Raw genomic sequence first — 57,671 nt, forward strand, 5'->3', positions numbered from 1 at the left:
TTATCCACGCATATCGTTTCAGATGTAGAATCGATCGCAAACGAAATCATAATGATTAAGAATCAAGAAGTGTTATACAAAGATACCGTTTCTAACATCTGCCGCAAAATTGATGGACTTGTTTACGAGACTGAAGTGAGTTATGAACAAACAGAACAATTTCGTACGACTTACCTTAGCTTGTCTGAAAAACAAGAAAACGGAAGCATGTACATGCGGTTTTTAACAGAAGACACAGCGAAACCAGAGTGGAAATCGGTACACCCTAACTTAGAAGATGTCTTTTTATATATCTATCAAGATGGAGTACGTTCTGATGATCAAACGGCTTGAATTTAAAAAAATTATCTCGTCCCCTATTATTCTAGGATTGTTCGTACTGTTTCTTTTGTTCAACTGCTTTCTCATTTATGAGCAATCATCCATTCGAAATGATATGAAATCACTTCAACCAATCGTGAAAGAAACTGGAACACTAATGGATGATGAGGGAAGTAAAAAGCTGCAAATCTCTCATGAAGAAGATTTAAATACTTGGAATCAGCTCGCACTAAGCAAAACCGGAGATACCTATCAAAACGCATCGGACTTTTATAAACCAGAGCTCTACTATAGTTTGATTGAATCAAACATTTATTCAGAAAAAGAATTGCAAGACATCAATGAACTAGCGATAAAAGAAACGTATCTAAACTCTATTCAGGATATTGAAACGAAGTACAGCACTTTAAATGTCATGGAAAATGCAGAAGAAGGCATCCGCCTTTTCGGCTTGAAAGGTGCTGCAGCTGAAAAAGTTCGTGCTCAATACCAAGCTTTAAAACCACGTGTAGAAGAGCTAATCGAAAACAAAGAACATCTTCATCTCTTCTTTCATGGAAAAATGTTTGGTACACATTCTTTTCTTTTTAAAACGTTATTTGGGTTTATGCTTTTTCAGGGAATGATCTTAATCGTTCTGTTCACCGCTTTTATCGTGAATTATGAGTTTGAACATAGAACAGCTTTAGTCACTTATGCAACAAAACGTGGCAGAAGATTGATGTGGGATAAGCTTCTTGTGTCCACCTTCGCATCAACACTTGTAACTGTCGCTCTTCTCGCTATAACATTGTCTGTTTATTTTATAGTGTTTGATTATTCTAATCTTTGGAACGTACCGATTAGTACAGGGTTCTTAATCGAATTAAACAAAATACCTTTTATTAGCTGGTGGAACGTCACATTTATCCAATATCTATTCATGTCATGTGGTTTAGTTGTACTCTGCCAAATACTATTTGTGCTGATTACGTTTTGTCTCTCCATGCTCATACGTAACAGTTACATTGTTTTCACTCTTTTTGGTGTTATCTTTTTTGCAGGTCTTTATATTCCCAGCCTCATGCCAAAGGACAACACGATGCTTTTATACACGCACTTCTCTCCTTTTATTCTTGTAATGAACGTGAAGAAATGGTGGATGGAAAGTGGCGTTTTTACGACGTTCAAATATTATGAAATCCTTACCGTCACAGGATGGTTAATCGTTTTACTGCTCACAGCATGGCTGTTAATCAAACGTTTTGCCAGAGAAAATATATAGATAGGACGCGAACATATGAGAATCTTATTTAATGAGGTAAGAAAGCTGTTTTCGGTAAAAATAATCTTCCTGCTTCTTTTAGTTAGCTTTTTTGTGTACCAACAGTTTATTATGTTTGAATTTAAGCATTTTCCTAACGGCAGACCACTGTTAGATGATTTCCGTGCTACGCAAAAAATGCTAGTTGATTATGGCGAATCTATGGATAGTGAGGAATTCCAAGATTTTAAAGAGATAAAGGAACAACGAATAGCTGAAGCGACAGAGTATCTTAAGTCACAGAAAGAAATGGTTGCTGCAGGCATTGATACGTATGAGGAATTTAGCAACATGGATCTAGAAAACGAAAAACTAGCTGCGCTGCACAGCAAAATTATTTTTGAAGACTATGTAGATGTTTTTTGGGAGATTCAGGCCCGCGATGGAATCATCGACAGATATGAGCATCCTGAGCGTTTTAATGAGCATGAACTAACTCAGGAACAAAATGCACGCATGGATGAATTGGTTGAAAGTGGAGCAACTGAGGCGATATTCACGGATATGGTGTTTGAAAACTACAATGTCTTAATGAAATATGTAGCCATTCTTATCTTTCTAAACATTATAATTATCCTTATGCCACTATACATTCGGGACAAGCGAAATCACGTACAGCTTCTGCAGTATACATCAAAAACAGGACGCAGCCTTTTTTCACATAAGCTCCTTACTGGCTTAACTGCATCCTTAATCATTATTACCGCCCAGCTCGCTTTTTTCTTTTTCATGTATAGAGGCAATGACACGAGCATGTTCTTTCCGCTATCGATCAACTCTATATTTAATTTCTTTGTTTCATGGTATGATCTAACCTTTTTTCAATACATAATTCTTACTGTTCTATGTGTCTATCTGTTAGGAATCGCGTTGGTATTGGTCGGAGCTTGGATATCAAGCATCGCTCCCAATTATATGACGAGTGTAGGTCTCCATGTTCCGCTAGCATTTTTGCTATTTGGTACAGGAACAACGTATCTCGTACAAAACCTAACAAGCATGTATTTAAATCCTTATTTCGTACCTATTTCTTTTGTCACGATTCTTATTCTTACTTCGCTATTGTTCCTGTGGCGTTATCGAAGAGAAAAAGTGAAGAATATCTAATGGAGAGGAGCAGCATCGGCTAATATAGTAGATGCTGCTTTGTTAAAAAGCACCGGCCACTTAGCCGATGCTTCCCATACTACTGCATTATTTTTTCTTAACCGGCACCCAAATCTCACTTCTAAATGTAGGTGACGTCGTATCTTTGTCCGCGTTCCAAAGTATCTCTGGTCCTTCTGTTTGTTCGTACGACGATGAAGGAAACCACTCTGAATAGATGCGTCCCCACACGTTCTGCAGCGTTTCTGGAAACGGGCCGACCGCTTCAAAGACTGCCCATGTGGATGCTTTCACCTTTAGTTGCGACATACTCTCGGGACATTCGTTGGTTGTGGCTGCCCCAATATAATGATCAAGCTCACTGTTTTCAGTCGTCCTCTCCGAAAAGTTCGTTGACGCACTGATTAAGCCACTTGGCTCTATATTTGATAACTTCTTCAGCTCACTAATCAATTCAGGTGTGAGGCTCTGCCACATCGCGGCGATCTCCGGATTTACCCCTTCAAAAACAAGCGGAACTCGTTTTTTTAGACCCACAATAGAAAATGCCTCTTTTTCAACGATACGATAGTTCATTTCACTTCCTCCTTTTACCGATAATTGAAAGGACATGCGCGGAAAGGCTTTGAGTGATTGACCGTTTTTACGTGCTTCTGATGGCGTAATGCCGTGCATCTGTTGAAATGCTTTTGTAAAAGAATCGGGTGAAGAGTAGCCATATTTCACTGCCACATCAATTACTTTTATGTCGCTGTTCTGCAACTCAAAAGCCGCCAGAGTCAGCCGTCTGCGCCGAACGTATTCTGAGAGTGGAATTCCTGCCAAAAAGGAAAACATTCTTTTAAAATGATACTCTGAACAATACGCACGTCTCGCTACTTCTGCAAAGTCGACCTCATCCTGCAGATGCTCCTCTATATACTCTAACGAGTCGTTCATACTCTTAAGCGAATCCATTGACAACGCCTCCTTTCAAAATAAGAATAACAAGGGGAAGATGATGACACCCGACAATCTCTGTATAGAGTTTAACGGATTTTTTCGGACAAAAAAACAACCGCTGCTACGGGCAACGGCTGTTCCAAATTACTATTTAAAAAGGGGGGGTAGTACTACTATTCCCAGCTCACATATTTTTATTCATCATTTTGCAAGTTTCATAGATTTTTTTTGCACGACTTCAGTTTTTCCGAAATAACTGTGTAAAAACATGCCCAGCATGATGATGAGAACGCCCATCATAGAAAGGAACGTTGGGCTTGCGATCGATAACAGCCACATCTCGCCAGCTAATACAAAAATAATCTCAGCTGATTGCGTTGCTTCTACTCCTGCCAGTTTCACAGGATTGTTCGCACAAAGATCAGTCGCTTGGAAAAAGAGTACCGTAGCGATAACCCCTGATGAGATCGCGACTAAAAACGTTTGCCACAACTGATCGTTCGTTGGAGGTCCGCTTTCCACCCATCCGATTACGGCGAGAACAATCCACCACGGTAGTGAAGCGATCGTCATGCCGAATGCTCGCTGAAAAGCATCGAGGCGTTTGTTTGTCACAACCATCATTTTTCGATTGCCGAGTGGATAGGCAATCGCCGCAATCAGAACAGGCAACACAACGTTCAACCAAGCGGAGCCGTTCACACCACTTGCTTCCTGCACTTGAACGAGCGCGACACCTCCCAATATGATCAGCGAAAAGCCTAATCCTTTAAAAGGAATTCTTTGGCGTGTGGCTCCTTCCGCTTTGTTCCCTTCATAAAAGAAGGGCACGAGAAGAGAGCCTGCAACGATCGTAATCTGCCAAGTCGCTGCCACTAACCACGCCTCTCCAAAACCTGCTGCATATGTAATCGGTGCATAAAAGAGCACAAAGCCTACTGAACTCCATAAAAACCATGTGCCAAACCGTTTCTTAAGTTCTTGGAACACAGGACGCACGTTGCCACGCATCCACACGATGATCCACAAAAGTGGAACCATGTAAAAAAAGCGAAGGGCTGCACTCCAATGCCAGCTTCCGCCTGATAAGTCCATAGAACGATTCAATATGAACGTGACGCCAAAGAAAAAGGCTGCCGCGATCCCAAGCCATATCGGTCTCATGTTAAGTCCTCCGTTTCCCTTTAAAAAGTATGCATCTGCCTTGTCCAACATGCTTATGTTTTTTTATTATCTTACCATATGGTTGTATGAATTTGGGAAGACTCTTTGATTGGGTAATGAGGTCGTTCATTACGTGGTAATTCACTTTTTTTACGAGGTAATCCGTATTTTATACGAGGTAAACTGCCATTTATACGAGGCAATCCAACATTTATCCAATTTTCGACCATAACCGACAACTCTGCAACATACAAAAAAAGCGAAACCTCAATAAAGTTCCGCCCCTCTAACCTAAGCTAAAAACACCGCTCCATACCCGAGTGATCCAATAATGACAAACACCGGGGACACTTTCAGCTTCTCCATTAACAAGAAACTGGCAGCCGCTAAAAACAGCGTGTGCATCCAACCGACGCTTATATAAGATTCGGCAAAGAACTGATACGCCATGATGCCAAGAAGTACAGCAATTGTCGGCTTTACATAGGTGCTCATGTTCTTTACTCGTGGTGAGTCTTTAAATTTGTAGACGAGACCTAGAAACGCGACCATCAATAAAAGGGAAGGCGCAACGGTTGCAAACACGCCAACAAACGCCCCGAACCAGCCTCCTTCTTGAAATCCGATATAACCTGCCATCTTTGTCGCGATCGGACCAGGAAGTGCATTACCAAGCGCCAACACTTCTGTAAATTCATTAACAGATAGCCATTCATAGCGGTCAACGACTTCGTTTTCAATCAAGGGAATCGACGCTGGGCCACCGCCGTATCCTAAGATTCCGGGTAGAAAAAAGGCGAGAAAGATATGCCAAAAAGTCATCCTGTCTTCTCTCCTTCCCGCACGTTTACTGTCTGTTTATTCTTTCCCTTTAAAGGTCCAAAGAGAGCGAAAGCCAATAATGCACCAATGATGATGCCAGGGTGAACACCGAGAAATTGAAGAAGAACCACGCCCGCAAAGATGTGAAGAAGGCTAAGTTTTAAACCTAATCCTTTTTTGGAGCTATCAAAGAACTGCCACGTTAGGACAGCGAGCATCACAGCGACAACGGGAATGACGCCTTTTGTCATGCCTTGTACCCATGGTTGATCCTTAAATTCACGGAGTGAGGTTAATAGAAGTATCATGAGAATAATGGTCGGCAGAATTGTCGCTAATAACGCAATGAAAAGACCGAGAATGCCCGCTACACGATATCCAATATAACCTGCCATTTTGGTTGCAATCGGCCCAGGCAGGGTGTTTCCTAGTGCCAACACATCTCCAAATTCTTCGTCGTTCATCCATTTGTATTTTCCGACTACTTCTTTATGAACTAACGGGATGGAAGAAGGACCTCCCCCATACCCCAGCATGCCCGACCGAAAGAAGGCAAGAAACAAGTTGAGATACGTCATATGATCAGTCCTTTATTCTTAGTTGAGTTTAGTAGGTTACCATGCAGCGATCGAGCCATCTGTTCTTCCTTCCGTTCCACCTGCTAATACACCAGTGTCTGGGTCTTTCCAAATGATCTGTCCTCGACCAAAGTTCCCTGAATCTGCGGCCACTTGAACGTCATGACCTCTTCTCGCTAGATCATCAACAATATGCGACGGAAGTGAGCGTTCGACTAGAACTTTCTTGTCCTCCATCCATTGCCAGCGTGGCGCATCTAGCGCGGCTTGCGGGTTCAGATGAAAATCAACCGTGTTCATCACAACCTGCACGTGACCTTGAGGCTGCATGTAGCCTCCCATCACACCGAAAGGACCAACGGCTTTTCCGCTCTTCGTTAAGAAGCCAGGAATAATCGTATGATACGTCTTTTTACCTGGAGCGAGTGCGTTATCGTGATTTGGATCTAGCGAGAAATCATGTCCTCTATTCTGCAGTCCGATTCCTGTTTCAGGAACGACTACTCCAGAACCGAACCCCATGTAGTTGCTCTGAATGAACGAGACCATATTGCCTTCTTCGTCTGCCGTTGCAAGATATACCGTCCCACCACTTGGCGGTGTGCCGGGTTCTGGCTGAAGAGCTTCATTATCGATCAGGTCTCTTCGTTTTGCAGCATAGCTCTCCGACAACAATCCTTCAACAGATACATTCATCCTGAGTGGGTCTGTTACATATTTTTTCGCATCCACAAAGGCTAGTTTGATGGCTTCGATCTGTTTATGATACGTTTCGGCTGATTCTTTTTCGGTAAATTCATACCCTTTTAGCGTGTTGAGTGCCAGAAGTGCAACGATGCCTTGACCGTTCGGAGGAATTTCCCAAACGTCATATCCTCTGTAATTCACGCTGATCGGTTTCACCCACTCTGGGTAATAGGTAGCAAGATCCTCACTTCTGAGAAATCCGCCGTGCGCTTCTGACGCTTCGCTTATTTTTTGTGCGAGTGCTCCTCTATAAAAAGATTCTGATTTCGTTTCTGCGATATCTCGTATTGTACTAGCATGGTGAGGTGAGCGCCAAATCTCACCAACTTCTGGAGCACGTCCGTCTGGTGCAAAGGTTTGGAACCAGCTCTCGAACTCCTCACCTTTTAATTCACGCTTGTACGTTTCATACGCTTTACGCCAATACTTACCGAGAATGGGCGTCAATGGGTAGCCTTCCTCGGCATAAGAGATTGCGGGTTGCAGCACTTCCTTAAACGATAATTTACCGAATCGGTTTGATAATTCTGCCCAAGCTGCTGGTGCACCTGGAACCGTAACCGGTAGCCAGCCGAATTTTGGCATATTATCATGTCCCGCTTTCTTTACTTCTTCAATGGAGATGCTTCTCGGTGCTGGACCACTCGCGTTCAATCCATGCAGTTCACCATTCATCCAGACGAGGGCGAACGCATCACCACCGATCCCGTTCGATGTTGGCTCAACGATCGTTAGGCAAGCTGCGGTGGCAATGGCTGCATCAACTGCATTTCCACCCTTCTTTAACATATCCAGCCCAGCTTGTGCGGCGAGCGGCTGACTTGTCGCAACCATCCCTTTTTTCGAAAAAACGCTCATCCGCTCTGAATGATAAGGGTTATGAAGGGCATTGTACTGAAGTTTCTGTTGTGTATCCTGTATCGTTTGATTCATGATTCTCACCTTTCGTGGCAGGCGATAAATTGACCTTCATCAATTTCGCGCCATGCGGGTTTTTCTGTTGAACATTTGCTTTGTGCGATAGGACAACGCGTATGGAACGGACATCCGGTTGGTGGATTAGAAGGACTAGGCAGATCGCCTTTTAACCGGATACGTTCTCTCTTTCTCCCAACAGTCGGTCTTGGTATGGCAGACAATAACGCCTCCGTGTATGGATGTGTCGGATTTTCATACAGCTTATGAACAGGCGCGAGTTCCACCATCTGACCGAGATACATAACGAGTACTCGGTTGCAGAGGTGACGCACTACACCAAGGTCATGCGACACAAATAGATAGGTTAGGCCATGCTTTTCTTGAAGATCGCGTAAAAGCTTTATTACTTGTGCTTGAACGGAAACATCTAATGCTGACACAGGTTCATCACATACGATAAAGGATGGATTGATCGAGATGGCACGGGCTATCCCGATTCGCTGGCGCTGACCGCCGCTAAATTCGTGCGGATAGCGCTCATAGTGTTCTTCTTTCAAACCAACCTCTTTTAACAGTTGAAGGACCTTTTCTCTCCGTTCTAAAGAGGATAGATTCGTATGGATGATGAGCGCTTCTTCTAGAGCATCACCAATCCGCTGTTTTGGGTTAAGTGAGGCATACGGATCCTGAAAAATCATCTGCATCTCTTTTTTATAAGGCTTTAACTGTCTCGATGAATAGTTACTAATGTTATTCCCGTTAAAGACGAGTTCTCCTTCTGTCAGCGATTCAAGTCCAAGGATCGTTCTTCCGAGCGTCGATTTGCCGCAGCCGGATTCACCAACAACGCCCAGTGTCTCTCCTTTATAAATATCAAGCGTGATTCCGTCAACTGCCTTCACATGGTTCTTTACCCGCTGCAGCAGGCCGCCTCTCACAGGAAAGTGCTTTTTTACATTTTTTACGCTATAAAGAACTTGCTCGTCTACCGCCATTCTGTTCGACCCCCTCTTCTTGCAGCCAGCATCTTACACTCTGTTTATCTGTAACATGAAACGTGCTTGGAGATTGTTCCATACATTTATCAAAAGCATACGGACAGCGTGGATGAAAACGGCATCCCGAGATCTGCTCATTTAGCATCGGCATCGACCCTGCGATCGGCTTCAGATCAAATTCAGGATCATCAACATTTGGTACAGAAGCTAACAAGCCTTTTGTATAAGGATGCTGAGGATTTTCAAAGATTTCTTCCACACGGCCTTCTTCAATTATTTCTCCTGCATACATCACGATCACTCGATCAGCAATCTCGGCGACAACTCCCATATCATGCGTGATCATAATCATGCTCATATCGAGCTGTTCTTTCAAATCGTTCAGAAGGTCGATGATTTGAGCCTGAATGGTCACATCAAGCGCTGTTGTCGGTTCGTCAGCGATCAACAGCGATGGATTGCATGATAGTGCGATCGCGATCATGACGCGCTGCCTCATCCCTCCGCTCAACTCATGCGGAAATTGATTCATCCGTTCGACAGGCGAAGGAATCCCAACCATCTTTAAGAGCTCGATTCCTCTCATATGTGCTTGTTTCTTTGATAGCTTCAAATGGATCATCAACGGTTCACGAATCTGAAAACCTACCGTAAATACTGGGTTTAAAGCTGTCATCGGTTCCTGAAAAATCATAGATACATCGTTTCCGCGCACCTTCTGCATCTGTTTTGGTGACATCTCGGCAAGGTTTTTTTGATTAAAGTAGATCGATCCGTCTGCTATCATTCCGTTTGATGGCAGAAGTCCCATGATAGAAAGAGCTGTGATACTTTTACCACAGCCCGATTCTCCAACGATACAGAGTGTTTCTCCTTTTTTCACCGAAAAAGAAGCGCCCCGGACAGCCGGCAATGGACCGTCCGCTGATTTAAACGTTGTCACTAAATCTTTCACCTCTAAAACAGTCTCTTTCATCATCCATCCCTACTCTCTATAAACGCCGTATAATGACCACTGTCCTGTAGGTTCCATCTCAAAGCCTTTAACAGACTTATCGTAGGCAGCTGATGCGATGCCATGGTAAATCGGCAGAACCGGAAGCTGTGTCATCACATATTCATCTGCTTTGGTTAAGATTTCCTTACGCTGTTCTTGATCTACAACAGAACGAGATTGATCGACCAGCTTATCGAACTCAGCATCTTTATAACGGCTTAAGTTTGTTGCATCAATGTTTGCAGAATGAAGTCGTGGAAACAGTAATTCACTTCCATCTCCTGTAACGTTCGACCAGCCGGCAATCGTAATATCAAAGTCACCTTTTTTCGAAACATCCAGGTAAGTACCCCACTCGATCGTCTCGATGTTTGCGTTTATCCCTGCTTCTTTTAACTGTGACTGAATGACTTCAGCCATGTTCATGTACTGACTTGTATTAGCAGCTAGTATTTTAATCTCTTTTTTATCAAACCCGTTATCTTTCACAAGTTTCTTCGCTTCTGCCTGATCAAATTTTGGTCCCTTATCACTGCTTTCGTTATGCCCAAAAACCTCTGGTCCGATGAAGCTGTTCGAGTAAACTCCGAGACCATTTAACTTTTTCAAGTATCCTTCACGATTGATCGCTTGAGAAACCGCTTGTCTGAACTTCAAGTCGTTCATCGGTGCTTTTTCCATGTTAAAAGCCAAGTAGTAAACGGGTGTTCCATCTTTTTTCTGAATATCAACATTCTTAATCTTCTCTAGACGTGGCATCAGCTCAGGTGCAAGCCCATCGATCAACTGAACTTTTCCTGTCTGCAGCATAGAGATCGCGGTTGATACTTCAGGAACGACTGTAAACGTTAGCTTTTCGAGTTTGGCCGGCTTCTGCCAATAGTCCTTGTTCTTCACGAGTACAATGTCATCGCCGTTTACTTTTTCAGAGAATGTAAATGGTCCTGTTCCTACTGGATCTTTCATAAGATCTTGCTTTTGATCAGCTGTTGGAGATACGATGGCCGCATTTGAGTGTGTTAAGGCTGCAAGCATCGGTCCATAGGGCTTCTCTGTTTTTAAAACAACCGTATGTTCGTCCTGAACTTCGATGGATGATACTGGTGCTAAAAGTGATGCACGGGGTGCTGCTGTCTTTGGATCTTTTAATTTATCGAACGTGTATTTAACAGATTCTGCGTTGAACGGAGTTCCATCGTGAAATTTTATATCTTTCTTCAACTTGATCACCCACGTGTTTTCGTCTGGGTTCTCATAGGATTCTGCAAGGTGTGGAACGATTTCGCCTTTATTATCTCGAACAAATAACGTTTCATAGATCTGTTCGATCACTGTAGATGAAACAGAATCATTTGTTAGGATTGGTGATAGACCTACCACTTTAGAAGTTGTTGCATAGGTTAGCTCTTGTTCAGCTTTCCCTGCACTTCCGCCTGATGAAGAATTGCTGCTGCAACCCACTAAAGCCAATGACAATACAAAAAGAACCGTTAGCAAACTAGCAAACCACTTTTTTCCCATTTGTCATATCCCCCTCTTATTTGTCTAAACTCATTCCTTGATCTAATGCGTCACGAAGCGCATCACCGACAACATTAAACGCAAACACAACTAGCATGATGGCAATACCCGGAATCACGATCATATGAGGTGATGTCCACATGTACTCCTGTCCTGCAGCAATCATTGCACCCCATTCAGGCGTTGGCGGCTGTGCCCCTAAGCCTAGGAAACTTAATGATGCCGTTGATAGAATCGCAGTTGCCATCCTCATCGTTGCAAAGACGATAATAGGAGCCATACAATTTGGCAGGACATGCCTGACCATGATACGAAGGTCACTTGCTCCAAGTGATTGCATCGCGATAATGTACTCTTGCTTCTTAATGGAGAGAACACTTCCGCGGACGATACGCGCACACGTTGGAATCGACCAGATACTAATCGCAATTACGACGTTCACAAGGCTTGTCCCTAAGATCGCGATGATCAGCATAGCTAGCAGAATACCAGGAAAAGCAAACATTAAATCTACGAACCTCATAATGATGCCGTCAAGTCTTCTATAGTAACCAGATAGCAAACCAAGTACGACTCCGCCCGCTAAACCAAGAGTTACAGCACCGATTCCTACTAACAAAGAGATCCTCGCCCCATATACGATTCTGCTCCAGATATCTCGTCCATAATTATCCGTTCCTAGCCAATGTCCTTCTGTTCCAATTGGCAGTTCACTCAGTTCCAAGTTCTGTTTGTTTGGATCTACTCCTACAATGACTGGAGCTGCAAGAGCCATAAACAGCTGAAGAGCAATGATGACGAGACCGACGATAGCCATCTTATTCTTGATGAGCCGTTTCCACGTCTTGAACAGCGCAAACTCTTTCTTTTTCTTATGTGACGGTAACTGCTGTGTTACTACTTCCGTTGACATGTTATCCCCCCTTCGCGTTTATTCGTAACTGATTCTTGGATCAATAAAGGCGTATACAATATCGACAATTAAGTTCACTAAGACGAACAGTGTGGCTACAAGAAGCACAGATCCTTGAACCATTGGGAAATCACGAGCTGCAATAGACTCAATCATAAGCCTGCCAACCCCGTTGATGGCAAAAACAGATTCTGTAATGATGGTGCCTCCAAGTAAGAAACCAAAATTCAAGCCGATTACTGTTATCACAGGGATCATTGCGTTTCGAAGACAATGCATCATGATGACTGTTTTTTCACGAACTCCTTTCGCCCTAGCCGTTCTTACATAATCTGCTCGGATAACTTCCAACATGGCCGATCGACTCATTCTGGCTATCATGGCGGCTGAGCCTGTCCCAAGAGTAATAGCAGGAAGTGCAAGTTGTTTCATTCCTTCGATGGTCCAGAACGGTTCGGTTAATCCTCCCACAGGAAACCATTGAAGGTTAACGGCGAAAATAAGGATTAATATGGCACCTAACCAAAAGTTAGGAATGGAGATTCCCCCGAGAGCAATAATGGTACTCAATCCGTCAAACCAGGTGTTATGCTTTAACGCTGATATAATTCCTGCCGTTACACCGATTACAATCGCAACAATAATGCTTGCGATAGCCAGGTTCAGTGTGTTTGGGAAACGGTCGATAATCGCTTCTGACACCGCTTGTTTTGTCTGATAAGAGAACCCTAAGTCACCTGCAAAAATGCCTTTTAAGTAATCGAAATATTGAGCGAGCAACGGCTCATTTAGTCCAAGATTTTCTCTGATCGCTTCAACGTCTTCTTGAGTCGCCGTCGGTCCGCCGATAATACTTGCCGGATCACCTGGCGCAATATGCATACTCATAAAAACAATGAATGAAATACCGATTAATAAGAGCACTAGCTGAAAAATACGCCTTACAATCAAACCTGCCATTTTCTCTTCACCTCTCCCCTTTTTTCACTTTTTCGGTACAATTAAGCAGAAATGACCTCCGTTTGTTAACCAAAAATCAAATATAAACTAACAAACGTTTTATATTTGTTTCTGATTATAAAATATATTCAGAATATTTTCTATATAAAATCATAATTTGGTTCTTTGTTCCCGTACCTATGTAAGTAGACATAAACCAATGCACTACTAAACGTTTTTGAGATAGGAAGATGCGCCTAGTTGATATAATTGCTTCACTAGAATAATAAAAGAGGATTCGAAATGGATAGCTGTCCATTCGAATCCTCTTTGTATTCTTTATAGTTTTAGCCCTGATCGGCTCTTGAACCTTCGTAGTAGAATATGTGATTCTACTCTCGAAATACCTTTGATGCCATACAGTTCATTATTGATAAACTTCTCTAACGAAGGAAAATCTTCTACCAATACGTGCATATGTAATGTGCTTGGCCCAGTCATCTGGTAGCAGCTTGCGACACTTGGATTATTCACGAGTTTCTCTGCTACTTTTACTAAATAGGCTGGTTCACAGTCCACTTCAAAGAAAGCTGAAACGGTCTTTCCTGCTGCTTCTGAGTCAATCACCACACTGAACTTTTCTATTACTCCCGCTTTTCTCATCTGATTAACACGTTCGCGAACAGATACACGGGAAAGGCTTAATTCCTTACCGATCTCTGCATAAGACATTCTACCGTCTTGTGTTAGCAGCTCTAATATTTTTCGATCTGTATCATCTATTTTCAAATCAATCACCACGCTTACATTGAATGAATTCATTGTAAGCGTTATTTTCTCAAAATTCAAATAAGGACTAAAAATGCAATGTGTTCACCCTGTATTACAACAGTTTTAAAAAATTTAACACATTCTCAGAAACACCGTCATATCAAGGATAAACAGTTGGACAGATGACTCAATTTTATAAAAAATAAGAAAATGTTATAAAACAGGTGTTGCAAAAAATAAACTGTTATAATACAATGCATTATAATCAAATCAAAAACAAAACAGGAGGAATTTAAAATGAAAAATTACTTGGAGCTTCACCGTAATATTCCTAAGAAGACGTGTTCAGAATGTGGGTGTGTAATCGAAGAACAACACGAATCTTATCTTTATGAGTGCGAGCGCTGCATGGGAAAACACGAGAGGTAAATTTTTTTACCTCTTCTGTTATATAACAATAATATTTTAAGTGCATCTGTTTAATAACATGTTCAGAAAGGACTGTGTAATAAGTGACGATTGAAACTACTAATCTACAAGTGTTAGGCGACATTACCCCAGAGTATGAAAAAATATTAACACCAGGTAGCATTCTTTTCTTAAAATCATTGCACCATCACTTTAATAACACCCGCAAAGAACTTCTGAAACAACGTAAAGCGAGGCAAAGTGAAATAGATGCTGGGATCATGCCTACCTTTTTACCGGAAACCGAACATATCCGTAACAGTGATTGGACTATCTCGCCACTTCCCCAAGATCTTCAAGACCGACGAGTAGAGATAACAGGTCCTGTTGACCGCAAGATGGTGATCAACGCGCTTAACTCAGGAGCTAGGCTTTTTATGGCAGATCTCGAAGATTCCAACTCTCCTACTTGGGGGAACACGATTGATGGTCAGATCAACTTAAAGGATGCCGTTAACCGCTCCATTTCTTTTGATAATGGAAACGGAAAAACGTATACATTGAACGAAAAGACCGCCACGCTCATCGTACGTCCACGTGGCTGGCATCTTGAAGAAAAACATATTGTTGTCGACAACGAACCGATGTCTGGTAGCTTAGTAGATTTTGGCCTTTATTTTTACCACAATGCAAAGACACTAATCGAAAATGGATCTGGACCGTATTTCTATCTTCCTAAAATGGAAAGTCATAAAGAAGCTCGCCTTTGGAACGATGTGTTTATTTACGCCCAAGAACAGCTTGGAATTCCAAGAGGTACCATTAAGGCAACTGTACTAATCGAAACTATTGTCGCGGCTTTTGAGATGGACGAAATTTTATATGAGCTTCGTGAACATTCCGCAGGCGTAAACTGTGGCAGATGGGATTATATTTTCAGCTATATTAAGAAGTTCCGTAATCAGCCACACGTGATTCTCCCTGACCGTTCGCTCGTTACGATGACTGTTCCGTTCATGAGATCCTATTCTCTTTTGGCCATAAAAACATGCCATAAACGAAACGCCCCTGCGATCGGTGGGATGGCTGCACAGATTCCGATAAAAAATGATGAAGCTGCGAATGCCGCTGCTTTTGAAAAAGTGCGTGCTGATAAAGAGCGCGAGGCTTCTGACGGTCATGACGGGACATGGGTTGCCCATCCGGGACTCGTGCCTGTTGCTATGGAAGTATTTGACCGCATCATGCCAACGCCTAATCAGATCGATCGAAAACGTGAAGATGTAGTCGTAATGGCTGATGATTTAGTGGCTGTACCAGAAGGCGAAATCACAGAAGAAGGTTTGCGCGTCAACATTAGTGTGGGCATTCAATACATTGCTTCTTGGCTGAGAGGTAAAGGAGCTGCACCGATCAACCATCTCATGGAAGATGCAGCTACGGCAGAAATCTCACGTGCTCAAGTATGGCAATGGATCCGACACCCTAAAGGCATTTTACGTGACGGCCGCAAAGTGACGTTCGAGCTGGTAGAGGAACTAAAGTTGCAGGAAGTTCAAAAGTTGAAGCAAGGAATGAATGAGGCATCATTCAATTCTGGTCGTTTTATGGAAGCAGTTGCGTTGTTTGATGAGCTGATTCGTAATGATGAGTTTCAAGATTTCTTGACCAATCGTGGTTATGAGGTGTTGTAGTGCTAATCCTTGTTGTCCTCGAGAGTGGTTGATTTCCGCCCCACTCATTAGCTATCCGTTTTTTCTAAAGAAGCATCATTGAATAGTTAATCGGAGTGTAAGGTGGGAGACTCCTGGGGGATCAGCGGGACAGGTGAAACACCTAAGGACGCATAGCGTTAAGGTGGTTCACCGCACGCCCCCCGGAAAGCGAGCACCTGAAACGGAGATTAACCACCACAAGAACAACTTGAGTTAACTTTACCCTACCCACTTTTCAACAATAAAAACTAAAATATAAATCCTAAGGAGAGAGATTAATGAATCAATCACGTGTGGAAAAATTACAGGATATGTGGCAAAACGAAGAGCGCTGGTCAGGAGTTCAGCGTCCTTATACAGCAGAAGAGGTTATTCGCTTACGCGGGTCCATCGATATCGAGCATACACTTGCTAAAAAGGGCTCCGAAAAATTTTGGGATCTCCTTCAAAACGAAACATATGTAAACGCTTTAGGAGCACTAACAGGCAATCAGGCGGTTCAGCAAGCAAAGGCAGGTCTGAAAGCCGTATACTTAAGCGGTTGGCAGGTCGCAGCAGATGCCAACCTTTCTGGAAACATGTATCCTGACCAAAGTTTATATCCAGCAAACTCTGTTCCACACGTGGTAAAACGCATCAACTCTGCTCTTCAGCGCGCTGATCAGATTCAGCACATGGAAGGTGGAAACGAAGTCGATTACTTCCTTCCGATCGTTGCAGATGCAGAAGCTGGTTTTGGCGGACAACTGAACGTTTTTGAGCTGATGAAAGGCATGATTGAATCTGGAGCGTCGGCTGTTCACTTTGAAGATCAGTTATCATCTGAGAAAAAGTGCGGACATCTAGGTGGAAAAGTGCTATTGCCGACGATGACGGCTGTACGTAACTTAATCTCAGCTCGTCTGGCGGCAGATGTGATGGGAACACCAACAATTTTGATCGCACGTACTGATGCTGATGCTGCAGATTTGATCACGAGTGACATCGATCCAGTCGACCGCGCTTTTATTACAGGCGAGCGAACTGCTGAAGGCTTTTACCGTACAAACGCAGGCCTTGATCAAGCGATCGCACGCGGACTTGCCTATGCACCTTACGCGGATCTGATCTGGTGCGAAACGAGTGAACCGAACCTAGAACAAGCGCAGCGTTTTGCAGATGCGATCCACGAACAGTTTCCTGGTAAACTATTAGCTTACAACTGTTCTCCTTCTTTTAACTGGAAAAAGAAACTGGATGACGCAACAATTGAAACTTTCCAGCAGCAGCTTGCAGCGATGGGCTATAAGTTCCAGTTCGTAACGTTGGCTGGTTTCCACGCGCTGAACCATAGCATGTTTGAGCTAGCAAAGGGCTATAAAGCGAGAGGCATGGGTGCTTATTCTGAGTTGCAGCAAAGAGAGTTTGATAGTGAGATCGATGGCTATACGGCAACGCGCCACCAGCGTGAAGTAGGAACAGGCTATTTTGATGAAGTCACACAGCTCGTTTCGGGTGGTACAGCTTCAACAACAGCTCTAAAAGGATCTACAGAAGAAGATCAATTTCAGTCACAAAAAGCGTAGAGATAGAGTTATTGGATAGGAGATATATAGAAGAAAGGACAGGAGCAGATGCCCTTGTCCTTTTTTAGAGTCTAATTTACAAATGTATTGTGAACGCGCCACGATTTCTTTGCATACGTGGACCAGATGAAAAACGCCAATAACGCAGAAGCTGAGTTTACAAAAGGCGTTCCTGTATTCACTTCATCTACAAACAGAAGCAGAATATCTGTTAGAACCGCAAAGATTAACGTGATCAGAAGCAAAAATATCCACGTCTTTACGAACGCTTTCTTCTTCGTAAAAAATAGATAGAGAAGATATATATTTAATCCAATCAATCCAATATTAAAGATTAATTCTCCATATACAACGTATTTTAATAATAACGAATTGAATTTATAACCTTGGATCGCATCAAATCCCACTTGTACAGCATTTAGTTTAAACGGCAACGCTAAAAGTAGTCCCGCTCCTACTAATAGCAGCCATCCTCCTAAACCTTTTAAATCTTCTTTTTGTTTTGGTTGTGTTTCCAATGTCTGTCTCCCTTCTGATGTATGTCTTTTCTGCACTCATGTTTTCCATGAAGGATAAAGTGACTCTATACGGAATATTATATTTAAAATTAATCATGTCAGGAGTCATGTTATGGAAATGATTAAAAAAGCTACTGTTCTTGATGCCGCTGATATACATGCGTTACAAAAATTGGCTTATGTGAGTGAGGCTGAACTTTACGGCAATTATGATATTCAACCTCTTACACAATCGGTTGCTGATGTAGAAGAAAGCATAAGAACTCACCACGTACTAAAGTATCTATTTAACGGTAACATTATTGGCTCTGTCAAAGCCCATGAAGCCGGAGGAACATGTTATATAGGTAAGCTCATGGTCCATCCTGATTTTCAGAACAGAGGAATCGGAAGAAAGTTAGTAGAGAAGATTGAGCGACTGTTTGCTGGATATCGTTACGAATTATACACCGGCAGCAAAAGCGTTAAGAATATCTCTTTTTATGAAAAGCTAGGTTACAAGGTGTTTAAAACCCATAAATTACACTTTGAAGAAACCATCTTTGTTTTTATGGAAAAGTAACCTGTATTGTTAAAAAAATAAGGCTGTTTTCGTAAACTTTGTTGCTTTTGGAAGTGTTGATTTCCGTTCTAGGTTGCTCGCTTTCCACGGGGCAGGCGCTGAGCCACATTCGTACGTTTCACTCTTAAGTGTCTCAGCTGCCCGCCTGTCCCGTAGGAGTCTCGCACCTTCCACTACAATCAATTGTCAATGGTGACATGGTACAAAGCAACAATCATTTAGAAAAGAGCGAAAAGTAAAGAAAAGAGGCTGATACGAGAGTCAGCCTCTTACTCGTTCTATTAAGCTTTTACATCGCGCTTTTGAAAAACCGTAAACGTAATCGCAAGCATGATCACCGTGTATACCGCGAGCACACTAATAGAGAACGGCAGCGTTAAATCCTTAACCATCTGGTTCTGTCCATCGATCAATACACTAAGATCCATATTGGCGAACAATGTGTAGATCACCCAATCTTTTGTAGCAAGAAGTGCAACAATCGTATTTCCTGCAAACATTGTAAACAGTGCCACACCGATTGCGACCGAGTTACTCATGAACAGAGTTGAGATCATGAATGACATGGCTACGAGTGCTGTTAATTCGATAAATTCTACTCCAATGTTAGCAAACACGTACTCCACAATCAGCCTTTCTTTCACTTGCCCATCTTCTGCTGTGATCAAGTACGACTGATCCATGCCTCCAAATCCATAGGCAAGGCCACCAACGAGCCATGTCACTAAGATGACAACGAGCCACATCAAGAACGCAAAGCCAAGCGTTGCAACGAATTTAGATAAAAGAATCTTCCACCTGCTATAAGGGCGGATCAGAAGCATCTTGATCGTCCCTTTTGCAAATTCATTCGATACGATATCACTAGCCACTACGATTACAAACAATCCGATAAAGATTGAGATCCAAGCCATGTCTTTCATGAACTGCCATGCAGTTGTTTCATAAGGAGAGATATCATTAGCGATGGCGTATTCGTTCTGCTTGATGTTTGATTCTAACATATCGATATAGATTTCATTATCGTTGTTTTTCTTTGCTTCATCCAGCGCTTTTTGGTCATCCTTAACAGTTTGCGTCAGTTCTTGCTTCCAATTTTCATTCACTTCAACATCTGTTGTTGCTTTGTCATAAACAGCGATACCGATAATGATAACGATTGGAATAGCAAGGAAGATCCATGTGCGCATACGGCTAAAGATCTTAATCCACTCATTCGTTAACAGGGATAGCCACTTCATTCAGATCTCCCCCTTTCTTTGTCATTTCTAAGAATCGTTCTTCGAGCGTCTTCGTTTTGCGTTGGATACCAACAACGAGCACGCCTGCTAGAACAAGTTGTTTATTAAGTTCTGCAATGGATCGTACGTCCGATGTTTGGACAATTAGTTCCTGTCCCGACTCTGTGACGTTCAGCTCTTCGTTCATTTTGATAAGTAATTGTTTTGCCTGCGAAACGTCGCCTTCGATTTGGAAGTGAACCTTCACATCGGCTTCGTCTTCCTGGTTTAGAATTTCATCGATACGGACCAGTTTTCCATTTTGAATAATGGCCACACGGTCGCACATCATCTGCATCTCAGCAAGCATGTGTGAAGATACGATTACAGAAGTTCCATTGTTTGCTAGCAGACGCAAATAGTTACGAAGATCATATATTCCTTGTGGATCGAGTCCGTTCGTCGGTTCGTCCAGGATTAACACGTTCGGCTTATGTAAAAGTGCCTGAGCTACACCCAGTCGCTGTCTCATACCAAGCGAGTATGTTTTTACTTTATCGTGAATCGCGTACTTCAGATCAACGAGTTCAATGACTTCGTCAATTCTTTCCTTTGTCACATCCGGCATGATCCTCGCATATTGCATGAGGTTTTTGTAGCCTGTCATATAATCGTACAGCTGCGGGTTTTCAACGATTGCACCAACGCGTTCCATCGCTTTTTCAAAGTTACCTCGAATGTTGTCACCGTTGATCAGAACGTCTCCGTCCGTGATAGAGATCAGCCCAACGATCATTCGAATCGTTGTCGTCTTACCCGCTCCGTTCGGACCGAGCAGACCGAAAATCTCACCTTCTCTTACAGAAAACGATAGATCATCCACAATGGTCTTGCCTTTGATCTTTTTCGTTAAGTTCTTAAGTTCTAACGTATGTGTTGTCATGTGCTCCCCAATTCCTCCTATCATAACTCTCTCTTTTCACATTGTAATACGAGTGAATCATAAGAAAAGTTTCGTAAATTTTGTAAATTATTTACTTATTACTTTAACGCTTCTACTTGCCCTTTGTATATGCTTTTCTTTTTTTGTAATGCGTGTTGAGATAAAAACACCCAATATAACGAGCACACCTCCAGCTCCTTGATACCATGCGAGCGATTCATCGATAAAAAGAACAGCAAAGATCGCAGCAAACACAGGGATCAAGTTCAAAAAGACTCCGGCTTTACTCGGACCGACTCGCTCAACCGCTGTATTCCAGGACATGAACGCAACGATCGATGCAAAGATTCCCGTATAAAGAATGGTTGCGATAGTAGCTAATGACCATACAATTTCTTTCGTTTGCATCTCTACTATTGAAAATGGCAGCAAGATGAGGATGCCAAGAAATGCCGTTACAACAAACGTGCTGTATGTAGGGAGAATTCCCGCATATCTTCGAATAAGAAGCGAATAAATACTCCAGCAGATAACAGCCCCAATCACGATCAAGTCACCTTTATTAAACGACAGCTGCAGTAAAATGGTGATTGAGCCTTTTGAAATAATAAATAGCAATCCAACGAGCGAAAGTAGCGCTCCTGCCACCTGTTTGGTGTTAAGCTTCTCTTTGAGAAAAATAAACGATAACAAGAAAAGAAGAATTGGTGTTGACGTGTTAACGATGGATGCATTTATTGACGTCGTATAGTGCAGGGCAATGTATAAAAGCGTGTTAAAGCCCGTGATTCCAGTAATCGATAAGATGAGGACAACTTGCCACTGCTTTTTTAGCATCGGCCACTCTTTTCGTAAAAATGGGACGGCGAACGGAAGAAAAATGAGAAATGCGGTGCACCATCGCAAAAAAGAGAGTGTTACTGGCGGTAAACTGCTCGCTATCGCACGTCCAATCACAAAATTCCCGCCCCATATTAAGTTTGCGATCACTAAAAGTACATACGGATTAACTCTTTGCATGGTGAGGATCACCTCTTTTTTAGAGATTAAGTCGTTTTGGGGTTCAATTAAGTCGTTTTCATAGCAGATTAAGTCTAATCAGCCACACATTAAGTCTAAACAGCTCCCAATTAAGTCTAAAATCAAAAATAAAGGCGATTCGACAAAATGTAACCTGACAGACCCACTATCAACAACTTCAAAATCATTTTCTCCCACTATAGCAGACTACCTTTTAAAGTAGATATGGTCATTTCGCCTCAATCTAAAATTTGTAAGCTTTTTACCTGTAAATCCACTTTGAATGCTGTACAATGGAAATTAAAATCATTGAAATACTTTACTTTATGAAGTAATAAGCAGAAGAAAGAAGATGACATAATGAAAGCGTATCGGACGTATGTGATTTTATTCCTGGTGATGGTGGTGTGGGGGTTAAACGTAACCGCAACGAAAATTCTGGTTACGAACTTTTTGCCTGTTACAATCACTGGAATTCGTGTTCTAACTGCGGGCTTAACCGTATTTCTGCTTCTCTCTATAATAAAAAAAGTTCGCTGGCTTACGAAAAAAGAGTTTTGGTATGTCTTTCTGGCGTCGATCTTTAATGTTGTTGCGCATCATTATTTTCTATCCATCGGCTTAACCGAAACAACAGCCACGAACGGCGGGTTGATCATGGGAATGTCGCCACTTCTAACGACTATTCTTGCCATCTCGTTTTTAGGAACACCTCTTACGCTCTTAAAATCGATCGGACTTCTTCTCGGGTTCTCAGGTGTTGCATTCATCGTTTTAGAAGGAAACAGTCAGGTAGCAGGGATCTCGTTCGGTGATGGATACATTTTATTATCTGTTCTCACGCAAGCTGTAAGCTTTATCCTCATCAAGCGCGTAGCGCACACGTTAGATCCTCGACTCATGACTGGCTATATGATGGTGATCGGTTCACTTTTCCTGATAGTAATCGGATTGATCGAAGAGCCACAAGGATTTGCAGGAGTCGTTGAGAATTCGACCGTTTCGCTATGGCTGATCTATTTCGCTTCAGCTTGTATTGCGACAGCAGTCGGTCATATGCTCTATAATGAGGCGATCGGTAAAATCGGAGCGTCAGAAGCTTCAATCTTTATTAACTTGAATCCATTCTTTGCTCTCGTTGGCGCCTACCTCTTTTTAGGTGAACAGATCTTGTTTCAGCACATCTTCGGATTCCTGCTCATTATCACCGGTGTCCTCTTAGGCTCTGGTGCAGTTGAGGAGATACGGAACAGAAGATTGCGCAAAAAACACGCGGCTTAGGATGATTTATTGAACATAAAAAACGACCAGAGATTAAAGATCTGGTCGTTTTCCTTAGGCTGTTTTCTAAAAAATGTTGCTTTTAAATCTTTTATTTCCTTCTTTGACTTTTGATTGGAGTGGAAGATGCGTGCCTACCACATGAGATACTTCTTGCAAGGCATGCGACGAGGAAGCTTACTACGTAGTATTAACTTGTAGACGCAGGAGCAAGAAACCTCTAAAGGCGGGCAGGTGAGACACTTATACGGAAACGTACAAATGTGGCTCACCGTCTGCCCCGCGGAAAGCGAGCATCTGGAACGGAAATCAACTACTTTCAAAAGCAACAAGGAATACGAAAACATTTATTACAAACTAGCAGAAGCTGCTTTCTTCTTCCGTTTCTGCAGCACAACATTTTGAATCGTTAAAAACACATTCCCGACCATCCAATAAAGAGGCAGAACAGCGGCCAGCTTCCATGCCGAAAACAGGATAATGATCGGCATCACGTAACCCATCATTTTGATTTGCGGATTTGAAGCAGCGAGCTCCGTTGTACTCATTTTATATTGGATAAACGTTGTTAAAGCCGCTAACACCGGAAGCAGATGCAGAGGATCTGCTGTGCCTAAGTTAAACCAAAGGAAGTTGTGCAATGCGATCTCTTTCGTTTTGATGATTGCATAATAAAACGCAAACAGAATCGGCATCTGAATCAAGAGGGGCAAACACCCCATCGATAACGGGTTAACTTCATGTTTTTTATAAACAGCCATCAGTTCATTCTGTAATTGCAGTTGAGATTCTCGATCTTTCCCCTTGTGTTTTTCACGAAGCTGTTGGATCTCAGGCTGGATCTCTTTCATCTTTTCCTGATTTTTCGTTTGTTTCAACGTTAACGGCATGATCAGGAATCGTATCACAATCGTTAAGAGGATGATCGCAATTCCATAGCTATCGTTAAACAGATACGCCACATATTGAATGAGCTTTGAAAACGGGTAGATGAAAAAATGGTTCCACACACCCGGGCTTTCTGCTGTAATCGGTGTGTTATTGCACCCAGATAATAGAAAAATCGCTAGCAATGAAAGAATGGATATATATTTCTTCAAATTTGTTCCTCCTTGTTTTTAAAAAAATCTAAGCAAACAAGGAGTAAACGTGCCCTTCTTTATCATCTGGCGTTTCTTTTCTAAACATTGTCCGTGCGATCTCGTCTCGAATGAAGCAATAGTTTTGAACGAGGTGAGAATCGGTCATTCTCTTCTCGTAACATAGCCTGTCCTGCTTCACATGGTGATTTGATCTATGAACAAGAGATCGATGAACGACCGAAAGCTGCTTAGCTATAATGAACGTTAGTGCGATACTAATGGATAAAACTAATGCGTCCGTTTGATACAGCAGATCAAAAAACTCCATAAATCAAATCACCTCCTATACTTCATTATACAAAATTCTTACCCTATAAATCTATGATACAGAGATTTCGCTTCTGCCGTATTCTTCGTTCCATGAACAAGTGCACGTCCATCTTTAAAAAGAACGAGGCGGTGACTGCCACTTTGAAGCTCCAGTAAATAAGGATTACAGCGAACGTCACCATGTGGCAATAATCTTTTCTCCATCTCTTGTAAATCAATTTCAACAGCATGAGCGGGACGGATTTGAACAGTATCCCGACCGCAAAGAACAGCTGTTTTTAACGCAGCGCCTTTTTCTATATAAGGATATGTTGGGTTAGCTCCGCAAGATGGACAATCTACCTTCTTCGCTTTTCCCATCCCTAATTGAACGTGCTGATTGGTCCACGTATCAAAAGTTACGATTTTTTTCCTGATAGATGCATAGTCTTCAACTAAAATCTTTAACGCCTCTGCTGTTTGATAAGCGGTGACCATCTGAACAGCTGGAGAGATAATTCCTGCCGTATCGCATGTTTGGCCGTTCGCTGGAATCTTATCAAGCAAACAGTTCAAACACGGTCCATCTCCAGGTAAAATCGTGTAAGAAATTCCGTAGCTTCCTACACACGCTCCATAAATCCACGGAACTTTATATTTCTGCGCCAAATCGTTGATCAACAACCGCGTCTCAAAATTATCGGTCGCATCCATGATCAGATCGATGCCAGAGATTAATTCTTCTGCTTCCTCAATCCCCATGTCCATCACTTGTGCCTGAATTTCTACTTCAGAATTAATCTGATTCAATCTATTTTTTGCAGCGACTACTTTTGGCAGCTGTTTTCTCGCATCTTCTTCCGAATAGAGCTGCTGACGCTGAAGGTTCGTCCAATCCACGTAATCGCGGTCAACAAGAACAATCCGTTTTACCCCTGCACGTGTAAGAGCTTCAGCACTCCCCGCACCTAGCGCGCCTGCGCCAACGATGAGCACGCTTTTTGTCCGTATTTTTGCTTGCCCCTCTATACCGATCGGGCTAAATAATTCCTGTCTTGAATAACGTTCATTCACTTCACACTCAACCCTTCTAAAGGACTGCTCGCTGTTGCCGTTTCTTTTCTCGGGATTCTTCCCGCTTCATACCCTAGCTTTCCAGCTTCTACAGCCATTTTCATCGCGAGGGCCATCTTCACAGGATCCTTCGCACCTGCAACGGCTGTGTTTAACAGCACACCGTCTGCTCCGAGTTCCATCGCGATCATCGCGTCACTCGCACTGCCGATACCGGCATCAACAATAACCGGAACCTTCGTTTGCTCGATAATAAATTTTAAGTAGAGCGGGTTAATGATTCCTTGCCCGGAACCGATTGGAGAAGCGGCAGGCATGATTGCATGTGAACCGAGTTCTTCTAATCGTCTAGCAAGGACCACATCATCTGACGTATAAGGAAGCACGATGAACCCTTCTTTTAATAGCTCTTCTGTTGCTTTTAACGTTTCCACTGGATCCGGCAGCAGCGTTTTATCGCATCCGATGACTTCTACTTTTACCATATCACATAATCCCGATGCTTTCGCCAGTTTTGCAATGCGTACCGCTTCTGCTGCCGTTTTCGCACCTGCTGTGTTCGGTAACAATGTGTATTTTTTCAGATCAAGCATCTCTAAAAAGTTTGGCTGGCTTTCTTCAAAGATGTTCATCCTACGAACCGCAAACGTCAAAATCTCTGAACCAGAAGCTTCTACCGCTTCTTTTTGTGTTTTAAAGTCCGGGTATTTGCCTGTACCTAAAAGTAATCGAGATGAAAAGGAATAGTGTCCAATGTTTAACATACAATCAACCTCCGCCAACAAATCGAACAAGTTCGATCTTGTCGTTTTCTTTTATTTGAGTTTCACTTTGTTTTTGATTATTGATGATCTCTTCGTTCACTTCTGCAATCACAACTTGGTCATGTAAGTTAAGGTGCTTCAGCAGATCTGTGATCGACTGCAAAGTGTCTGGCACCATGACCGTTTCTCCATTTATCATAAGTTTCACGAATGATATACCTCGCTTTCAATATGGTCGGCAATCCTTTTTCCAGTTATAGCAGAAAGCAGAATGCCATTTCGATAGTGCCCCGTTGCAAGAATGAGCCCCTCTTTATGTGGAGAAGGACCGATATAGGGTTGACCGGATAGCGTTTGGGGCCTGATGCCTCCCCATGCTTTTTCAAAAACAGCACCACTTAGTTCAGGAACGATTTGTTTTGCCTTCTCCATCAATTCAAATAGACCTGAAAATGTAACCTCTTCATTAAAGACGTGTGGTGTACTTGTCGCGCCAACAAAAATTCGATCTTCTCGCTTTGGAACGAGGTAACAGTTTTTGTATTTTACAGTACCTGTGAGTAGTGGAAGCTTCGTTTTAAAGGAAAGACATTCCCCTTTTACTGGCACCATTTTTAGTGAAGGCTCTATATCCGAGCTCCACACCCCACAAGCTACTATGATGGAATCAGCATGAAACGTTTCCTTCGTTGTTACGACACCTGTCACCCTGTTGCCAGTTTGGAGAAGCTGAACCACACTGGTATGCTCTCTAACTTCGGCACCGAGAATTTTTGCGGACTGATATAGGGCACGAATAAGCTTAACAGGTGACACTTGAGCATCTTTTTCAAAATAGAGAGCTCCCTTTACAAGTGGCGACAACGCAGGTTCTTTCCTAAGCAGGTCGTGTGCCGGGAGCCAGAAAACTGCTTCACCTTGATCTCGACGCTTGGTCGCTTCTCTTTTTAAATCAACCGCTTCTTCCTCTGTAAACGCGAGTTCATAAATCCCCTTCTGGATCGAAAAGCTCCTGTGATAAAGGGGTAAAAGAGTCCCGACTTTCTTTTGCGAGCCGATAGAGTGGATGATCGGTCTCAAACTCCATCTCTGCACCGAGCATGCCGGCTGCTGCACTCGACGCCTTACTTCCTACTGTTTCTTTTTCAAGAAGCAGCACACGTTTGTTTCGTTTACAAAGCTCATAGGCGATGGAACAGCCGATCACGCCGCCTCCAATAATGATGGCATCATACGTTGTGCGCATCCCACACCTCCAGTTGTTGTTTGTACAGCTTCACCGCTTGTAGTGGTGATTTTGCTTCTAAAATGCCTGACATCACGGCGATTCCAGATGCACCTGTTCCGATGACATTCCGTACGTTTTCTGGTGTAATGCCTCCGATCGCGATGACCGGAATTGTGATTTGATCTACCACACGTTGGAGCTGATCTAACCCTCTTGGCTCCGCATCACGTTTGGAAGAAGTCTTAAAAATATGACCATACATGATGAAGTCGGCGCCGTTTTGTTCAGCATCCTGTGCTTCTGAAACAGAATGGACTGAGCAGCCGAGCATCATTTCAGGCAGAGCTCTTCGCACTTGTGACACATCTAAACTGTGGTGTGTCAGCTGAACACCTTTTACACCTGTACAAAGCGCTACATCCACTCGATCATTTGCGATGATTTTAGAGGGAGGCACTCCAGCTTTCTGCAGAAGATGGATAAGATGACTGAGTTCTTTCGCAGACTTTGTTTTTTCTCGTACATGCAGCGCCGTGATGTACGGATGAATGAGTTTCGCTATCCTAACCAACTCTTCATCACTTTGCCTTCCCGTAGTAATTACATGAAGCTGTTTTTCCATAATAAAAAACCACCTCCTTTATGCAGCAAAGAGGTGGTTTCACAGTTTTTAATATTTATAGCGAAGTATCTGATCCACACACCACTTCCCTACGCTGGTTCTAACCAAATCAGGTTCCAAGGGTCTTAAAGTTCACTTTAATCTCAGCCTTAACAAAGGCACCCCTAGTGGTAATGACTATTTAGTTTTCTATACTACTATTCTATCGATAAAGGGCTTTCATCACAACCCGTTGGAGAAAATAGGTACAAAAAACCAGCCAAAGTATGATACTCTGACTGGTGTTTATCTATTTTCTAGCTTCCTTTATATAAACCTCTACCCTATCACTTTTGTTTTCAGCAGCATCCGCTGCATTTAAAAACAAAATGGCATGATTTTTTTGTTTGATAAACTTAACCACAAAGCTTCCCTTTTCATCTGCTTTAGAGGAACCAATCACATTTCCGACTTTATCAGTAACTGTAACTGTTGATTGCGGTTCTGCCATACCTGCAATCGTTTCCTTTGTCACTTTAACAACGGTTGGAGCTTTAGGCGCTGTTTTATCTAAAACTGTAATTGTAATAGCATCTGACTCGTTGCCCGCTGCATCAGCAGAGCTTACTGTTAATAATGTGCCCACTTTTTGTGATGGGATTTCAACGGTAAAGGTACCATCTTTGGTCGCCTTGCCTTTTGCCAAAAACTCTCCATCTGCTAAAACAGTGATTGTTGAAAGCGGCTCCGCATTGCCCGTTATTATAGCAGTATTATCGCTAACTTCATTAACAAAAGGGATGCTTGGAGCAATCTTATCGTTGTTTACAAAAAGCTTACCAAATTCAGCTGGATAGTCATCACTACTGTATGAATAATTCGCTTCGTTTCCAGCTAAATCTATAACTCTTATATGTTTCACAAGCCAATCTCCATACTCAGCATCATTAGGTATTGGTATTGAGATGTGCATCAATCCGCTTTCATCCAAATAATCAGAGCTTCCTTTTAACATATGAGTACCACTTGGACTCACTAATTCAACTTCAATATAAGCTGGTACGGTTTGAGAATCTTCAGCGTAAATTGTTAGTTTTGCTTCTTCGTTACCTTTTACTTCTGGTGTTTGGAAAATTACTTTATTAATTGTTGGAGGTGTAAAATCAAATTCCGTGTTTTCTACAGAAAACGTATCAAATGTATTTGGATAGTTTTCTGCTGAATACCTATTATCTAAAACATTACCTGCAAAGTCTTTAGCGATAATTTTAGAAACTCTCCATTCACCTGGTTCAGTGTAAGGCGGAATTGTAAACTCTCCTATAAAGATGCCTTCATCGTTAGGAAAAAGGGCTGTGCTCGTTTCTCCTTTACCGGTAGGGCTCGTCATGTAAATCTCAATACTTTCGATACCACTGTTATCGTCACTTGCCGCAACTCTTACTGTATTTGAATCTTCAGTAACCATTGAATCTTTTTCAAATGTTACACTTTCAATCATTGGTGCATTCACATCGTCGTTCTCGTTTATAACCAAAAATGTATCAAATCCAACTGGATACTCTTCTTCATAATACTGATGATCAACATTTCCTGCATTGTCCTGTGTGTATACATTCCAAACTTTAAACGTTGAATCTTTCATATAAGATGGAACAACAAAATTGGCTGACCATGAACCCTCTTCATCTGGATAGATTCCATCTATATAAAGTCGTTGTCCCATCTCATTTCTCATTTCTACTGAAAGAAAGTTGATTCCAGAGATGTCGTCTTCTGCTACAAGCTGAATGGTATTATCTTTGCCTGCTTCTACGCTTTCATTTACAAATTGAATGCTTGATACCGTTGGTGCTGTATTGTCAGGATTGTCGTTCATCACTTGAATAGTGTCAAAGAATGCTGGGTACTCACCCATATAATCGTCCCAACTATACTGATTGCCTGCTGCATCACCAGCATTTACCCAATCCACTCTCCATTCACCAGGGTCTGTAAATTGCGGAACCCACCACGTGGCTTCAAACGTTCCATCTTCTGTTTTTATAAAATCAGTTACGTGATTATTTCCGCGTCCAGTTGTATTATAAAGCCCAAGAGTTATCCACTCTACTCCTGAATCATCAATTGCTGTTACAGTAACCTTTGTAAAATCACCGGCTTGCACTTGTTCTTTTTCAAACGTAATCGCATCCACAGTTGGTGCTGTTACATCTACTTCTTGCACTTCATTTAATATAGTAAAGTCGTAATCTTCAGGTTGCTCAATTTGTTCACGTTTAAACGTACTACTGTTATAGCTGTCATCGTATAGATAAATACTTTGAAGTTGCCACGTACCAACTTCTTCTAAAGAAGTAGCTGTAAACTGTCCTTTCCAATGGTTTGGACCTGATAATTCAATTACATGCTCTTCTCCCTGCGGAGACAGATACGTGAGACGCGCTTCCAGCATAAAATAGGCAGAATCAGGTGCATAAAGATCAAACCAAACCTGTTCGTTTATTTTTGCTTGTTGCGGACTTACTGATAAACTCTCATACCTCGGAAAGTCATCGTTTGCAAAACTAGTAAAAGGAAAAATGCTAAACACCAAAACTGCCATTAAAAATAATGAACCTAATTTCCTTTTCAACTCTTTCTTCTCCCCATTCCATTCATATCACTGCTTCATTATCATACAATAACAACTGGAAAAATAAAGATATATTTTGATAATTTCAGAAAATAGTTCTTGATTACTAAATAACATAAAAAAGGTGCTGCTGAAACACTTCAGCAGCACTCTTACGAATCTATCTTTTATAGAAGCAGATAAGCCAGTGGAGTCGCTAGGATTAACGCTAGCACCGTACGCTGGAACCAGATCAGCACAAGCTTCGGCACACTCACCGGAATTTCTGTAGACAACACACATGGAATACTCGCTGAGAAGAACAAGATAGAAGCTACAGAAACTACACCGATTACAAATTTCGTGACAAGTGCCGCTTCCGCTACTAAGAGTGCTGGCAGGAACATCTCAGCAACACCGATGGAAGCCGCTTTTGCAGCAAGCATGGCATCCGGAAGCTGCAGCGCCCATGTGATCGGATAGAAAACGTAGCCCAGCCAATCAAAGACAGGCGTGTATTCTGCCAACAAAAGGGCGATTAAACCGACACTCATAATGGAAGGCAATATACTCATCGCCATTAGAAAGCCATCTCTGAAATTAGACCAAATATTTGTAAAAAATGCAGGAGCATTCTGAGATGAATCCATCGCGTTTCTCCAAGCCGTTTGCAAGTATTTCTCATTCACCTCTTCTTCCGGCTGACCTTCCCCACCTGAATACGTATCATCCATTCTGCTTAACGGACGAATTCTCACTGTGATGGCCGTTACTAAGAAAGTGACCACAAGCGTCGTCCAGAAGTAGGTGTTCCACATCTCCATCAAACCTAGCGTTTTCGCCACAATGATCATGAACGTTGCAGAAACGGTAGAGAAGCCTGTTGCAATGATAGCTGCTTCTTTCACCGTATACTTTCCTTCTTTAAACACGCGATTTGTGATGAGTAGACCAATTGAGTAGCTTCCAACAAATGAAGCGACGGCGTCGACCGCTGATCGGCCCGGCGTTTTCCAAATAGGTCTCATGATCTTTTGCACAAGAACCCCTATGAATTCCATCAGACCATATCCCACAATAAAGGCTAGGAATACAGCGCCGAGTGGAACGAGCAACCCAACAGGGATCACGAGTTTCTCAAATAAGAACGGTCCCATGTTCGGATCGCTTAACCAGCTCGGACCCCATTCAAAATAAAGAAGGACAGCTGCAACGAGTCCTACAACTTTTAACAAAGAGAACGTAGTTGTAACTCGGTCTTTGTTCCACGTTTTTTTGTAGAACGGATAAACAGCACCGAGCAATATGACGAGCAATGCATAAAGCGGCACTGCTTCACCCGCCGTATCCCTTACCCACGTTACAAGGTGATCGAGTGGGATCGACGACTTTCCTTTCACTGTGATCGGAATGAAGAACATGAAAATACCAACTGCACTGAACAAAAGAAATTTTAACGAATGAGACCAAGAACCCGCAGTTTTCATTACTTCCAACTCCCTTTCCGCTTGATAAGCCTGCACTTGTCAGGCTCTCTCTACATCTTATCGGGACAAAGTTCGAAATATGACGAGTCGTGCTTGTACAATTTTTATAGGTTATCTTCCCTTTTTGTGTCTTTATATGTCTGATGACAACGTGTCTAGGGAATAACAGTTACATAATCAAAAGAACAGGAGTGTTTTGTGCATGAAGTATTTTATCAATGTGAACAAAAGTGTAGAAGAAGAGTATGGAAAGATGTTTGTATATGATCCTGAACACAACAAGGAGAACGAAGACGAGCTGGAAGTGTTGAACAACTTGGACGAACAGGATCAGGGTAAGCCTTATATTTTTCCGAAAAGCTTCTTGTTAGAAGTTGCGGCTGAGGATTACGAGAGATATGCGGAGGCGAAGAGAAGTAATCAAGATGTAGAACGTGTGACTGAAAACATTTTAGAGAAGTACCGGAATTAGATATTTTATAAACGAGTACTCCGTATGGAAATACTCGTTTTTTTATGAAAAAAGATGCCGCTTCTCAAGAGAAGCAGCATCCTACCAAACTAATTCTTATTAATTGTCATCACGATATCCTTCGTGTTCTTTGCAATCGCGCCGCCGTCATTTTTGAAAATAGTCGTTTTATTCTCTTCTGACGGTTCGATATGGATGTTCAGCTTGTTCTCTCCTGCACTTAAATTCACCGTGTGTGAGAACGTCATGTCATCGTTGATCGTAACCGGCTGACCGTTGATCGTCATTACCCCTTCTTTGATGGCATTTCCTTTTAGGGTGATCGTGTCAGATGTTACAGTCTGGCCATCTGTATGAGAGGTCACAACAACCGGCATGTCGATCCATCGTAAAATCTTATCTTGAACGACCATCGCATTGCCGCCTTGGTTCGTGACAACAAAACTCAAGTCTGTTCCTGTTGCACCGTATCCGTAATAACTTACATCATCATCGTTCGGATTACCCGGTGTATGGTCAGCAAGTCCTTCTTGATCCCAAGAGCTGTTCTTGGCGTATTTGTAGGTAATGACTTCACCTTCTTGCGCTTCAAACGTATATTCATAATCGTTCGTTACCGCGCCGCCACGCGTCATCTTCCACGCACCCGTGTTCCAACCGTTCTTGCTACCTGGCATCGTAATATCCACGCCTTGTGGTGTATAAGCTGGTGCGTTTACTTTCATTGTTACTTTTACCATTACAAGATCTGGTGTAACTTGAACGGCGTTCGACTTCACGCTGTTACCGGCTTTATCGAAGATGTGCACTTCGTAACTGTAGACCTTTCCGTTCGTCACGTTCAAATCTTTGTACGTTGTTGCACTTGTATCAAGGACTTGATCGATAACTTCTCCATCACGAACAATCGTGAATAGATAAGGCTCGTTCGCTCCTTCTACAGACCACTTCAGATTCACTTGTCCTGATTCTTGCGCTGGTTCTTCTAATGTTACTGATGTTGCAGGAGCAGTCGTGTCATCACCTTTTGTAAAAGTAACTGTCTTTGTTTCACTTGTGACCCACTTTCTGCCTAAATCGGTTGAGAACGCATAACGATATTGATACGCTCCCTCTTTAAAAGGTAAGAAATCTGCGCTAAATGTGTTATATTCTCCGTTTTGAGCGGTGTACATCCCTTTATGAGATGTCCAGTTCGTCTTGCCTGGTTCTTTTACTTGCAGCTCACTCTGTAATCCTTCTGCTAGTTCTGTCTCTGTTTCACCTGTAATTTTGATATCAGCTGAAACCGTTTGTGGCTTAGATAGGTCAATTACGCCATTCTTTAACGCTGTTACATTTGAAATGTTATAGTTTCCGTTTTTCAACTCCACATGTGGGATTGCGGCTTTTGATTCTGTTTTCATCGACTCGTTGTTGTTTCTATCGATCGCAACAACTGCAAAATAATACTTGCGTCCGTTGTCTAGGTTATCGATCTTAATCGAGTTTCCTTTTGTTTCTGCTACCTTTTCATAAAAAGCACCTGAGATCGTGGTTTGATAGATTGCGTAGCGTTTTGCGTCACCTTTCCAGAAAAGCGAAACTGCGTGACTACTTTCTGAAGCTTTAACGTATTTAACAGCTTTTGGCGCTTTCAAATTCTGGTGCTTATCTGAAACGAGCATACGACCGCTCATCGCTGGAATTGTTACTGTTAGCTTTCCATCCTTTACAGCTGTTTTGTACTTTTTGTTCAGCTGATCTGTTAGCTTCACGTTGTTTACGATCAGCTTTTTCACGTCTAGTTCAACGGTTTTAGGTTCGTTGCCGCGGTTTGTAATAACAAGCGCCGCATTCTTCTTATCTGTACGAGCATAAGCAAGCACATCTTTTTCAGCGTATAGGTGATGAAGTTCACCATAGCTGAAGAGATCATGGTAATCACTACGCACTTTTCCGATGTTTTGATAATGCTTTATAAGATCCTTGTCCTCAGAACCCCATGGATATGTTCTTCGATCGTCCGGATCTTTAGAGCCCGTAACGCCCGCTTCATCTCCATAATAAAGAGTCGGTGCGCCCGCATAACCCATCTGTAAGATTGCCGCAAGCTTCAGTCGTTTCACACCTAGCTCATGATCGTACTTCGGATCCAGCTCAGCACGCTCGTAAGAATCTGTTCCGTTTCCAAGGATAAACGCTGCACGAGGTGTATCATGAGAACCCATCAAGTTCATCAACGCATAAAACGCTTCTTGTGGGTAATCCTCAAACACGGCGTTCATCTGGTTTTCTGCGCCTTCTGCGTTACCGTTTTTTAAGTAGTCGATCATCGCACCGCGGAAACGGTAGTTCATAACCGAATCATACAGATCACCAAGGAAGTATTCAGACGCATCATCCCAGATCTCACCTAGGATTAATGGATCTTCTTTCTTACCTTCCTTCAGCTCTTTTCGGAACTCTCTCCAAAACTCTGTATCTACTTCGTTCGCAACATCCAATCGCCAGCCTGATGCACCGCGATCTAGCCACGATTTTGCAGCCGAATCTTTGTCGTACATGATATAGTCTGCGAATGGCTTGTTGTTCAACTCAGAATCATAGTCTACCGCTTCACCTGGAATGGATTTAATCTCAGGAAGTGAGTCAAAGCCCCACCATGCTTGGTATTTATAGACGCCGTTTACTTTTTCGTTCTCGATGTTAAACCAGTTATGAAACCCGTATGAACTAAACTCTTGTCCTTCTTTCTTGAACTTCGCTTCTGTTTGTTTTTTTGCTTCCGTTTCTGATAGACCTTTCGAACTCATCAGGTCATAGATGCTTGCCCAATATTCATACGCACCGACCGTTTTGTATTTGCTGTAACGGTCAAAATAGATCGAATCGTCTCCAACATGGTTGAATACACCATCAAGGATCAAGTGCATCTTCCGTTTTTTCAGTTCTTTTGTAAAAGCCTTAAATTCTTCTGGTGACCCAAACATCGGATCCATCGCTTTATAGTCCGTCGCATCATACTTATGATTGGATGCTGCATGTGCAACTGGATTCAGGTACAGCGTATTTACGCCAAGTGACTCGATATAGTCTAATTTCTTCTGGATACCAGCAATATCGCCACCAAAGAAGTCGTTCGACCATATTTCGTCCCCATCATAGCCTTCTGTTTCTGCTTGACGAGGGTTGTCCGGCAGCTCATTCCAATCTCGGTGCTCGATCGGTTCAGTGCCACGAGCCGTTGTTTTTGCTTTGTCGTTCTTTTTGTTTCCGTTATAAAAACGGTCAGGGAAGATCTGATATACAACAGACTCTTTCATCCAGTCAGGTGTTTTATAAGACGGGTCGTATACAGTCATCTGGAATAGAGCGGCGTTCGTATCAGCTGCTGCCCCTTTTCCACCCTCACCTGTATCTTCTCCGTATTCTTTTACCGCATCTCCATCACGGGCGGTGAATTTATAGCCGTACACCCCTTTTTCTTCAGGTGTAACCGTAGCTTCCCACAGCTCGATGTCTTCGCCGTTCACTGTCGTCCAGCCAGCGTTCACCATATCTTTTACCGTCGTATTGCCAGAGTTATAGTTACGAAGATATAGCTTTGCGCCAGTCAGGTCGCCCTTTTTTGTTTGCAGGCGAAGGGTTACGTCTTGTCCAGCTTTGATCGCTCCAAACGGCGCACGAAATGCTTCGTTCCATGTATCATGGTGAAGCTTGCCTGCGTTCACGCTGCCATCCGGAAGACCCCCGTCATAGTTCGTGTACACTTCTTTTGTGTCATGATTGTAAAAAAACGTGATCTCTGCGTCTTTCAGTACGTTCAACTTCATGTTGTCTGCCGGATAATTTGGCGCATCCCAATTGTTGCCGAGCACTACTTTAAATTCGTGCTTTCCTTTTGGCACTTGTGCGGTGTACGTGTAGATGTTGTCACCGTCTTCATCTTGTAATAGTGCAGTCGATTCACCAGGTGTCCACTCGCCTCCTGCTCCGATATCCGGCTGGATGTCACCTACGATTCGTGGTGTTTTTTCAGCAGGAAGTGGTTCTGAAATCGTTAATTTGTGAGTCGTGTCATCATAAACAAATGTAACTTCTTTTTCCGTGTCGATCGTCAACTTGTAGTTATCCCCACCTTGTTTTCCATCCACTCCATAGTTCTCATCCCATGAACCATTGATCGCAACCTTGTATTCATAGGTTCCGGCAGGAAGAGTACCTGTTAGTCGGTATTTTCCGTTCGGTTGCTGTTCCATTTTTGTAGCAGTGTCAGCCGGGTTCCAGTCACTAGAACCACCAAGTTCAGATTGCAGATCTCCAACAAGCGTTACGTTGCGCTCCACCGCTTTAGTTGAAGAAGGTTGTATGAGTAATGCAGATGCAAACGTTTGCAAAATAAGCGTAAAAAGCAATAACCAAGAAACCGTGTTGCGAGTTTTCATTTTCCTCACTTCATTTCCCCCTTTATTGTTGTGCAAATTAGCGAAAGCGTTTGCACAAATGCTTTTAAGATAACGCTTTCATTCCTTTTATTATGCCATGTTTTCTTTTCTTGGAAATGAGCCGTTCGGCTGATAAAACTGTTTATAAATAGTTAAATATTCTTATGTTTTCGACATTTTCAAGGCGGTAGAGGGTTTGGAAATATGAAGTTGATAGCTGTTTACTTGTTTTTTTAAGTCAAGAGTGAAATCTGAGGGCTATGGAGCGAAACAAGAGATTTTTGGAGCGAAAAGCGGTCATGTTTGAGCGAACGTGTAATAAATTAAAAAACACGTACCGTGAAATTTTATAAGATGCACGCACCTTGCAGTGAAACTTACTCGTCCCATGTCAAATTACTTCAAACAACAAAAAACCGGGTCCTCTCTGGTAGGTAGAGGCCCGGCACTTCTTTTATCTTATTCAGCTGACTCTTCTGTTGATTCCTCATCTGTTGAAGTTTCTTCTTCTGTAGAACCTTCTTCATCGGTCGTTGTTTCTTCATCTTGAGTCTCTGTTTCTTCTGTGTTTGTTTCTTCATCCGTGTTCGTGTCTTCCGAGTTGCTACATGCAGTGATCAAAAATATTGCCAAAAGAGATGCTCCGATTTTAGCCAAAAACGTTTTGCTCATTGTTCAATTGCTCCCTTCGGATTTTCATTATGATTTTTGCATGAGTATGGGATTTCTTTGTCCCTGTTCAGAATATATCATGAAAAAAAACCGAAAAGACGCAATTTACCAAGTCATAACGGAGACTTTACAATTCTAAAATTAGCTTTATATGAGCTTAATAATTATAGATCATAATGCAGCACATATTGCGGCCCGACTGGACCAGGTTTGATCTGACCGCGATCTACAAAACCTACTTTTTCGTAAAGTCTTTTTGCAGATTCGTTTTTGAAGTTTACGGCTAAAATGAGTTCGTTTACTTCCGGAAAGTGTTTGGAAACAAACAGAGGAAGCTGCAGCATCGCAACTTTTGCGTACCCTTTTCCTTGCTCAGGGTGATTGATGGATAGTGCACGAATGACCATAGCGTTCGGGTTTGCCGTAAAATCTCCAATGTTCTCACCCTTATGCAGAACGAAAAAGCCGACTGTTTTGTTGTCACCCTCAATAACTACAGGATGACGCCCCTGATCTTTTTCACATTTCTTTAAAGCATCATTCGGCATAGCCGTGAATTTTTCTTGCTCCTGTGGTAAATAAAATGCATTTAACGCTTCTCGATGTATCTCGTGAAAGAATGTTAGTGTTGTGTTTGCCATCTATGTAACTCCTGTTCAGTTTTATAAGGTAACGAGTGATTCTGCAGCTTCCAGCCACGTTTTTGCCATAAGTTCGTTTCCTTTTCGTCTCATGTGTACACCGTCTGTTGTTAAGGACACGTCTGGTTTTTTGGTTAGATGGTTGAGGAAAATTTCATGCGTAGGTACGAGCACCGCTTTAAATTCTTTTGCTAACTTTCGGACCACTTCCACGTACGGCATCAACAACTGATTTCCTTGAGATTCTGTGTTTTCCTTTATAATCGTAGGTTCCATTAAGACAAGTTTTGTTTTTGGTGAAAGCTGCGTTAACAACCCCCGATACACTTCCTCAAATTTAGAAGCATCCACCTGCTCCAATTGAGGGCTGTCGAGCTGTCTCCACACATCGTTGATTCCAATGGAAACAGATAAAAGATCAGGCTCAAGATCGATTACATCTCGCTGCCACCGAAAAGCGAGGTCTGTCACGCGATGTCCGTTCACACCTTTATTGATCACTGTTACTTCCCCTGGCAAGACTTCTTTAATCATGCGAACGTAACCGTCACCCAGTCGATCTGCGTCTGTGTTTTTATTTGAAGCTGTAATGCTGTCACCGATAAAAATAATTTTCATCTCCATTTCCCTCCCTGTTTTCTTTATTCTATTTTATCACGTCGAACCGAAATGTTAGGATTTAAAGGATTTTACATTCTTTCTTTGAATATCTATAAAAAATCCTTTTTTAAGGAGGTCGTATCATGCTTGAAACAGCGGTTCAGCAACCGAAAACGTTCGGCCAAACAGAAATGAGGCCGTCATACCGAATGGATCTGCGACAGTATAGAGACAGAAAAGAATATGAAAAGTTTGTAAAAGTAAATACGGTGAACGATTGGTCCACTGTGACGTGGAAAGATATTGGCAAACCGTATGAGGTGACTTCTTTTTCAAAAGAAAAAACAGAGTGGGAACAGACGCACGGCGAGATGCTCCCGGTCCATACATCCTGGACGATGTTCAACCAGTCCTTTCACGAGTGGTTCTCTAAGGATGTACCCAATGAGATTGGGGATAAAAAGAGCGCTTTTTTTAAAAGTTTAACAAGCTTCAAGCCTAGTGAAGTAAAAACGGCACTTGGTGATTACGTGCGGATCCACCTCTGGAATTATGTGCACCGTATTCAAGACGGCATCTGGGATCCGCGTGGAAAGAGAGCTTTGTTCGAGGGACTGGACGTTCTGAAACCTCGCATACTATTTTTGGGAGCTGCTGAAGGCTATGAAGCGATGCAGCTGTCAGCGATGTACCCTGACGGTGAGGTAGTGATGGTGGATTATGATCCGTTCTGCCGAGATACACGGTTCACAGAGTTTCCTGAGTCTTATCCGTTTTTGGGGAGGAATTCAGGAACGGGCGGAGACAAAGTTTATTATAAAAATGACTTCAATATCTCGTATGTCGTGGATGATATTCGCAATCTCCCATATGGCAGAGAGTTCGACATCGTACTCAGCGTCGGGTTGTTAGAGCATTTTCCAGACTCTATGAAAGCTGAAGTCGTTGAGTGGCATCGAAAATTCTTGAAACCGAGTGGCTATATCGTGATGACGACACCTCGTGCGCAATTGCGTTCCAAACTGTATTACGAGATCATGGCGGATGTGATGAACCATACGTATCGCGAGCTGATGACGTTAGAGCAGATGGGACTCTATCTGCATGAAAACGGTCTGGAGATTATGCGACATGGTTATATAAAGGTGCATAACGGAATTGTGGCAAGGGCGAAATAGGAATGTGTGAAACCTGGAGAGGGCTCCAGGTTTTTTGATGTGTTCTTTTTTTGTAAGGTCTTTAAAATATTTGATGTTAGTTAACAGATTGATAGCGAAAAATGTCGAAAATCGGATAAATAATTTTATACACGTAATTATTGAGCTTTAACCCGGAATTATTGAACTTATCTGCGGATATAATAGGAATTACCTCGTAATAATTTTACAGCGACCATCTTATGCGAACATATCGGAATAGTGTATTTTCCACATGTACACTTAATCCAATTTTTTTATTATTTTCAACTCTGGATTTGAATAGTTGTGTTTTTCAATAATACTTCCCTTAATTCAGAGACAGTATTAACAATAGAAGTAGGTTTTGCAGCTGTGAGTTCTTCCATTAAACCATATCCGTATGTAACGCCTATTGAATTGATACCTGTGTTACAAGCCCCGATAATATCATGCTTTCTGTCACCGATCATGATGAACGTTTCCTTTGGTTGATTGTTGTAATGATGAAGAATGTACTGAATGATCTCCGTTTTACTCGTACGTGTTCCGTTGAGATTGCTGCCAACAATCAAGTCGAAATGATGATGTATGTTGAAGTATTTTAAGATTTCTTCAGCAAATACGGTAGGTTTTGAAGTTGCGACAACTAATGTAAGGCCATAGTCTTTGAGTTCTTGAAGAAGTGAAGGAATATGTTCGTAAAGTGTATTCTCGTACATGCCAATGTCCTTGAATCTTTCACGATAGTGCGTGATGGCTATTCGGATCTGCGTTTCATTAAAGGAATAGAATTCTTGGAAAGATTGTTGAAGTGGTGGTCCGATGAAAGATTCTAAGTGATCAAGGTTCTCTTCTGTAATGCCCATTCTTCTCAGGGCAAACTGAACAGATTTTGTGATACCGATTTTAGGATCAGAAAGAGTGCCGTCTAAGTCAAACAAGATATATTCATAATTCTTCATCCTGATTTACTCTCCTTCGCAGCCATATTTTGAAGCTCAAATTTAAAATAGCATAAAAAGAAAGCTTGAAATAGGACTTACACCCTAAAGGAATGCTCCATTTCAAGCTTTTATGATAATTGTGTGGGGTCAGACCCCACTGTGGTTTTTTATTTGCCTAGTGCGAAGGTGATCTCGACTTCGCAGGCTACTTGGCCATCAACGGTTGCGATCCCTTTGCCTTTACCGATCGAACCGCGCACACGTGTCATCTCTACTTCTAGACGAAGCTGGTCGCCTGGTACGACTTGCTTTTTGAAGCGACAGTTATCGATGCCTGCAAAGAAAGCAAGGCGGCCACGGTTCTCTTCTTTTTTCAGCATAGCGACTGCCCCTACTTGAGCGAGTGCTTCTACGATTAGTACGCCTGGCATAACCGGATATTCCGGGAAGTGACCGTTGAAAAATTCTTCGTTCGCTGTAACGTTCTTGATTCCGACAGCACGCTCTCCTTCTTCTACTTCTAAGATGCGGTCAATCAGCAGGAACGGATAACGGTGCGGAATGATTTCTTTAATTTCTTCGATTGTTAGCATATACAAACATCACCTTTCTTTTTCACTCATTGTTTCTAATCTATTTTTATTATACTTGGTATTGTTACCTGGTACTAATTTTACATCAAAAGAAAACAATGACTATATTCATTGCCATTGTTTTTTTATTATATCTTTACCCATCTTTTTCTACAAGGTCGATGATATGTGTCCATGTTTCTTTTTCAAACACGTTCATCGGTTTGCCGTCACCAATCACGCCATAGCCAACCATCGTACCAACAGCAAAGCAGACGATGATTCCACAGACGAGGAGCAGAAGACGAAGCCAAATCGGAAAGCTTCTTTTCGTTCGGCGTTGGTACCACTGTTTCTTCTCTTCTTTAGTAGACGTTTCTTTTTCTTGGTAACGCTGTGTTTTCGGTTTTTCGTTTTTATTCAACTCTTGCATCTTATTCGTCATACAAACCTACCTCATTTAGCGAAGCCCGTTTACTAACCCCATCATTTGGTCAGCAATTGTAAGAGAACGCGCATTAAATTGATAAGAACGTTGTGTTTGAATCATTTCCGTCATCTCGGTGGAAATGTTTACATTCGAGGATTCGAGTGCACCTTGCTGAACGAAGTTACCTGCTCCAGCATTTACTTCCTCTATCAGTTGATTTAACGGAATGTCCTGTGGCGCTTGCAAGTTCTGCCCGACAGATACCATCAACTGCGGCCGAACCATGTTCACAATCGCTAACTGTCCTGATTCAACAATCGCTCCATTATTTAACGTTACCGAAACTTGGCCGTTTTGTCCAATGGTAATTTTGCTATGATCAGCTGGAATCGTAATCGGTCCGTCTACACCCATTACTTTATTGCCTTCTGATGTAACAAGTTCCAACTGATTCGGGTTGTTAGCAGACGGTGATAAATAGAACGCGCCGTCCCTTGTGAACCGCTGCGTTTCGTTTCCGTTGTTATCCACGCCCGAAACCTGAAAATAAAAGCTAGGCTGTGTGAGCGCTACATCAAGAAGCCTGCCTGTCTGCTGGAGCGTGCCCGCTTCTAAACTGAGCGCAGTTGAAGAAACACGTGCTCCGCTGCCCAGTCGAATTCCGTTGGGCGTTAGTCGGCCCGCTTCAGTCGGATTCAGTGCTTCACTATTAATCTGCTGAAAAAGAATATCCGAAAATTGCGCCTCGCGTCTTTTATAGCCGTTCGTCGTGCTGTTCGCCATATTATTTGAGATGGTATCAAGCTTATGCTGCAGCTGCCCCATCGTTACTGCTGCTGAAATCATAGACTGGTTCATTTTTGATCCCCCTAACCGATTCGGCCAATTTCGTTCGATGCTTTTTCCATGGTACGGTCATAGGCTTGAAGCACTTTTTGGTTGGCTTCAAACGCACGATAAGCCGTCAGCATCTCTGTCATCGTCTGTTCCGTGTTCACGTTCGAACGTTCTACAAAACCTTGCTGCACGTTGTACGTAATGTTCGGATTCCCAAGAGCACTCGGCGCATCCCCGTTTCCATCCAGTCTGAATAACCCTGAGCCTTCTTTTACAAGATCGTTAGGGTTCGTGATGTACGCAACATCGATCTGCCCCGCAACTGCACCGTTATCGAGCACCGTACCGTCTTTGCTCACTGTAAAATTGTCGCTTCTCACCGTGATTCGGTTACCATCGGTTCCAAGCACATAATTTCCTTCCGGCGTTACAAGACTACCTTCTGCATCCACTGAAAAATGACCATTCCTCGTAAAGCGTTCTTCTCCGTTCACGTTCAATCGGAAAAAGAGTCCGCCGGGCTTACCTGTTTCGGGGTCAAGTGGAACTTGTCCTTGAAGAAGCGCCATATCCGTTTTTATCCCCGTCTCGCGCATGTCACCTTGCAAAAAGTTAGGTGCAGTTTCCTGAACGTAAACACCTGTTGAGAGTGCCGCTGGTCCGATCGGGTAGTTGTTCGGCAGCTTCTTACCGTTCATTTCCGTCTCTCCCATATGCTGAAGCAGCATCGTTGGAAAAGTGCGCAGACTCGCATTGTCCGCTTTATATCCAGGCGTATTCGCATTCGCCATGTTGTTTGTTAAAATTTCTTGTTTGCGCTGCTGTGCCAGCATGCCAGCTGCAGCATTATAAAAGCCTCTTAACACGGAGTATTCCTCCTGTATTTGTAATCTGGACACAATATGTCTCATCTGTTGTATCGACAGTTTTTTACAATTATTAATAGATTTCTGCAAAAATAATGATATTCTTTTTTCATGATGGGGATTTCGTCCTAGAGGTGGTGGAGAGAAGTGAAGTGACTTTGTGATGCGAATCAGCTTGTTTGTCGAAAAGCCTATAAATGAATTTGAAGGACTATAAATCTTTTCAAAGGCCTATAAAATAATTTCAAGGACTATAAATTATTTTGAGGGCCTATAAATTTCGATTTAGGGCCTAGAAGCTGTTTTTCGCGCTTATCTAGCCTTCCATTTCTTCATACAAAAACAAAATGCCACCCACATTGGGCGGCATTTCCATCATTAAAACACTTTTCTTTTCGCGATCTTATCCATATGTTCAAGCATTAAGCCTGTTCCGTTCGCTACGGCTCTCATGGGCTCTTCTGCGATCAATACAGGTACTTTTAATTCATCTGCAAACAGCTGGTCGATTCCGTGAAGAAGCGCTCCACCACCTGTTAGCATGATACCACGATCGATGATGTCAGCGGATAATTCAGGCGGCGTTTTTTCTAAAACGCTCTTTGCCGCTTGAACGATCACCATCACTGGCTCCATCAATGCGCGTTGAATTTCTTTTGAACCTACTGTAATCGTACGTGGAAGTCCTGATACCATGTCACGGCCACGGATCTCGAGCTCTTCGTCACGCTCGTAAACGGTAGCTACGTTCAATTTAATATTTTCAGCCGTACGTTCACCGATCAACAGCTTGTACTCTTTTTTAATATATTGAAGGATTTCAGTATCGAACTTGTCCCCAGCCATCTTAATAGAAGAGGACGTAACGATATCTCCCATGCTCAAGACCGCAATGTCAGTTGTGCCACCACCGATGTCCACAACCATATTGCCGCTCGGCTGGAAGATATCCATCCCCGCCCCAATTGCAGCCACTTTTGGCTCTTCTTCAAGAAAAATATGTTTCGCTCCGCACTTTTGCGCAGCTTCTCTAATCGCTTTTTGTTCAACGGATGTAATGTTCGTTGGTGTACAAATCAAGATTCTAGGCTTGGCAAACATGCCTTTTACGTTAATCTTATTAATAAAATGTTTCAGCATCTGCTCGGTTACTTCAAAGTCAGCGATAACGCCGTCTTTTAACGGGCGGATCGCCACGATGTTCCCAGGCGTACGGCCTACCATGCGGCGGGCTTCTTCTCCTACAGCGAGTGCTTTTCCGGTATTCGTGTCGATCGCAACGACAGATGGCTCATCGAGTACGATCCCTTTTCCTTTTACATAAATTAGTACATTAGCGGTACCAAGGTCAATTCCAACGTCCCTTGAAAACATGTTATATCCTCCCTGTTAACATCCATACGATATAATGACATTTTTAGTAAAAAATCGAAGTTCTATCCAATTTATCATTATATCACAAGTCTGTCGAACAAGGTGAAATATTGTCAAAAATTAATTATTTGATACTGGAACGATGCGGCACATAATGTATATTGTTTCATCTAACATCCTTCATACTCATAAACTTACTGAACAACTTCCTCTGTGCCTTTTTTGTACTTTACGCGAGTCGCTTCTCCACCTCTCAAGTGGCGGATGGACTTATGGTATTCGAGGATCTCTTTTACGTTGTTTGCAAGATCAGGATTAATTTCAGGCAGCCGCTCGGTGAGATCTTTATGCACCGTGCTTTTGGAAACCCCGAATTCTTTTGCGATCATGCGGACTGTTTTTCTTGTCTCCACGATATACCGTCCTATCTTGATGGTTCGCTCTTTGATGTAATCGTGCACACCACTCGCCTCCCTAAAATGGATGTGAGAGATGCGATAGAGACTTGTATGAACAAGCTACGTGACAAGTTTCGTTGTCATCTTCGGCTTATAAGTATTGCTTCCATTCCCCTTTTTCCACCGCAGCCATAGTACGATTTCTCACCGCTCACCCTCAATTGAATTATTGTAGGTTTTGTAACATCTTATTAACCAAGTTTTCGTTATATGCCTAAATCTCAACTGGGACAAGGGGAAATGTCCATATTTGTGAAAAAACCTGCATAAACAGTTGGAAAATTAAGTTATTTAAGTGAAGTGGATGAAGAAAAAATTTTTCACGGTACGTGTTTTTATATGTATTACGCGTTCGCCGGTAAACTTGCTTTTTTCACCGATTAAACTTCTGTGACCACCTGAGAACTGCTTCGTTACACCGGTTATGCAATCGGGACCACCTAAAAAAGTGAATTGGTTCACCGATAAACGGTTGAAATTTAAATAAAAATAAAAAAACTGTCTCGGGTTAAACCGAGACAGCTTCCTTTTTGCTATTATTCGTTAGCACCAGAGTCGTCTGCTGCAGGAGCATTCGTATCTTCGGCTGATTGAGATGATGATTCTTGCTCACGGTTGGCATCTTTACCATCTTTGCCATCCTTCGTGTCTTTCGTATCTTTTGTATCTTTAGAATCCTTTGTGTCCTTTGTATCTTTAGAACCTTTGTCTTCAGCCTTTGGTGCTGGTTTCTTTTCTTCAGCAGGCTTTTTCTCTTCAGCCTTCTTCTGCTCTTCTACTGCTTTCTTCTCTTCCGCTTTTTTCATCTCTTTACGAGAGTCATCAACAGCGGTTGCAAGTTGTGCAACAGATTGATCCCAAGCCATCACTGGGTCGACTGCTTCTCCGTCTTTACGAACTTCGAAGTGTGCGTGGATCTTCGCATCTGTATCATATGCGTTCTCACCAGCTTGTCCTACAACTGCGCCTTGCTTCACTTGGTCACCTTGCTTAACAGAGACAGAAGCAAGAGATGAGTAGTGTGTGACTACACCTTTGTCATGTTCTACTTCTACTACGAATCCTAGTGCAGGATCTTTTGCAACTTTTACAACGTTACCACTTAATGCTGCGGTTACGTCGAATGCTTTGTTATCAGCAGTCGCTAGATCGATACCTCGGTTTTGGTAGTAGATATTGTTATAGAATACAAGAGCTGCTTCTTGTTCTTGAGCTGGAGCTTCTGGGCTAAAGAAATCTTTTACCACTTCAATGGCTTCAGGGTCAGAAACGGGCATCTGGAAAACTTCTTTTGTAAGGGATACAGGCACTGCTGCTCCATTGTCCTCTAATGCGCTATCTGGAGTATTATTATTCTCCGTATTCTTCGCATCGTTTTGATACCATAGAACAGAAGTTAGAATGACTGCTGCAAAGCTTAAATATACTGCAGGATAAACCCAACGTTTTTTCATAGCACTCTTACCTTTCATCGGTACTGTTTTTTTGTTTTGTTTTTCTTCTTCTTTCATTTTTCATCACCTCAGCAACAAGTTTGAACAGAATTCTGAAAATATATACTTTGGCGCAAAACTTTTTTGAAGATTTCGTTCGACAATTGAAAAAACCGCCGAATGCCTTATGACATCTAGCGGTTTCCTAACAACGATAAAGAGGGGGTCTGACCCGGGTCAGACCCCCTACAATTTCCACACAATTTACTGAGGCTGATACGCGAGCCCCTTGTCAGCGATTGGTTTATAGTCAGTTATCTCTATCCCTTTGTAATAATGATTCACGATCTCTTTATACGACTTCCCTTCCTTTGCCATTCCGTTCGCACCATATTGGCTCAACCCCACTCCATGACCGTATCCTCTGGTTGTCACGGTAACTTGCTTTCCTTTTTTCTTCATCTGGAAATCCGTCGACCGCAGCTCCAGCTTCTCTCGTACTTCTTTTCCGGTGAACTCTTTTTTACCAATCGCCCACTTGCCGATTCGTTTTCCGCTTGTTGTGGCTAAGACTTTTCCGATCTGGCCATCTTTTGTTAGCGAAACGCCGAGTTTCTGTTCTACCGTGCTTACAGGCAGCTGGACGGTCTCTGTATATTTCGGAGACTCTTTTTTATCCCACGGACTTTCTACACTTCTTAAATACGGATATTCGTTTTTCCAATAGTCCTCGGAATTAACAGTAAAGCCATTGCTTGTGGAAAAGAAACTCGCTTGAATCGGATCTCCTTCATACGTTAAAATCTGTCCTTTTGTCTCAGAGACCGCTTTGATGATCTTCTCTATCTTTTTGTTGAAATCATCTCCCCAAAGCGTCTCTAGCTCTTCGTTTCCTTTGTACACTTGATGCATCACCGTGTCTGACACGACCGCACCTTCTGGCAGACTATCGTCTTTGCCGCGGTTTAGTAGAGCTTTTACAATAAACGTCCGTGCGGTTAACGCTTGTGCTTTCAGCGCTTCTAACTCAAAGTCTGCAGGCATTTCAGAAGCGACCACTCCCGCTACATACTCTTCTAACGGGATGTTCTGCACCGTATCCATCGATTTTCTGAAAACAGGCACGACGATGTCGGAATGCGGGACTTCTAAAGCTAGCACTCTCTCAGATGGGCGTGCAGCCTTCTCTTCTTTCCACTGGGGAGGTGCTGACGAAAATGGTAGTACGAGTATCGTCGGGAGAAGGACGATGATAGCGACAAAAATAGCTAGAATCCAAATCAACGGCTTTACATTTACATTCACGTTCCCATGCCCTCCTAGATTGTTATCTACCATACAACTTATACAAAAAGGCGGGCTTTTAGAACACAAAACTAGCATTTTTACAATGAAGAACATACCGGTTTACAAGTTTTATATACGCAGACTGAGACAGGCATTTCCTCGCATAATATGAAGAGATGATCGGCACGAAAGGGTGAACAGCATGGACAGTTTTCAACCTCCTGTCTTGGTTCGTACGCTCACGTATGCACCTGGCAATATTAAGATTTATTACCCGCAGATCGAAGGCAAGATCGATCCTCGTATTGAGCAGCAAGTAAACCGAAGAATCGTTCAGATCAACGAGCAGCTCGCGAATTACCAGAATCCCGAGGCTCGTCCAGGCATGTATGGGGAGTTTGCCGTTAAAACGAACGAAAAGAACATCTTGAGCATCGGTTTCTTAAATTTTGCCTATACGCCCATGGCCGCTCATGGAATGACGTATATCAAATCAGAGACATGGGATCTTTCTACAGGAAAAACGTATCAGTTAAAAGATCTATTTAAACCCGGAAGTAATTATGCGGAAGTGATCAATCGTCATATAAAAGAACAGCTTAAAGCCAGGCAGATTGACACACTCGAACCATTCAAAAGCATCAGGCCGGATCAAGACTTCTATATCGCCGACAAGTCGCTTGTGATCTATTTTCAACTATATGAGATCACTGCTTATGTATTTGGCTTCCCCATGTTCCCTATCTCCGTTTTTGATCTACAGGATATCATTGATGAGAACGGACCGCTCGGAAAAATGGCCGTGAATGGTCTGTAATTTATGGGACCAGACAAAAAACATCCAGATTTTTAAGTCTGGATGTTTTTTATATCCTATCTATTTCATTAAAACTTAATCTGATAATAAATAAATGATAATGCCCATCCTGCCATATGAATCAATAAAAGCGTCCCTAAAACAGGTGCAACAGATAACTTAATTCCCATTACCAATAAAATAAATAAAACAGAAATATAAACTAAAGTGACTCTCCACCCATTCGCAAGAGCCTTCACGGCAATATTTTCATATCTTTCATCGATCCCTCTCTTTCGTGCTGCTAACTTTCTCCCCCACCAGAGCCCAAAAAGACCGCCTAATACCCCAAGTAACAATCCTAATAATGCTAACAACTGGTCTACACCCACTTTTTCAGTCACTCCCCTTCTCGAAAATAAAAACTTCTTCGATACTAAGCCGAAATAATTGTGCGATGTTATAGGCAAGCTCTAATGAAGGATTGTATCGGCCGTTTTCGATTGATATTACGGTTTGTCTGGAAACCCCAAGTTTTTCGGACAGTTGTTCTTGTGTCCAGCCACATCTCGTTCTAAGTTCTTTAATACGATGTTCCAAATGAATCACCCTTACGTAAAGCTAACTTTACGTAAAGTATACTTTACTTTTACATATTTTGTAAAGTGAATATTGAAAATCTCAACAAAAAAATCGCAACGGATTCCGTTACGATTTCAGCTCTATTTTTTTGAAACATACAATTTTTTATCTTGATTAACAGTTGCCAAATACACGGACTCGACGCAGTCCACTTGATGTGTTTTCAAGTTTTCTTTTAGCCACGTCAGATCTACGTTTGCTGTTTTAAGATTCTCTTCAAAAAGTTTTCCATCATTTATCACCACTAACGGGATGTTAACTGGAGAGACTGCAGTTTTCATATCTGACGCTGTAACTGGATCGTGTGTACTGTACTTCATGATGCTCAGCTGACCGTTGGGCTCCAACATGCAATACCTGACTTCGGATATATCAAAAACTTTTCTAATCCTAAGCTCAGCTAGCAAGAGATCAATATTCATAAAGTGTTTTCTTAAATGTTTCCTGACGATTTTCCCATCATCAATAAGCAGCAATGGTTTCCCGTTAAAAAAATGAGCAAATGACCTGCTCTTTAAAGAAATCATACTGAGTGCGGTATGCCAGAAGAAAAGCGTTAATATAGGAGTGATCGTCCTTGTAAAAGTCACATCCCCTTCTAATAAGGGAGATACAGTAAGGGCTCCTAGTATCCAGATCAATGCAAAGTCAAAGGTCGTCATTTGGCTAAAGGACCTTTTCGTCACAAACCTTCCAACCAAGAAGACTATAACCCCTACAAGAATTGTTCGAATTACATACCCCATCAATGTAATATCTTTTAACTCACCAAAAACTTGAGGCATCTTAAACCTCCTGCCGGTTTATGTAAAGCGTTTTCTCAGGAGTGAGAATCCCAACGAAAACATCATTTATCGCTTGAATATTAAGTATTTGTAACTGCTGGTTTAACCAATCATGGTCAAGGTTGTTTTTCTTTAGCACCCGCTGATCCACTCTCCCTTCATATATGACAAGCTGAGATAGCTCATTTGGAGTCGTTGGTATACCCACAGAAGATTTAGTTACGGGCTGATCTTTACTGTCGATGGCAACACTAAAATCACCGGTTGTTTCTGCTACTAGAAACTTCACTTTTTCAAGATTAAAAGCATCTTTCACTCGTAAAATGGATAATACATTATCAAGTGTTAGCCTCGTTTTCTTTAAATTTTTCTTTATGATTTTACCGTTTTTTACGATGATAGTAGGCGTTTGCGATACAATCGACGGTAGCTTAAGGTACCCAAAGTAAGTAAAACAAAGCATAAAAATGGTATAAACAATGATTATTGCAAAAGCATCGATCGGCCTTGAATCAGGAACTACGATTCGAGTAGCAGAAATATGACTGATACCAGCTGCCATTATGAAATTATAAGGAGTCGTAATAGCATTCTGCTTAAAACCCATTGCTTTATCAGACGCGAATAACAAAAAATAGAGCAAGGAAGTTCTAAAGACTTGTTCAATAATACTTAAATCCTCTGCTTCAAATAAAACATGTTTCAATTCCATATTTCATCTTCCTTTATGGGTGATTCAATAAATTTATAACTACAGGTTAAACTTCCCAATTCTCCTAATAATTATTTGATAACGATAAAAAAAACCCGACCTCTCACACAGAGATCAGGGTTATTTTTATTGATTTAGTTCACACCAACTGCATCATACGATTTTTTAACCGCTGCTACTTCTGGAGAGGTTGCTCCATAAAGATCAGATGCTGATTGAACAAGAGCTGCTCTTGCTTGGCTGAAGTTTGATGAAGCTGTTAAGTATACCGTGTTAGCGCGGTAGTAGATCGCTCCAACTTTTTGGTTGCCGATCGCCGGAACCGTTACACCATAATGCGTTCCACCGACTGCCAGCAAGTATGCCGCTTTATTGATGATACCGCTGTTGATGTGCACTCCGCCATTGTCGCCCGTTCCTGTGTAGCGAACCGAATAATGATCAGGATCTTGATATTTTGCCGGGTTGCTCATCGAACGAAGCGCGTCATTCGGCGTTCCTGGTGTGTAGATATCTTCTCCGATCTCATAATCCGGGTTGTTATTTTCATGGTGCTCGACTAGCGTACCGAAAATATCGGACATCGCTTCGTTCAACGCACCCGATTCGTTTTGATAGATCAGATCAGATGAGAAATCCGTTACAGCATGTGTTAATTCATGCGCGACAACATCTAATCCGCCTGACAATGATACAAACGTCGATCCGTCGCCATCACCGTATACCATCTGCTGTCCGTTCCAGAACGCGTTGTTGTAATTACGGCCATAGTGAACCGTTGATTTTAATGCTGCTCCTTTATTGTCATACGAGTTGCGGTTGAAGACTTCTTTATAATAATCGTACGTCGCACCTGCATAATAGTGAGCATCTACAGCCGCTCTGTCATATGTCGCGTTCAGCTTGTTATCCGCATCTGCCCAAAGTGTGCCCGGTAGCTGTTGACGGTTCTTCGCATCGTATGTAAATACGCCGTTTCCTCGTGTGTTATCTTGCAGGTAGTACTTACCGCTCGATAATAATGTGTTGAGTGATTTCGTATCGCCAAGGACACCCGTCCCTGTACCAATCGCATTCGTTCCTACTAACGATCCTCCACCCGTTGGCGGTGCTTTATGATCACCATGCGCTTCATCCAAGTCGTTATAAGAATTCAGGATCTTGCCTGTAACGGCGTCTACAAAATAATTATAGTTTCCTGGTTCAGGCGATAAAAAATTCAAGTTCACCAAGTAGGCATAAGTGGCTTTATCTCCATTTGTATACACAACCAGTTCAGATGTTGGATCTGCTTCATATTCCGGTGTGAAACCGAGGTCTTTAACAGCAACTGTTACCGCTTTTGCAGCTGTAATCTTTTTAGCGAACCCTAACCCTGGTTTACTTTGAAGATCAGGAGTAACCGTTCCTGAAAATACAACGAGCTCTCCCTTTTCGTTAACATGCGCAACTTGTGTCGAGCCCCAAATTGGAACTCCTTTATAGGTTTGCTGGATTCGCACTAATTGTCTGCCCAACTCATCCTTTGTAACAGACTTTACCTTGAACGAGTCCTGTGCTTTTTGAGTTCCTAATTTAAATGTTTTCGATTCTTTTTGAAGGTAATTGAATACAACATCCTTTGCCGATTTTGAAGAAGCCTCAGACAGTTTTCCAGATACAAAAGACGGTGTGCCCGTTAAGCTATCCATCTTCTTTGTTGATAAAACATTAACCGGAGCCTCCGCTGATGCTTGTCCTGCTGCTAACGGACTTACGGCAAGACCAAGCGCTAAACCCCATACTGATAATTGCTTTTTCATCCCTTCCCAATCCCCTTTGCTTCATGAATTTTAAAGCCAGTGGATTTATAATAGCACCTTTCTTTTTATTTTCAAACTATTCTTAAAATTTTGATTAAATTGTACTATTATCAAATTTTTTTCAATAAAAACAGGAAGTAGGAACTGTTTTTTTGTGTTCATTCGAGCTAAAGAGCGAAACTTCACCAATAAAAAAAGCTGGCTATGAAAGCCAGCTTTTACAGCTATTTCGATTTTCGACCTTTAATAAAATTTAAAACAAAAACGATCAAAGCGATAACGAGTAAAATATGAATGATCCCGCCAGCTACTTTAAAAATAACACCTAATAACCACAGTACGACTAATATTCCGATAATGGTCCAAAGCATGAGTTCGACATCCCTTCATTAATATAAAAAAGTATAAGTATAAGGTTTAGATTTCCCGAATACGTTATGAATTAAACAGATGGCGCCTCTAAAATCTTGAATCTCGGTGGAAAAATATCATTTACAGGTGGTTGAACACGAATCACCGGTTAAAAGGGGCTGCGTTCAGGTGGAACTACACACTTTTTCAGGTGCTCACCACCAGTTTACCTGCGAACGTGTAACAAAATATATGAACGCGTACCGTAAAATCGAAATACAGCTTTCATAACTACAGGATCACTAAGAAAACAGAAAAACCCTTCCTCAACAATGAGAAAGGGTTTCTCTTATCATATATTATGCTAAATTACTTTTTAATGATTGCTCTTCTTTTGCAGGTGTTGTTTTCACATCTTCGTTTACACGCTCGATGTCAGCACCTAATGCAGCCAATTTTCCAGTGAAATCAACATATCCGCGGTCGATGTGCTTCAATTCAGTTACACGCGTGTAACCGTCAGCGACAAGCCCAGCAAGTACCAAAGCTGCACCTGCGCGAAGGTCAGTTGAAGCAACCTCAGCACCTTGCAGATTTACAGGTCCGTTGATTACAGAAGAACGGCCTTCGATTTTAATATCACCATTCATGCGGCGGAATTCTTCCACGTGCATGAAACGGTTTTCGAATACAGTTTCCGTGATTACGCTTGTTCCGTTTGCACGGAGCAATAGCGCCATCATTTGCGACTGAAGGTCAGTCGGGAATCCTGGGTGAGGCATTGTTTTGATATCAACAGGTTTTAATTCACGAGGTCCGCGAACACGAAGTCCGTTTCCTTCTTCTTGAATCTGTACACCCATCTCTTCCATTTTTGCGATTAAAGGACGTAGGTGTTCTGCGATTGCATTTTCAACTAAAACGTCACCTTGTGTGATCGCTGCTGCTACCATATACGTACCAGCTTCGATACGGTCTGGAACTACCGTGTGCTCAGCACCGACAAGTTCTTCAGCTCCGACAATACGGATCGTACCTGTACCGGCACCGATAACTGTAGCACCCATCGCGTTCAGGTAGTTAGCTAGACATACGATTTCTGGTTCTTTTGCAGCGTTTTCGATGATAGTCGTTCCTTCAGCAAGTGTTGCAGCCATCATGATATTCTCAGTAGCTCCTACACTAGGGAAGTCTAAATAAATCTTTGCACCTTGCAAGCGGCCATCAATTTTTGCTTCGATAAATCCATTTCCGATCTTTACTGTTGCACCCATCGCTTCAAATCCTTTTAGATGCTGATCGATCGGACGTGATCCAATTGCGCATCCTCCTGGAAGTGCGATACGAGACAATCCAACACGAGCAAGCAATGGTCCCATAACTAGGAATGATGCTCTCATTTTGCGGACATACTCAAATGGTGCTTCAGTTTTCAATTCGTTTGTAGCATCAACAGAAATTTCACCGTTTTCAAATGCTACATCAATATTTAAATAACGTAATACTTCGTTAATCGTAAACACATCAGCTAGACTCGGCACGTCTTTAATCGTGCTTTTGCCCTTACTTGCTAAAATGGATGCTGCGATGACAGGAAGTACGGCATTCTTAGCTCCTTCAACTCGTACAGAGCCCTCTAACCGCCTACCACCACGGACAATGATTTTTTCCAACGATATTCCCCTCCGCGTCCAATTTGTATATTAATATTCAGACGTAATTATTGGTGTGCCAATTGTGACAGTTGTTCCGCTGCCCAATCCTTCAGATCGCAATGCTACCTGAAGATTCATTTTATGTTGATGACCGGTATAAATCGCTTGTTCCCACTGCTCAGTATATGCAGAAAGCGACACAAACGTCTCTTCTTTTAGTTCCTCGACAGGATCACCAGAAAAGGCGCGTACCAATTCATTTGCTTGCGAATACAAATCAACCACCATTTTATCACCGTATGTACCGGTAACACAAGAGAAAATTTTGGGATTTCCTCCAATTGATTGTTCAACACGGCTATCAATCAGGTTCTGGATTTCTTTCCAATTTTGATTTGCATTTACAAGGCCTTCAACCGCATAAATAAAATACGATGCAGATTGTTCTTTTTGGGGGTATGTAATGACGGTCATTTTCTCTCTAACCCCGATATCATTACGCTCAAATAGTCCGGTCATTTTATAATGTCCGGCTTCATCTTCAGTTACCACCCAGCTAAATTCAGGATAATTACGTTTTAGCTCTTCTGCTTGTTTTACATACCCTAGTCCTTTAGATGCAAAACCTGTTTGACCACGAAAATACATAGTCCATTTGTCAGGCGTTGCCCCGCTCTTCTTTAGAACGTCTATTATATGTGTAACTTCATTTGTTTTTTCATCTGTTTTTGCATATCCAGAAGTAATCATAACCAATAGCAAAATCGCTGTAATCGTCATCGTCCATTTTTTCATTCCCCAGCACATCCTCTCTATTTCTCATTGTTGCCAATGAAACAGAGGATATCCGTGGAAGTTGTAGTCATATTCCGACAAATCCACTACTTCTGTAACAGTTGTGAAATTATCCAAATAGCTGACTAAGATTTTTGGAATACTGTAGATACTTTAAAAAGAAATCGCTCGCGATGCTGGCAAGGCTGATCACTAAAAGTATATATAAAACTCTAGCTTGCATGACCTTACCTTTTTTGATCCATTTATCAAAATGAACGGCCTGCAATGCCCACCAAGAGATCACGAGAAACAATAGATGTACGATGATATGTAACAAAGCTTGTTGTCCAATTGGAATCATTTAAAAGTCTGACCTCCTCATTACATATTTCGACATCTTAAGCATACGTCTTTCCCAACATTTTAGATAGATACTTTTTCCCTAGTAAGGTGTTTTGTAAGCCCTTTCTTTCGATAAGTTCAAAAATTTGTAACGACTAATAAATGTCAATCTCGATAGATAGTCGCTTCACTATGATTAGACGAAACAAAACGTAAGAAGTTACGGTAGTTTTGGCTTATTTTTTGAGGATTTTTTTCGGGTAGGGCTGTGATTTACTTTAAAGCTGTTTTCGAAAGCTTTGTTGTTTTTGGAAGTAGTTGATTTCCGTTTCAGTTACTCGCTTTCCGCGGGGCAGGCGGTGAGCCACATTCGTTCGTTTCACTCTTAAGTGTCTCACCTGGCTAGTTGCAGTGGCTAGCCCCTCGAGATTGTCGGGACTGAACGAGCCACCTCTACTTTGAGGACTGCCCACCTGTCCCGCAGGAGTCTCGCATCTTACACTTCAATCAACAGTCAAAGCAGCAATACAAAATTTAAAGCAAACAATATATTAGAAATGACCTTTAACCCCTAGCTCTTATAATTTCTAGGAGAACTTCTTTTTAAGTAAATTAAAGAAGCCCACCAACCTCCAACTAAGGAGAAGGTTGATGGACTATCATTTGTGCTCAGCAATCAATGATCATGTGTATGAACTTCGGTTTCGATCTGCATAAAGAATTCATTCACATCAAAGTTACCGTAAAAGAAATCGAGTGCGAGATCTGGCATTATCCCTAATATAAGAACGGATGCTGCACAGAAAGCGAGTACGGCAGCCATTCCACCTGGGATTGAAACCTTCGTTCCTTCACTGTCTCGGAAAAACATGATCGCAATGATGTTAAAGTAATACACGTACGATACGAGCGTGGTTGCCATCATTACAGCAGCCAGCCAATATTGTGGCTGCTCAAGTCCAAGCGCGCCCATAAAGATTCCAAACTTACCGATAAATCCAGCTGTGATGGGAATTCCAGCAAGAGAAAGAATAAAGAACGTCATCGGAACCGCGAGCCACGGGGAGCGTCGAAACAATCCGCGGAAAACGCCGATATCATTTGAACCTTCTTGACTTGTTAAAAGCTGAATGACGGTAAACGCGCCAATGTTTATAAACAAATACGCCAGCAGATAGAACCAGAT

General features: G+C 42.2%; 59 protein-coding genes and 1 riboswitch (2 of these 60 running past the window's edge). Of the genes, 11 read left to right on the forward strand and 48 right to left on the reverse strand.

The window, feature by feature from the left end:
• The 3 genes in view from IHV11_RS14130 to IHV11_RS14140 are tightly spaced (at most 15 nt apart) and all read left to right on the forward strand, a layout consistent with a single transcriptional unit that may run on beyond the window.
• Positions 1 to 333, forward strand: partial view of an ABC transporter ATP-binding protein gene (locus IHV11_RS14130; RefSeq protein WP_197195234.1) — the 3' portion only. The gene continues 552 nt to the left of window position 1, outside the view; the window shows 333 of its 885 coding nt (coding positions 553-885); its start codon lies off the left edge, out of view; the stop codon is at positions 331 to 333.
• Positions 317 to 1,585 carry a hypothetical protein gene (locus IHV11_RS14135; protein WP_197195235.1) on the forward strand — a complete coding sequence of 423 codons (1,269 nt, stop codon included), beginning with the start codon at positions 317 to 319 and terminating at the stop codon, positions 1,583 to 1,585. The genes IHV11_RS14130 and IHV11_RS14135 overlap by 17 nt, the downstream gene beginning before the upstream one ends.
• Positions 1,586 to 1,600: 15 nt before the next feature.
• Entirely contained in the window at positions 1,601 to 2,731 is a 1,131-nt protein-coding gene (locus tag IHV11_RS14140; protein WP_197195236.1) for a hypothetical protein, read from the forward strand.
• Positions 2,732 to 2,818: 87 nt separating this feature from the next.
• Here IHV11_RS14140 and IHV11_RS14145 read toward each other — a convergent pair whose 3' ends face one another.
• The 11 genes from IHV11_RS14145 to IHV11_RS14195 form a co-directional block, all read right to left on the reverse strand.
• Positions 2,819 to 3,688 carry an AraC family transcriptional regulator gene (locus IHV11_RS14145; protein ID WP_197195237.1) on the reverse strand — a complete coding sequence of 290 codons (870 nt, stop codon included), beginning with the start codon at positions 3,686 to 3,688 and terminating at the stop codon, positions 2,819 to 2,821.
• A 186-nt stretch (positions 3,689 to 3,874) separates the two neighbouring features.
• The gene (locus tag IHV11_RS14150) at positions 3,875 to 4,837 is read right to left on the reverse strand and encodes a DMT family transporter (protein WP_197195238.1); all 963 of its coding nucleotides are present in this window, start codon (positions 4,835 to 4,837) and stop codon (positions 3,875 to 3,877) included.
• Positions 4,838 to 5,128: 291 nt separating this feature from the next.
• The gene (locus IHV11_RS14155; RefSeq protein ID WP_197195239.1) at positions 5,129 to 5,659 is read right to left on the reverse strand and encodes a chromate transporter; all 531 of its coding nucleotides are present in this window, start codon (positions 5,657 to 5,659) and stop codon (positions 5,129 to 5,131) included.
• Complete coding sequence (locus IHV11_RS14160; protein WP_197195240.1) at positions 5,656 to 6,237, reverse strand: chromate transporter; 582 nt, start codon at positions 6,235 to 6,237, stop codon at positions 5,656 to 5,658. Before IHV11_RS14160 ends, IHV11_RS14155 begins: the two co-directional genes overlap by 4 nt.
• A gap of 36 nt (positions 6,238 to 6,273) precedes the next feature.
• Positions 6,274 to 7,917, reverse strand: coding sequence for a gamma-glutamyltransferase family protein (locus IHV11_RS14165; RefSeq protein WP_197195241.1), 1,644 nt, complete (start codon positions 7,915 to 7,917; stop codon positions 6,274 to 6,276).
• A 5-nt stretch (positions 7,918 to 7,922) separates the two neighbouring features.
• A complete protein-coding gene (locus IHV11_RS14170; RefSeq protein ID WP_197195242.1) occupies positions 7,923 to 8,897 on the reverse strand; it encodes an ABC transporter ATP-binding protein in 975 nt (324 codons plus the stop codon).
• Positions 8,869 to 9,876: an ABC transporter ATP-binding protein gene (locus IHV11_RS14175; protein ID WP_197195467.1), complete on the reverse strand. Its 1,008-nt coding sequence runs from the start codon at positions 9,874 to 9,876 to the stop codon at positions 8,869 to 8,871. The genes IHV11_RS14170 and IHV11_RS14175 overlap by 29 nt, the downstream gene beginning before the upstream one ends.
• Positions 9,877 to 9,885: 9 nt before the next feature.
• Entirely contained in the window at positions 9,886 to 11,418 is a 1,533-nt protein-coding gene (locus tag IHV11_RS14180) for a glutathione ABC transporter substrate-binding protein (protein ID WP_197195243.1), read from the reverse strand.
• Positions 11,419 to 11,434: 16 nt separating this feature from the next.
• Positions 11,435 to 12,331 (reverse strand): ABC transporter permease, encoded by an 897-nt coding sequence (locus tag IHV11_RS14185; RefSeq protein ID WP_197195244.1) that lies wholly within the window; start codon positions 12,329 to 12,331, stop codon positions 11,435 to 11,437.
• Between the two features lie 18 nt (positions 12,332 to 12,349).
• Positions 12,350 to 13,291, reverse strand: coding sequence for a nickel ABC transporter permease (gene nikB / locus IHV11_RS14190; protein WP_197195245.1), 942 nt, complete (start codon positions 13,289 to 13,291; stop codon positions 12,350 to 12,352).
• 318 nt (positions 13,292 to 13,609) lie between these two features.
• Positions 13,610 to 14,059, reverse strand: a complete 450-nt coding sequence (locus tag IHV11_RS14195) for an Lrp/AsnC family transcriptional regulator (RefSeq protein ID WP_191754264.1) — start codon at positions 14,057 to 14,059, stop codon at positions 13,610 to 13,612.
• A gap of 279 nt (positions 14,060 to 14,338) precedes the next feature.
• On the opposite strand from IHV11_RS14195, the gene yhfH reads away from it, so the two are divergent.
• From yhfH to aceA, 3 genes are all read left to right on the forward strand, one after another.
• Positions 14,339 to 14,470, forward strand: coding sequence for a protein YhfH (gene yhfH, locus IHV11_RS14200; protein WP_137791063.1), 132 nt, complete (start codon positions 14,339 to 14,341; stop codon positions 14,468 to 14,470).
• An 83-nt stretch (positions 14,471 to 14,553) separates the two neighbouring features.
• Entirely contained in the window at positions 14,554 to 16,143 is a 1,590-nt protein-coding gene (gene aceB / locus IHV11_RS14205; RefSeq protein ID WP_197195246.1) for a malate synthase A, read from the forward strand.
• 299 nt (positions 16,144 to 16,442) lie between these two features.
• The gene (aceA, locus tag IHV11_RS14210; protein WP_197128356.1) at positions 16,443 to 17,729 is read left to right on the forward strand and encodes an isocitrate lyase; all 1,287 of its coding nucleotides are present in this window, start codon (positions 16,443 to 16,445) and stop codon (positions 17,727 to 17,729) included.
• 71 nt (positions 17,730 to 17,800) lie between these two features.
• Here the strand turns inward: aceA and IHV11_RS14215 are convergent, their stop codons facing one another.
• Complete coding sequence (locus tag IHV11_RS14215) at positions 17,801 to 18,247, reverse strand: DUF2569 family protein (RefSeq protein ID WP_197195247.1); 447 nt, start codon at positions 18,245 to 18,247, stop codon at positions 17,801 to 17,803.
• 112 nt (positions 18,248 to 18,359) lie between these two features.
• On the opposite strand from IHV11_RS14215, the gene IHV11_RS14220 reads away from it, so the two are divergent.
• Positions 18,360 to 18,809 (forward strand): GNAT family N-acetyltransferase, encoded by a 450-nt coding sequence (locus IHV11_RS14220; RefSeq protein WP_197195248.1) that lies wholly within the window; start codon positions 18,360 to 18,362, stop codon positions 18,807 to 18,809.
• A 281-nt stretch (positions 18,810 to 19,090) separates the two neighbouring features.
• Here the strand turns inward: IHV11_RS14220 and IHV11_RS14225 are convergent, their stop codons facing one another.
• The 3 genes from IHV11_RS14225 to IHV11_RS14235 form a co-directional block, all read right to left on the reverse strand.
• Positions 19,091 to 20,050, reverse strand: coding sequence for an ABC transporter permease (locus IHV11_RS14225; protein ID WP_197128350.1), 960 nt, complete (start codon positions 20,048 to 20,050; stop codon positions 19,091 to 19,093).
• Complete coding sequence (locus IHV11_RS14230; protein ID WP_197195249.1) at positions 20,022 to 20,972, reverse strand: ABC transporter ATP-binding protein; 951 nt, start codon at positions 20,970 to 20,972, stop codon at positions 20,022 to 20,024. The genes IHV11_RS14225 and IHV11_RS14230 overlap by 29 nt, the downstream gene beginning before the upstream one ends.
• A gap of 87 nt (positions 20,973 to 21,059) precedes the next feature.
• Positions 21,060 to 21,992 (reverse strand): DMT family transporter, encoded by a 933-nt coding sequence (locus tag IHV11_RS14235; protein ID WP_197195250.1) that lies wholly within the window; start codon positions 21,990 to 21,992, stop codon positions 21,060 to 21,062.
• 360 nt (positions 21,993 to 22,352) lie between these two features.
• Here IHV11_RS14235 and IHV11_RS14240 point away from each other — a divergent pair, with 360 nt between their 5' ends.
• Positions 22,353 to 23,273, forward strand: a complete 921-nt coding sequence (locus IHV11_RS14240) for a DMT family transporter (RefSeq protein ID WP_197195251.1) — start codon at positions 22,353 to 22,355, stop codon at positions 23,271 to 23,273.
• Positions 23,274 to 23,623: 350 nt separating this feature from the next.
• On the opposite strand, the gene yidC is transcribed toward IHV11_RS14240, so the two are convergent.
• The 10 genes from yidC to IHV11_RS14290 form a co-directional block, all read right to left on the reverse strand.
• On the reverse strand, positions 23,624 to 24,373 hold the full coding sequence (yidC, locus tag IHV11_RS14245) for a membrane protein insertase YidC (protein WP_197195252.1): 750 nt from the start codon (positions 24,371 to 24,373) through the stop codon (positions 23,624 to 23,626).
• A 28-nt stretch (positions 24,374 to 24,401) separates the two neighbouring features.
• Complete coding sequence (locus IHV11_RS14250) at positions 24,402 to 24,683, reverse strand: hypothetical protein (RefSeq protein WP_197128343.1); 282 nt, start codon at positions 24,681 to 24,683, stop codon at positions 24,402 to 24,404.
• A 38-nt stretch (positions 24,684 to 24,721) separates the two neighbouring features.
• Positions 24,722 to 25,738: a MoeB/ThiF family adenylyltransferase gene (locus IHV11_RS14255; protein ID WP_197195253.1), complete on the reverse strand. Its 1,017-nt coding sequence runs from the start codon at positions 25,736 to 25,738 to the stop codon at positions 24,722 to 24,724.
• The gene (locus IHV11_RS14260) at positions 25,735 to 26,502 is read right to left on the reverse strand and encodes a thiazole synthase (RefSeq protein WP_137791075.1); all 768 of its coding nucleotides are present in this window, start codon (positions 26,500 to 26,502) and stop codon (positions 25,735 to 25,737) included. Before IHV11_RS14260 ends, IHV11_RS14255 begins: the two co-directional genes overlap by 4 nt.
• A gap of 4 nt (positions 26,503 to 26,506) precedes the next feature.
• Positions 26,507 to 26,701 (reverse strand): sulfur carrier protein ThiS, encoded by a 195-nt coding sequence (thiS, locus tag IHV11_RS14265; protein ID WP_231620362.1) that lies wholly within the window; start codon positions 26,699 to 26,701, stop codon positions 26,507 to 26,509.
• A 5-nt stretch (positions 26,702 to 26,706) separates the two neighbouring features.
• Positions 26,707 to 27,597 (reverse strand): FAD-dependent oxidoreductase, encoded by an 891-nt coding sequence (locus tag IHV11_RS14270; RefSeq protein ID WP_370568684.1) that lies wholly within the window; start codon positions 27,595 to 27,597, stop codon positions 26,707 to 26,709.
• Positions 27,485 to 27,748: an FAD-dependent oxidoreductase gene (locus IHV11_RS21400; RefSeq protein WP_197195256.1), complete on the reverse strand. Its 264-nt coding sequence runs from the start codon at positions 27,746 to 27,748 to the stop codon at positions 27,485 to 27,487. Before IHV11_RS21400 ends, IHV11_RS14270 begins: the two co-directional genes overlap by 113 nt.
• Positions 27,732 to 28,352: a thiazole tautomerase TenI gene (gene tenI / locus IHV11_RS14280; RefSeq protein ID WP_197195257.1), complete on the reverse strand. Its 621-nt coding sequence runs from the start codon at positions 28,350 to 28,352 to the stop codon at positions 27,732 to 27,734. Before tenI ends, IHV11_RS21400 begins: the two co-directional genes overlap by 17 nt.
• A gap of 69 nt (positions 28,353 to 28,421) precedes the next feature.
• Positions 28,422 to 28,528, reverse strand: a riboswitch (TPP riboswitch).
• A gap of 113 nt (positions 28,529 to 28,641) precedes the next feature.
• Positions 28,642 to 30,966, reverse strand: coding sequence for an Ig-like domain-containing protein (locus IHV11_RS14285; RefSeq protein ID WP_197195258.1), 2,325 nt, complete (start codon positions 30,964 to 30,966; stop codon positions 28,642 to 28,644).
• Positions 30,967 to 31,133: 167 nt separating this feature from the next.
• Entirely contained in the window at positions 31,134 to 32,432 is a 1,299-nt protein-coding gene (locus tag IHV11_RS14290) for a YjiH family protein (RefSeq protein ID WP_197195259.1), read from the reverse strand.
• Positions 32,433 to 32,634: 202 nt separating this feature from the next.
• On the opposite strand from IHV11_RS14290, the gene IHV11_RS14295 reads away from it, so the two are divergent.
• Positions 32,635 to 32,904: a hypothetical protein gene (locus IHV11_RS14295; protein WP_197195260.1), complete on the forward strand. Its 270-nt coding sequence runs from the start codon at positions 32,635 to 32,637 to the stop codon at positions 32,902 to 32,904.
• Between the two features lie 89 nt (positions 32,905 to 32,993).
• Here the strand turns inward: IHV11_RS14295 and IHV11_RS14300 are convergent, their stop codons facing one another.
• The 4 genes from IHV11_RS14300 to IHV11_RS14315 form a co-directional block, all read right to left on the reverse strand.
• Complete coding sequence (locus IHV11_RS14300) at positions 32,994 to 37,331, reverse strand: alpha-amylase family glycosyl hydrolase (RefSeq protein ID WP_197195468.1); 4,338 nt, start codon at positions 37,329 to 37,331, stop codon at positions 32,994 to 32,996.
• A 459-nt stretch (positions 37,332 to 37,790) separates the two neighbouring features.
• A complete protein-coding gene (locus tag IHV11_RS14305; RefSeq protein WP_197190143.1) occupies positions 37,791 to 38,003 on the reverse strand; it encodes a hypothetical protein in 213 nt (70 codons plus the stop codon).
• Between the two features lie 164 nt (positions 38,004 to 38,167).
• Positions 38,168 to 38,644, reverse strand: coding sequence for a GNAT family N-acetyltransferase (locus IHV11_RS14310; protein WP_197195261.1), 477 nt, complete (start codon positions 38,642 to 38,644; stop codon positions 38,168 to 38,170).
• 21 nt (positions 38,645 to 38,665) lie between these two features.
• Positions 38,666 to 39,262 carry an SGNH/GDSL hydrolase family protein gene (locus IHV11_RS14315; RefSeq protein WP_370568685.1) on the reverse strand — a complete coding sequence of 199 codons (597 nt, stop codon included), beginning with the start codon at positions 39,260 to 39,262 and terminating at the stop codon, positions 38,666 to 38,668.
• A 125-nt stretch (positions 39,263 to 39,387) separates the two neighbouring features.
• Here IHV11_RS14315 and IHV11_RS14320 point away from each other — a divergent pair, with 125 nt between their 5' ends.
• Positions 39,388 to 40,422 carry a class I SAM-dependent methyltransferase gene (locus tag IHV11_RS14320; RefSeq protein ID WP_197195263.1) on the forward strand — a complete coding sequence of 345 codons (1,035 nt, stop codon included), beginning with the start codon at positions 39,388 to 39,390 and terminating at the stop codon, positions 40,420 to 40,422.
• Positions 40,423 to 40,706: 284 nt separating this feature from the next.
• On the opposite strand, the gene IHV11_RS14325 is transcribed toward IHV11_RS14320, so the two are convergent.
• The 9 genes from IHV11_RS14325 to spoIID all read right to left on the reverse strand — a co-directional run bounded on the left by IHV11_RS14325 (position 40,707) and on the right by spoIID (position 48,641).
• A complete protein-coding gene (locus IHV11_RS14325; RefSeq protein ID WP_197195264.1) occupies positions 40,707 to 41,384 on the reverse strand; it encodes an HAD family hydrolase in 678 nt (225 codons plus the stop codon).
• Between the two features lie 149 nt (positions 41,385 to 41,533).
• Positions 41,534 to 41,959, reverse strand: coding sequence for a 3-hydroxyacyl-ACP dehydratase FabZ (gene fabZ / locus IHV11_RS14330; protein ID WP_066398842.1), 426 nt, complete (start codon positions 41,957 to 41,959; stop codon positions 41,534 to 41,536).
• A gap of 136 nt (positions 41,960 to 42,095) precedes the next feature.
• Positions 42,096 to 42,383, reverse strand: coding sequence for a DNA-directed RNA polymerase subunit beta (locus IHV11_RS14335; protein WP_231619488.1), 288 nt, complete (start codon positions 42,381 to 42,383; stop codon positions 42,096 to 42,098).
• A 15-nt stretch (positions 42,384 to 42,398) separates the two neighbouring features.
• Positions 42,399 to 43,226, reverse strand: a complete 828-nt coding sequence (locus tag IHV11_RS14340) for a flagellar hook-basal body protein (protein WP_197195265.1) — start codon at positions 43,224 to 43,226, stop codon at positions 42,399 to 42,401.
• 11 nt (positions 43,227 to 43,237) lie between these two features.
• Entirely contained in the window at positions 43,238 to 44,071 is an 834-nt protein-coding gene (locus tag IHV11_RS14345) for a flagellar hook-basal body protein (protein WP_197195266.1), read from the reverse strand.
• A 378-nt stretch (positions 44,072 to 44,449) separates the two neighbouring features.
• Positions 44,450 to 45,445 carry a rod shape-determining protein gene (locus IHV11_RS14350; RefSeq protein WP_197128328.1) on the reverse strand — a complete coding sequence of 332 codons (996 nt, stop codon included), beginning with the start codon at positions 45,443 to 45,445 and terminating at the stop codon, positions 44,450 to 44,452.
• Positions 45,446 to 45,639: 194 nt separating this feature from the next.
• Positions 45,640 to 45,906, reverse strand: a complete 267-nt coding sequence (gene spoIIID / locus IHV11_RS14355) for a sporulation transcriptional regulator SpoIIID (protein ID WP_007203593.1) — start codon at positions 45,904 to 45,906, stop codon at positions 45,640 to 45,642.
• A gap of 533 nt (positions 45,907 to 46,439) precedes the next feature.
• The gene (locus tag IHV11_RS14360; RefSeq protein WP_197195267.1) at positions 46,440 to 47,414 is read right to left on the reverse strand and encodes a M23 family metallopeptidase; all 975 of its coding nucleotides are present in this window, start codon (positions 47,412 to 47,414) and stop codon (positions 46,440 to 46,442) included.
• 186 nt (positions 47,415 to 47,600) lie between these two features.
• Positions 47,601 to 48,641, reverse strand: coding sequence for a stage II sporulation protein D (gene spoIID, locus IHV11_RS14365; protein ID WP_370568687.1), 1,041 nt, complete (start codon positions 48,639 to 48,641; stop codon positions 47,601 to 47,603).
• Positions 48,642 to 48,825: 184 nt separating this feature from the next.
• On the opposite strand from spoIID, the gene IHV11_RS14370 reads away from it, so the two are divergent.
• A complete protein-coding gene (locus tag IHV11_RS14370) occupies positions 48,826 to 49,440 on the forward strand; it encodes a DUF3298 and DUF4163 domain-containing protein (RefSeq protein ID WP_197195269.1) in 615 nt (204 codons plus the stop codon).
• Positions 49,441 to 49,508: 68 nt separating this feature from the next.
• Here IHV11_RS14370 and IHV11_RS14375 read toward each other — a convergent pair whose 3' ends face one another.
• From IHV11_RS14375 to nuoN, 10 genes are all read right to left on the reverse strand, one after another.
• On the reverse strand, positions 49,509 to 49,823 hold the full coding sequence (locus IHV11_RS14375) for a hypothetical protein (RefSeq protein WP_312035251.1): 315 nt from the start codon (positions 49,821 to 49,823) through the stop codon (positions 49,509 to 49,511).
• Positions 49,816 to 50,019, reverse strand: coding sequence for a helix-turn-helix transcriptional regulator (locus IHV11_RS14380; RefSeq protein ID WP_197195270.1), 204 nt, complete (start codon positions 50,017 to 50,019; stop codon positions 49,816 to 49,818). The genes IHV11_RS14375 and IHV11_RS14380 overlap by 8 nt, the downstream gene beginning before the upstream one ends.
• A 122-nt stretch (positions 50,020 to 50,141) precedes the next feature.
• Entirely contained in the window at positions 50,142 to 50,846 is a 705-nt protein-coding gene (locus tag IHV11_RS14385) for a YetF domain-containing protein (protein ID WP_197195271.1), read from the reverse strand.
• Between the two features lies 1 nt (position 50,847).
• Complete coding sequence (locus tag IHV11_RS14390; RefSeq protein ID WP_197128321.1) at positions 50,848 to 51,558, reverse strand: DUF421 domain-containing protein; 711 nt, start codon at positions 51,556 to 51,558, stop codon at positions 50,848 to 50,850.
• 134 nt (positions 51,559 to 51,692) lie between these two features.
• Complete coding sequence (locus tag IHV11_RS14395) at positions 51,693 to 53,360, reverse strand: M4 family metallopeptidase (RefSeq protein WP_197195272.1); 1,668 nt, start codon at positions 53,358 to 53,360, stop codon at positions 51,693 to 51,695.
• 224 nt (positions 53,361 to 53,584) lie between these two features.
• Positions 53,585 to 53,731, reverse strand: coding sequence for a lmo0937 family membrane protein (locus IHV11_RS14400; protein WP_137791095.1), 147 nt, complete (start codon positions 53,729 to 53,731; stop codon positions 53,585 to 53,587).
• A 339-nt stretch (positions 53,732 to 54,070) separates the two neighbouring features.
• On the reverse strand, positions 54,071 to 55,384 hold the full coding sequence (murA, locus tag IHV11_RS14405; protein WP_197128319.1) for a UDP-N-acetylglucosamine 1-carboxyvinyltransferase: 1,314 nt from the start codon (positions 55,382 to 55,384) through the stop codon (positions 54,071 to 54,073).
• A gap of 30 nt (positions 55,385 to 55,414) precedes the next feature.
• Positions 55,415 to 56,161 (reverse strand): YwmB family TATA-box binding protein, encoded by a 747-nt coding sequence (locus IHV11_RS14410; RefSeq protein ID WP_197195273.1) that lies wholly within the window; start codon positions 56,159 to 56,161, stop codon positions 55,415 to 55,417.
• 109 nt (positions 56,162 to 56,270) lie between these two features.
• Entirely contained in the window at positions 56,271 to 56,504 is a 234-nt protein-coding gene (locus IHV11_RS14415) for a DUF1146 family protein (protein WP_137791098.1), read from the reverse strand.
• Positions 56,505 to 57,161: 657 nt separating this feature from the next.
• Positions 57,162 to 57,671, reverse strand: partial view of an NADH-quinone oxidoreductase subunit NuoN gene (gene nuoN, locus IHV11_RS14420; RefSeq protein WP_197195274.1) — the end only. Its footprint extends 1,023 nt past the window's final position; 510 of the gene's 1,533 nt are visible here — the last part of the coding sequence; its start codon lies off the right edge, out of view — the gene reads right to left on this strand; it ends in the stop codon at positions 57,162 to 57,164.

This window comes from Fictibacillus sp. 26RED30, assembly GCF_015903845.1.
In the GTDB taxonomy this organism is placed as follows: domain Bacteria; phylum Bacillota; class Bacilli; order Bacillales; family Fictibacillaceae; genus Fictibacillus; species Fictibacillus phosphorivorans.

What these genes read in the sequence shown, in the direction of transcription:
- IHV11_RS14135 (WP_197195235.1), top strand. Translation starts at nt 317, where the DNA reads ATGATCAAACGGCTTGAATTTAAAAAAATTATCTCGTCCCCTATTATT.
- IHV11_RS14140 (WP_197195236.1), top strand. Translation starts at nt 1,601, where the DNA reads ATGAGAATCTTATTTAATGAGGTAAGAAAGCTGTTTTCGGTAAAAATA.
- IHV11_RS14145 (WP_197195237.1), bottom strand. Translation starts at nt 3,688, where the DNA reads ATGGATTCGCTTAAGAGTATGAACGACTCGTTAGAGTATATAGAGGAG.
- IHV11_RS14150 (WP_197195238.1), bottom strand. Translation starts at nt 4,837, where the DNA reads ATGAGACCGATATGGCTTGGGATCGCGGCAGCCTTTTTCTTTGGCGTC.
- IHV11_RS14155 (WP_197195239.1), bottom strand. Translation starts at nt 5,659, where the DNA reads ATGACTTTTTGGCATATCTTTCTCGCCTTTTTTCTACCCGGAATCTTA.
- IHV11_RS14160 (WP_197195240.1), bottom strand. Translation starts at nt 6,237, where the DNA reads ATGACGTATCTCAACTTGTTTCTTGCCTTCTTTCGGTCGGGCATGCTG.
- IHV11_RS14165 (WP_197195241.1), bottom strand. Translation starts at nt 7,917, where the DNA reads ATGAATCAAACGATACAGGATACACAACAGAAACTTCAGTACAATGCC.
- IHV11_RS14170 (WP_197195242.1), bottom strand. Translation starts at nt 8,897, where the DNA reads ATGGCGGTAGACGAGCAAGTTCTTTATAGCGTAAAAAATGTAAAAAAG.
- IHV11_RS14175 (WP_197195467.1), bottom strand. Translation starts at nt 9,876, where the DNA reads ATGAAAGAGACTGTTTTAGAGGTGAAAGATTTAGTGACAACGTTTAAA.
- IHV11_RS14180 (WP_197195243.1), bottom strand. Translation starts at nt 11,418, where the DNA reads ATGGGAAAAAAGTGGTTTGCTAGTTTGCTAACGGTTCTTTTTGTATTG.
- IHV11_RS14185 (WP_197195244.1), bottom strand. Translation starts at nt 12,331, where the DNA reads ATGTCAACGGAAGTAGTAACACAGCAGTTACCGTCACATAAGAAAAAG.
- nikB (WP_197195245.1), bottom strand. Translation starts at nt 13,291, where the DNA reads ATGGCAGGTTTGATTGTAAGGCGTATTTTTCAGCTAGTGCTCTTATTA.
- yhfH (WP_137791063.1), top strand. Translation starts at nt 14,339, where the DNA reads ATGAAAAATTACTTGGAGCTTCACCGTAATATTCCTAAGAAGACGTGT.
- aceA (WP_197128356.1), top strand. Translation starts at nt 16,443, where the DNA reads ATGAATCAATCACGTGTGGAAAAATTACAGGATATGTGGCAAAACGAA.
- IHV11_RS14220 (WP_197195248.1), top strand. Translation starts at nt 18,360, where the DNA reads ATGGAAATGATTAAAAAAGCTACTGTTCTTGATGCCGCTGATATACAT.
- IHV11_RS14225 (WP_197128350.1), bottom strand. Translation starts at nt 20,050, where the DNA reads ATGAAGTGGCTATCCCTGTTAACGAATGAGTGGATTAAGATCTTTAGC.
- IHV11_RS14230 (WP_197195249.1), bottom strand. Translation starts at nt 20,972, where the DNA reads ATGACAACACATACGTTAGAACTTAAGAACTTAACGAAAAAGATCAAA.
- IHV11_RS14235 (WP_197195250.1), bottom strand. Translation starts at nt 21,992, where the DNA reads ATGCAAAGAGTTAATCCGTATGTACTTTTAGTGATCGCAAACTTAATA.
- IHV11_RS14240 (WP_197195251.1), top strand. Translation starts at nt 22,353, where the DNA reads ATGAAAGCGTATCGGACGTATGTGATTTTATTCCTGGTGATGGTGGTG.
- IHV11_RS14250 (WP_197128343.1), bottom strand. Translation starts at nt 24,683, where the DNA reads ATGGAGTTTTTTGATCTGCTGTATCAAACGGACGCATTAGTTTTATCC.
- IHV11_RS14260 (WP_137791075.1), bottom strand. Translation starts at nt 26,502, where the DNA reads ATGTTAAACATTGGACACTATTCCTTTTCATCTCGATTACTTTTAGGT.
- thiS (WP_231620362.1), bottom strand. Translation starts at nt 26,701, where the DNA reads ATGATAAATGGAGAAACGGTCATGGTGCCAGACACTTTGCAGTCGATC.
- IHV11_RS21400 (WP_197195256.1), bottom strand. Translation starts at nt 27,748, where the DNA reads ATGCGCACAACGTATGATGCCATCATTATTGGAGGCGGCGTGATCGGC.
- tenI (WP_197195257.1), bottom strand. Translation starts at nt 28,352, where the DNA reads ATGGAAAAACAGCTTCATGTAATTACTACGGGAAGGCAAAGTGATGAA.
- IHV11_RS14290 (WP_197195259.1), bottom strand. Translation starts at nt 32,432, where the DNA reads ATGAAAACTGCGGGTTCTTGGTCTCATTCGTTAAAATTTCTTTTGTTC.
- IHV11_RS14295 (WP_197195260.1), top strand. Translation starts at nt 32,635, where the DNA reads ATGAAGTATTTTATCAATGTGAACAAAAGTGTAGAAGAAGAGTATGGA.
- IHV11_RS14300 (WP_197195468.1), bottom strand. Translation starts at nt 37,331, where the DNA reads ATGAAAACTCGCAACACGGTTTCTTGGTTATTGCTTTTTACGCTTATT.
- IHV11_RS14305 (WP_197190143.1), bottom strand. Translation starts at nt 38,003, where the DNA reads ATGAGCAAAACGTTTTTGGCTAAAATCGGAGCATCTCTTTTGGCAATA.
- IHV11_RS14310 (WP_197195261.1), bottom strand. Translation starts at nt 38,644, where the DNA reads ATGGCAAACACAACACTAACATTCTTTCACGAGATACATCGAGAAGCG.
- IHV11_RS14315 (WP_370568685.1), bottom strand. Translation starts at nt 39,262, where the DNA reads ATGAAAATTATTTTTATCGGTGACAGCATTACAGCTTCAAATAAAAAC.
- IHV11_RS14320 (WP_197195263.1), top strand. Translation starts at nt 39,388, where the DNA reads ATGCTTGAAACAGCGGTTCAGCAACCGAAAACGTTCGGCCAAACAGAA.
- IHV11_RS14325 (WP_197195264.1), bottom strand. Translation starts at nt 41,384, where the DNA reads ATGAAGAATTATGAATATATCTTGTTTGACTTAGACGGCACTCTTTCT.
- fabZ (WP_066398842.1), bottom strand. Translation starts at nt 41,959, where the DNA reads ATGCTAACAATCGAAGAAATTAAAGAAATCATTCCGCACCGTTATCCG.
- IHV11_RS14335 (WP_231619488.1), bottom strand. Translation starts at nt 42,383, where the DNA reads ATGACGAATAAGATGCAAGAGTTGAATAAAAACGAAAAACCGAAAACA.
- IHV11_RS14340 (WP_197195265.1), bottom strand. Translation starts at nt 43,226, where the DNA reads ATGAACCAGTCTATGATTTCAGCAGCAGTAACGATGGGGCAGCTGCAG.
- IHV11_RS14350 (WP_197128328.1), bottom strand. Translation starts at nt 45,445, where the DNA reads ATGTTTTCAAGGGACGTTGGAATTGACCTTGGTACCGCTAATGTACTA.
- IHV11_RS14360 (WP_197195267.1), bottom strand. Translation starts at nt 47,414, where the DNA reads ATGAAAGAAGAAGAAAAACAAAACAAAAAAACAGTACCGATGAAAGGT.
- IHV11_RS14370 (WP_197195269.1), top strand. Translation starts at nt 48,826, where the DNA reads ATGGACAGTTTTCAACCTCCTGTCTTGGTTCGTACGCTCACGTATGCA.
- IHV11_RS14385 (WP_197195271.1), bottom strand. Translation starts at nt 50,846, where the DNA reads ATGCCTCAAGTTTTTGGTGAGTTAAAAGATATTACATTGATGGGGTAT.
- IHV11_RS14390 (WP_197128321.1), bottom strand. Translation starts at nt 51,558, where the DNA reads ATGGAATTGAAACATGTTTTATTTGAAGCAGAGGATTTAAGTATTATT.
- IHV11_RS14395 (WP_197195272.1), bottom strand. Translation starts at nt 53,360, where the DNA reads ATGAAAAAGCAATTATCAGTATGGGGTTTAGCGCTTGGTCTTGCCGTA.
- IHV11_RS14400 (WP_137791095.1), bottom strand. Translation starts at nt 53,731, where the DNA reads ATGCTTTGGACCATTATCGGAATATTAGTCGTACTGTGGTTATTAGGT.
- IHV11_RS14410 (WP_197195273.1), bottom strand. Translation starts at nt 56,161, where the DNA reads ATGAAAAAATGGACGATGACGATTACAGCGATTTTGCTATTGGTTATG.
- IHV11_RS14415 (WP_137791098.1), bottom strand. Translation starts at nt 56,504, where the DNA reads ATGATTCCAATTGGACAACAAGCTTTGTTACATATCATCGTACATCTA.